Genomic DNA, 57390 nt, shown 5'->3' on the forward strand with positions numbered 1-57390 from the left:
TTAAACTATTTTTTTTTAATCTCATTTTTATTTTATTACTTTATTTCTCAAAGTGATTTCAATAAATAGTTAGTTATGAATACAAAAATGCACCTTAAACAATCTTTAATTTTTGGAATAATTGGTCTAATAATAACAATTCCACTAATTGCTATGCAATTTACAAATGAAGTCAACTGGAGTTTATTTGATTTTATTATTGCATTTATTTTACTTTCGGTTATTGGATTAACGATAAACTACATTCTACAACTGACTAACCGTTTACAAAATAAAATCTTTTTCTGCATAATGGTTTTACTCATTGGTTTATTAATATGGACTGAATTAGCTGTCGGAGTTTTCGGTAGTCCAATAGCAGGAAATTAGAATGATTTTTTTATTGAATACTTTTCCATTTATGTCAACCTAAAAAAGATCTGAAATACGTCTAAATTTTAAAATAGAATACTAAAAAGAATTTTATTGAAAATTGTCATAACTTTAATTCACAAAAACAGTTAATTATGAAAAGAAGTGAACACATTGTCGTTTTATCAAAGGATCATCATTTTGGATTGCTTTGTAGTTGGAAAATTGAACAAGGTTTCTTTAAAAATATTGCATTAGAACGAATTGCATCTTATGTTGAATATTTTTGGAACAATCATCTTTCTGAGCACTTTAAACATGAAGAAACGATTATTTTTCCCTATTCAAACGAAACATACAACCAACAAATTAAAACCGAACATCAAGAATTAAAGGTTTTAGCACAAAAGATTGCTCAACATCCAGAGAAATCAATAGTAGAAAAATTTGCTCATTTATTAAAAAATCATATTCGATTCGAGGAACGTGAATGGTTTCCTTACTTACAAGAAAATCTTGATGAAAGTGATTTGAAACAAATAGGTAAAAGATTAGAAAACTCGCACACAAAACCATTTGATAATTTTGAAGACGAATTTTGGAAATAATTAGAATTAATAAAACACCTTTTACTCTTTTATTGAAGAAATGATGTATATTTGTAGTGTAAAAGAATTGTAAATGTTATCAAAAACTTGTGAATACGCCGTTAGAGCAGTAATTTATATCGCACAGCAAACCAAAGACGGAAATCGAGTTGGAATAAAAGATGTAGCGAAAGGAATTGATTCTCCTGAATATTTTATTGCAAAAATTTTGCAAGAAATGGTTCGAAAAAATCTTTTACAGTCTACAAAAGGACCAAATGGTGGTTTTCATCTCGATGAAAAATATATGAAAAATTCGTTGGCTGTAATTGTTAGACATTTTGATGGAGATAAAATTTTTAGTGGTTGTGCACTTGGACTAAAACGATGTTCAGAAAAAAATCCTTGTCCTTTGCATCAGCAATTCAAAGAAATACGAAATACTTTAAAGCATTTATTAGAAACAACTACTATCAACCAATTGGTTGAGAAATTAGATTCGCAAGAAGTATTTCTAAAATTAAATTTAGAATAAAATTTACCTTAATAAAAGATAAAAAAGTCTTTTTTATTTCAATTGAAAATAAAAAACTTACTCAAATGAAAAATGATACAATTGATAAAATGTCTGGACATTGGCTCCTTGCTAAAATAGGAAAAAAAGTACTAAGACCTGGAGGAAAAAAGTTGACAAATGAAATGGTTGAATTGTTAGATATCAATACAAATGATGCGATTGTAGAATTTGCTCCTGGGCTTGGTTATACCACTTCTATTGTACTTGACAAACAGCCAACATCATACATTGGAATTGATTTAGACGAAAAAATTATCGAGAATTTAAATCAAAAATTTGATAATCAAAAAGCTGTTTTTCAATTAGGAAATGCTGCTGACACAAGACTTGATGACTGTTCTCAAACTAAAATTTTTGGAGAAGCTATGCTAACGATGCATGCCAATCATCGTAAAAGTGAAATCATAAAAGAAGCTCATCGTGTTCTAAAAAAAGATGGATACTATGCAATTCATGAATTAGCATTAAAACCGAATAATATTTCAGATGAAATCAAAAAGAACATTCAAAAAGAGCTTGCAATTACGATGAATGTTAATGCAAGACCATTAACAGTTGAAGAATGGAAAATTCTTGTAAAAGAAGAAGGTTTCGAAATTATTGAAATTAAAACAGCTGAAATGCGCCTGCTTGAACCTTCAAGATTAATTGATGATGAAGGATTTTCAGGGTTTTTAACTATCATAAAAAATATTGCAACTCAAACAGAAGTGAGAGAAAGAGTAATAAAAATGAAGAAAGTTTTCAAAAAATACGAAGAACATTTGTGTGCTTTTGTCATGATTGCAAAGAAAAAATAATAATGCTAAAAGGCTCAAAAAAAATTTAAATTAATAAAGGATATAAAAGTATTTTATTATGAACACTAGAACAGACTTAATAGGAGAAATGGTTGCAGAAGATTTTAGAACTGCTGCAGTTTTCAAAAAATATGGAATTGATTTTTGTTGCCGTGGAGGAAGAACAATCGAAGATGCGTGTAAAGACAAAACTGTCGATGCCGAAACGATTTACAACGAATTAGAAAATATTCCAAATCAATCGAATAATAACATCGATTTCAAATCTTGGCCATTGGATTTATTGGTAGAATATGTGGAAAAAACTCACCATGCTTATGTGGAAGAAAAAACTCCAATTCTATTAGCATTCTTAGACAAATTATGCAAAGTTCATGGTGAAAGACATCCAGTACTTTATGAAATAAACGCTTTATTTAATCAAACAGCTCAAGATTTGAGTGCTCATTTAAAAAAAGAAGAATTAATTCTTTTTCCATTTATCAAAAAAATGACTCATGCAAAGAAAAGAGGAATAGAATTAGAAGTTCCTCATTTTGGTACAGTTGAAAATCCAGTTCACATGATGGAACATGAACATACCGCAGAAGGTGATCGTTTTGCAAGGATTGCAGAACTTACCAATCATTACACTCCACCAGCAGATGCGTGTAACACTTATCGCGTGACCTATGCAATGTTAGAAGAATTCGAGAATGATTTGCATACTCATATTCACATCGAAAACAACATTCTATTTCCAAAATCTATTCAATTAGAAAAAGAACTTAATTAATCTCAATCAAATCCCAATAAAATTTTATTGGGATTTTCTTTCTTCATTATTTTAAGAATTATTTCACATTTAGGCATGTAACTTTTCAAACAGTCCTGCGTCTTATTTGTAAATAACCCTATAATATGAAAAAATACTTTCTTCCAATTATTTGTGTTGCAGCAATTCAGATCTATGCACAACAAGAAGTAAAAGGAATTATACAATATACCAATCAAACGCCTGTTGCTTTAGCAGATGTTGTGATTTTGCAAGGAGATAAAATTGTAGATGAAATCTCTACAGACGAAAATGGATATTTCTCAGTCGTTTTGGAAGAAGGTTCATATACGTTCAAGATAGAAGAAGCGGGTGTTACACTACATTCAGTTACGCTACAAGTTACAAAAAATGCTGATTTAGGTGTTATTTTAGTTCCAAAAACTGAAAATGTAACCTTAACGGAAGCCGTTGTAACAGGACAAAAAAAATTGGTTGAAAAGAAAGTAGATCGCTTAATTTTCAATGTCGATCAAGCAGAAGGTGCAAAAGGTGGAAATGCCTTAGATGCCTTGAAGCTTGCTCCTCGTATTAAGGTGGAAGAAGCGACTGATGTAATTTCGATTATTGGAAAAGGTTCGGTAAGTGTCATGATTAATGACCGATTAATGCAAATGAGCAGTGAACAATTGTCAAATTATCTAAAAACCATTCGAACAGAAGATATTGAAAAAATTGAAGTCATTACAAATCCTCCAGCCAAATACGATGCGACAGGAAACAGTGGAATCATCAATATTGTATTGAAAAATGCAAAACAAGAAAGTTTGAATGGTTCTATTTCGACTTCATACAACCAGCAAAAATACGGTGGATTCAATTTGAACGGGAATATCAATTACCGCAAAGGAAAATGGACATTAACCTCTAATATTTATAGTGGTAAAGGAAATTGGTATGTTAAAAGTAAAAACACAACTTTATATCCAGATCAAAAATGGACTTCGGACGGAATTAATAAAAATGAGAACAATTATTATGGTGGTCGAATTGGTATTGATTATCAAATCAATGACAACTTAATTACAGGTTTCAATTTAGATATTTCAGATGGTAAAGGAGAAAGTAAAGGAAATTCAGTCATTGATATTTTCGATTTAGTGAACAACAAAACAAATCGTTATATGACGACGAATTGGGATGGTGGAAAATGGAATTGGAATTATTTGGGATTAAATTACCATATCATCAAAAAATTCAAAACGGAAGGTAAAAAGTTAACATTCGATTTTGACTATTCGAATAACGGAAACGATAGCAATAACAAAAATATCAGTAACGAATTTGATCCTAATTGGGCAGAAATTCCAGGTAAATACGAAAATAATTACAGCTTAAATGACGGCTCTTCAAACCGATTCAATGCAAGTATCGATATGGAGCATCCTGTTAATTCGTGGAAAATGAATTATGGAACGCGTTTACGTTGGGCAACAGATGAAGCGGAAAATCAACGATTTTTAAAACTTAATCCGAATGATAATTTCCATGAAGATACCGATTTTGCAAGCAAATACAATTACAAAGAGAATGTCTACGCATTGTATTATTCGGTAGAAAAACAATTGAGTGAAAAGCTGACAGGAAAAGTTGGGTTACGCTATGAGCATGCACAAGTGAAAAGCATTATGGAAGATCCGAAAAATAATTACGAAAAAACTTATGACGGCTTATATCCTACCGCTTATTTGATGTATCAATCATCGGAAAATCATTCGTTTACATTAAACTATAGTCGTCGTGTAGATCGTCCATTTATTTGGTATTTAAATCCAAGAAGAACGAAACAAAATGAGTATAATTATTCAGAAGGAAATCCAAATTTGACGCCTTCTAATTCGAATAATTTCGAGTTAGAGCATGCGTATAAAGATTTATTGGTAACAAGTTTGTATTACCGCAATGCGAATGATCTTTTTGAACAAGTAAGCATCATGGATCCTGATACCAAGATTACACTTTCTAAGCCTTATAATATTGGAAAAACATATAGTATTGGTTTAAGTGAAAACATCAACGTAAAACCTTATAAATGGTGGAAAGTAAATGCTTCGGCAGATGTTTTCTATCGTAAAACAACCAGTAAAATTCCTGAAATGAATTATACATTAGACGGAATGAATGGGGAATTTAGAATTACAAATAATTTAGATTTAAATAAAAAGAAAACACTTTTTGCTAATTACACTTATTCATATTATACAAAAAGTACAGATGGATTAGACAAATTTGGAGATTTTATGCGTCATAACATTGGTATGAGAGCAATGGTATTTAAAAAGAAATTACAACTTTCGGCAAATATCTCTAACCTTTTCGAAAATAAAAATGGAACTTACACAAGTACGTCTAACAACGTAACAAATATGGGAGTTAATCAAGCTTTCAGAATGTATCGTATTGGAATTAGTTACAATTTCGGAAAACAATTTAATATAGAACGCTCAAAATCTAACCAAGAACAAAGCGGCGGAGGCGGTGGAGGAAATGGTTAAAATTTATTCCTGAATGAATAGAACCTGAACAAATCTGTTCAGGTTTTATTTTTTTATAATGATTATTGATCCAATTCTATCAATAGTTTTTTTAATTTGGATATACTTGTAATATATCTTGATATAAAGATATATTTAAAACCAATAAGAAAATTATTCAAACAGAAAATATACCAATTGCAAATGGACACTACTCACAATGTATAGAATAATGGAATTCTATTTCTGGTCAATTACCAATAGATTGCGAAACCAAAAAAATTCTGTTAACAATTTTAGAGCAAACTAACTTAGTTTTTAAAAATATCGAAACGATATTACATGAAGCTAATAGCGATAAAAACCATGTATTTCTGGTGGAAATGTCAATTTAAACACTTTACCTTTTTAGAAATTGTTGTATAAATAATAAACCCCTAAAACATAAATTTCAGGGGTTTTGTATTGCAATAATATTCTGTTAAATCGAATAATTACGATGTCCAAAGATCGAACTCCCAATGCGAACCATTGTACTGCCTTCTTCTATCGCGATTTGATAATCTCCTGACATTCCCATTGATAAAATAGAAATGTTTTGATAAATAGATTTCAATGAATCAAAGTTAGATTTTAAAGAACGGAATTCTTCATGAATCTGACTTTCATCTTCCGTAAACGTTGCCATTCCCATCAATCCAACTACGCGAACATTTGGTAAATGCTGAATTTCTTCTTGCATTATCTGTTGAATTTCTTCTTCATCCAAGCCAAATTTTGTTTCTTCATCTGCTATAAATTGTTGCAACAACACATCAATTACGCGATTATTTTTTTCGGCTTGTTTGTGAATTTCTTTCAACAATTTTAAACTATCAACACCATGTATCAAATGCACAAAAGGCGCCATATACTTCACTTTGTTGGTTTGCACATGACCAATCATATGCCAACGTATATCCTTTGGAAGAACTTCGTATTTATCGCACATTTCTTGAATCTTGTTTTCACCAAAATCTCGCATTCCAGCCGCATAAGCTTCTTGCAAATCCTCCACAGGTTTTGTCTTAGAAACCGCTACCAATATCACATGAGCAGGAATTGTAGCTTCGATTGTTTTTAAATTTTCTTGAATACTCATTTTTTATTCTTTCAAATCAAATACAGCAAAACCGCTTAATGGTTTTGGTTCGATATATGTACTTTTTGGTGGCATTTTAAGCCCTAAATCCGCAATCAATTGCAAATCCTTCACATCCACTGGATAAAAAGCAAAAGCTGCAATATAATCGTGATGATCAACTTTATTTTTAAGCGCTTCTACTCCTTCTCTATTGCGCGTACCACATTCGTAATGAATGCGTTTATCCTTTTTAGAATCTTGAATATTTAGAATTGGTTTCATCACATTTTCTTCGAAAATATAAGTATCCAATTCGCTTAAACCTTCTGTCATTAATACATTATTTTTGACATATAAACTATAATATTGACCATCTAAATACATCACAATATGATGTTTTTTGGTTGGCACAACTAATTCATCACCTTTCGGAATAATTTCAAAATCAGCTTCTAAAGCAGTTAAAAACACTTCTGGAGTTAAGCCGTTTAAATCTTTAATTAATCGATTATAATCATTGATAATCAAATCTTCATTCGAAACTAAAAGTGCTAACGTATAATTAAACGCTTCATCACCATAGACTTCATCTTTCGAATTTTCAATCGCAAATTTTGTGTATCGCTCCGAACTTTCCATACGATGATGTCCATCTGCAATATACAATTCGTCTAATTTTTCGATTGAATCTTTTAATTGTTTTAAATTTAAACGATTATCAACTCTCCACAACAAATGTTGCGTTCCGTTTTCTTCTTCTATTTTCAGAATCGGCTTGCGTTTCATTTCCGTATCAATCAACAAATCTACACGTTGAGCAGGTTTATAGGTCAACAAAACAGGTTCCGCATGGAAATGAGATTCTTTCAAATAATCAGCAAATAATTCCACACGACGCTCCAAAGTTTCTTCGTGCTTTTTTATTTTATTTTGACGATAATCATCAATATTCACCAAGCCTAAAAGTCCTTTTGTTTCGCGTCCATCAGGCTGTATGACTTGATAAATATAAAAAGACGACTTGTCTTGCGTTAATATTTTTTTCGAAATAAAATCCTCAAAATTCTCACGAACTTTTCTGAATTTCTCTTTCGGATCTTGAATCGTTTCGTCCCAAGTTGGCAAAATAATATGCAAAAAAGAGTTTTCTCTGTTATTGATATAATAATCCAATTCTTCTTTCGAATATTGATTAACGGCAAGCGTCACAAATTCTTGAGAAGTTTCTTCTGTAGGTCGAATTCCTTTGAATGGTTTAAATTGAGGCATTTTGAATAGTTTTAGATAGAATGAAACTCAAAATTATTTTCCGTAAATCTCAACGATTTGCGAAGCTAATTCAGTTCCAATTCTGTCCTGCGCTTCATTCGTAGAACCTGCAATATGAGGAGATAATGACAAAGATTCGTTCATCAACAAGCCCATTTCTGGTGTTGGCTCATTCTCAAAAACATCTAAGGCTGCTCCAGCAACTTTTCCGTCTTCAATTGCATCAACCAAAGCACGCTCGTCAACTACTCCACCACGAGCCGTATTAATTACAATCACGCCATCTTTCATTTTTGCAAATTCTTTTTCACCCAAAATATATCCATCTTGTGCTGGAACATGCAGCGAAATGAAATCTGCTTTTGTAATGACTTCATCAAAATCAACAGAAGTGATGGTAAACGTTAATTTTTGACCATCAAAAAATTCTAATTCAATGTCACGTGTTGCTGGGAATTTATCATACACTAAAATATTCATTCCTAAACCAATCGCTTCACGAATCACTTCTACACCGATACGGCCAAAACCGATTACACCCATTGTTTTTCCTCTCAATTCGATTGCTTTTGCGTAAGCTTTTTTCAATCCATTGAAGTTAGAATCTCCTTCTAAAGGCATATTACGATTGGCTTGGTGTAAATTACGAACGATAGAAAACAAATGCGCAATTACAAATTCTGCTACAGATTGAGAAGAAGATGCTGGCGTATTAATCACCTGAATTCCTTTTTCGCGTGCATAAGCAACATCGATATTGTCCATACCAACTCCTCCACGACCGATAATTTTAAGATTTGTCGCATCAATCAAAGGTTGACGAACTTTAGTCGCAGAACGCACTAAAAGTACTTCAACTCCATTTTCGTTGATATAATTTTCTAATTGTTCTTGTGCTACGTGAGCAGTTATTACTTCGAAACCTTTTGCTTCTAAAGCTTCTATTCCTGCCTTAGAAATTCCATCGTTTGCTAATATTTTCATGTTATTATTATAGAATTAAGATGTGAGATTTTAGATGTTAGATAATATATTTCTCAATACTAATATCTAGCATCTAATGTCTGCTGATTAACCAAATTTTTGTTCAAATTGTTTCATTACTTCTACCAAAACTTGAACAGATTCTAATGGTAAAGCATTGTACATAGACGCACGGTATCCACCAACATCACGGTGACCAGCCAAAGAAACAACTCCAGCTTCTTTTAACATTGCATCAAAATCAGCTTTGAAATCTTCGTTATTTAAGACAAAAGTGGCATTCATTTGAGAACGATCTTCTGTTGCAGCAGTTCCTGTAAATAATCCGTTACGATCAATTTCAGCATACATTGCATCTGCTTTTGCAGTATTAATTTTTGCAATCGCTTCTACTCCACCTTGCTCTTTTAACCATTGTAAATTTAACATGACACCGTAAATTGCAATTACTGGCCACGTATTAAACGATGATTCTTTTTTGATATGTGTTTCGTAGTTTAAATAATCGGGAATATTACGTCCCGTTTTACCTAATAAATCTTTTTGAACGATTGCAACAGCAGAACCTGCAGGTCCCATATTTTTTTGGGCTCCAGCATAGATTACACCAAATTTAGAAACATCAATTGTGCGAGATAAAATATCCGAAGACATATCACAAACTATTGGAACTGGAGAATTTGGAAACTCTTTCATTTGTGTTCCAAAAATGGTATTATTTGATGTGCAGTGGAAATAATCAACATCTGAAGGAACAGTATATCCTTTTGGAATATAACTATAATTTTGATCTTTTGAAGAAGCAATAACTTCGATTTCTCCGAAACGCTTCGCTTCTTTGATAGCATTTTCTGCCCATTTTCCTGTTTGTGTATAAGCTGCTTTTCCGCCTTCTTTCAATAAATTGTAAGCTACAGTAGGAAATTGCAATGAAGCTCCACCTTGCATAAAAACTACGTCATGTGTTTCTGGAACATTCATCAATTCTTTTACCAACGCTCTTGCTGTATCAATTACTTCTACCGCATCTTTGCGACGGTGAGAAATTTCTAAGATTGATGTTCCTGAATTGTTGAAATCTAAACAAGCTTGAGCCATTTTGTCGAAAACAACTTGTGGTAAAATGCATGGTCCTGCACTAAAATTGTGAATTTTCATAATTAAAATTGTTGTGTGTTTGTGTGTCTAATTTGTAAACAAATATAGTAAATCAAATATGGAAAAAAGTGAATAATTACTTTACTTTTGAACAGAATACAAACAAAAAACCCTAAACTAATTCAGTTTAGGGTTTTTCTATTATTTGATTGAATATTTATTTTAGTATTGAACAAAATCAACATTCAATTCTTCTGCTTTGCGTTTGTAATATCCGTCAGCTAATTTATCTTTAATCTCAGCAAATGAGTTTAACGTATATTCGATGTGTTCGTCTTCGTGAGCAGCAGTTGGAATAATACGGAAAATAATCATTCCTTTTGGAATAACTGGATAAACTACTACAGAAACGAAAATACCATATTCTTCGCGCATTTCTTTTGCCAATACAGTCGCTTCGATAGGAGAACCATTCAATACGATTGGCGTAACACATGTGTTAGAACCTCCAATATCAAACCCTCTTTCTTGTAAACCTTTCTGAATTTTTTCTACATTGTGCCATAACTTGTCTTTAAGCTCAGGTTGAGAACGTAATAATTCAAGACGTTTTAAACCTCCGATTACCATTGGCATTGTCAATGATTTTGCAAAGATTTGAGAACGTAAGTTATATTTTAAAATACGGATAATATCTTTATTTCCAGCGATAAAAGCTCCAAAACCAGCCATAGATTTTGCGAAAGTAGAGAAATAGATATCAATTGCATCTTGACAACCTTGCTCTTCTCCAGCTCCAGCTCCAGTTTTACCTAAAGTACCAAAACCATGTGCATCATCAACTAATAAACGGAATTTGTATTCGTCTTTGTAAGCAGCAATTTCTTTTAAAATACCTTGCTTACCTGTCATTCCGAAAACACCTTCTGTAATCACTAAAATTCCTCCTCCTTGTTTGTCGGCTAATTTACGTGCACGAATAATTGTTTTTTCGAAACTTTCGATGTTATTGTGTTGATAAATAAAACGTTTACCAAAGTGTAAACGAACACCATCCACGATACAAGCATGACATTCAGCATCATAAACGATTACATCATTTTTAGACACTAAAGCATCAATTGTAGATACCATTCCTTGGTATCCAAAATTCATTAAATAAGCAGACTCTTTTTGAACAAAATCAGCCAATTCTTGCTCTAATTGTGCGTGAAAATCTGTTTGTCCAGACATTGCGCGAGCTCCCATTGGATAAGCCATACCATATTCAGCTGCCGCATCAGCATCAGCTTTACGAACTTCTGGATGGTTAGCTAAACCTAAATAGTTATTGATTGACCAAGTAATTACTTTTTTACCTTGGAATTCCATTACGGGTCCAATTTCTCCTTTTAACTGTGGAAAAACATAATAACCTTCACCATAATCAGCGAATTGACCTAATGGTCCAGGGTTCTGTTTTAAACGTTCAAAAATGTCCATTTTATTATAGTTTAATTTTTTATTAATTGAAAAAAAGTAGAAAGTGAACGAACACTACCTACTTTAAATATTTAATTTTTACAAATATACGTATTATTTAATTCTTTCGACTGTTGCTCGAGCTTCTAAACCATTGAGTCTGCTATTTGTAAAGCCTTGCTCTGCCATCCAATCATCACTAAAAACTTTTGTCATATAGCGCGAACCATGGTCTGGATACAAAATTACAACTAAAGAATTTTCGTCAAATTCTCCAGCTTCAGCCAATTGTTTATATGCTTGTGTTGCAGCACCAGAAGTATATCCTGCCATAATTCCTTCTTTCAAAGCAATTTCTCTTGTACGATAAGCAGCTTCTTCGTCTGTCACTTTGATAAAAGAATCAACCATTTCAAAATCTAAAGCTCCAGGAACTAAATTTTTTCCCATTCCTTCGATTCTGTAAGGATAGATATCATTCTGATCAATTTTTCCAGTTTCGTGATAACCTTTCAATATTGATCCATAAGCATCAACTCCGATGATTTTCACATCTGGGTTTTGCTCTTTTATATAACGTGCACTACCTGTCAAAGTTCCTCCTGTACCTGTACAACCGATTAGGTGAGTAATTTTACCCTCTGTTTGATTCCAGATTTCAGGACCTGTTGTTAAATAGTGAGCTTCTGTATTCCCTTGATTAAAATATTGATTAATATAAAGAGAATTTGGCGTTTCCGCAGCAATACGTTTTGCTACTTCGTAATATGATCTTGGATCATCAGCAGGTACATTCGCAGGGCACAAAAATACTTTTGCTCCCATCGCTTTCAAGAATGAAATCTTTTCTGCCTTTGTTTTATCCGATACCGCTAAGATACATTTGTACCCTTTTACGATAGCCACCATAGCTACAGCAAATCCAGTGTTACCTGAAGTTGTTTCTACAATCGTAGCACCAGGTTTTAATAGACCATTTTTTTCAGCCTCTTCTATAATATGTAAAGCTATTCTGTCTTTTGTTGAATGTCCAGGATTGTAACATTCTAACTTTGCATAAACTTCGCCTGGAATGTCTTGGTTAATTCTGTTTAACTGAACTAATGGAGTATCTCCAATTAACTCTAAAACGTTTTTATATTTACCAGTCATTTCACAAATATTCTTTTCTAACAAAAAGCAAAATTAAGGATTTTTTAATTAATTGTTAAAAGATTAACACGTAAAATTAATCATATTACAATTTTAAACTTAAATTCTTATGATTTACTCGTTATTAAATTAGTTATTATTTAAATTAAAAATATGTTCTAAAATTCTTTTATCAGCAAGTGTAAAAGCAATTTTTCTTCTTTCCATCATTTTTTCTGCAGCTTCACAAGCTTTATCAAAATTAAAAACAGGAGCGTCTGATTGTCCACCCCAACTATAATGTTTAATCATATTTGGTGGAAAACCTGATTGAAAAACGTTCGCACAAACTCCAACAACTGTACCAGTATTAAATTGTGTATTGATTGCAGATTTAGCATAATCGCCCATTATTAAACCACAAAATTGCAAACCTGTTTTTACAAATCTTTTTTGGTTATAACTCCATAACTTTACTTCTGCATAATTATTTTTCAAGTTTGAGTTATTTGTATCCGCGCCTAAATTGCACCATTCTCCAATTACAGAATTCCCTAAAAACCCATCATGTCCTTTATTTGAATATGCTATTAGGATTGAATTATTTAATTCACCACCAACTTTACAAAAAGGACCAATCGTACAACCAGCATATATTTTTGCACCCATATTTATTTTTGCATGCTCGCATAAAGCTAATCCGCCACGAATCATAGAACCTTCCATAATTTCGGCATCTTTTCCAATATAAATTGGACCTTCTGATGCATTCAAAATAGAAAATTCAACTTTCGCACCTTCTTCAATAAATATTTTTTCAGGAGCTAAAACTTGGTTGGTTGTAGATATTGATTGAGAAGTTCTTCCTTTTGTCACCAAATCAAAATCAAATTCAATTGCCTGGAAATTGTAAGTAAACAGATCCCAAGAATGTTGTAGATGAATTACTTCATCTTCAAATTGAATAATATCTGATGTGATTTTTGGAGTTTCTTCAGTTGATTTAACTGCTACAAGTTGATTGTCAAAAATTAGGGTTTGGTTTGGTTTTAAATTCTTTATCGCTTCAATTAATTTTTCATTCGGAAAAAAAGTTGGGTTGATAAATGTATTTTCTGTTTGAAGTTTAGCAGGAAATTTTTCTTGCAAATAAGGTTTCGTTTGATAAGAAACCTCTGTATTTAGTATTTTTTCCCAACGTTCTGCAAAACTCAATATCCCCATTCTTAGGGCAGCTACAGGTCTTGTAAATGTTAGGGGCAAAAAATCTTCCCATTCTTCGCCATCAAAAAGAACTATGTTCATTGATCTATGAATTTGTGCAAATTTAAAAATAATTATTTTATAAGTCGATAATATCAATATAGATTCTATCGACAGCCCTCCTAAAATAAATCATTCAAAATATTTGGTTGATGTAAAAAGGTCGTCGTAATTTTAGGCACATTTTAAAAACATTTTTCATTTTGAAATCAGCTCCGATTCATTTTGGTTCAATCGCATATATATTAGACGATTACCTTGCAAATAACACTTTTTCTTCTATCTTCTTTTTGGTAGATGAGAACACTCATGTGCATTGTTTACCGCTATTATTAGCCGATTTGGACAATATTTCTGCTTACGAAATCCTTGAAATTGACTCTGGAGAAGAAAATAAAAACATCGATACTGTAACCAATCTTTGGTTAGCATTAAGCGAATTGGGTGCAGATCGTCATTCATTAGTTATCAATGTTGGTGGTGGAGTTTTAACGGATATGGGAGGTTTTATGGCCTCTACTTTCAAGCGTGGAATCAAATTTATTAACATTCCAACTACCTTATTATCGCAAGTTGATGCTTCTGCTGGTGGAAAAAATGGAATTGATTTAGAAGGAATGAAAAACATGATCGGGACATTTACACAGCCAGAAATGGTGTTAGTTGATCCTAAATTTTTGTTGACATTAGAACAACGTCAAGTAAAATCTGGTTTGGCAGAAATGTTGAAACATGGTTTAATCAAAAATCGTGATCATTGGGATAATTTGGTGCAATTACCTTCGCACGATGCTGAAGCTTTAGCGCCTTTTATCATGGATTCTATTCATATCAAAGAAAATGTGGTTGACAATGATCCGTATGAAAAAGGTGAACGCAAAATTTTAAATTTTGGTCATACAATTGGTCATGCCATCGAAAGTGAATCCTTAGAAACTGATTTTCCGCTTTTACATGGAGAAGCAATTGTAATCGGAATGATTATTGAGACATTCCTTAGTTATGATCAAGAATTAATTTCTAAAGCTGATGTGGAAGAGGTTTGCGAAAGTTTTTCGTCAATGTATGCATTAAATACAATTGATATGAAAATTTTTCCGAACTTAATGGAATGGATGAAACACGACAAAAAAAATCAAAACAATTCAATCAACTTTAGTTTGATCAACAAGATTGGAAATTGTCGTTATGATGTAGTTTGTACTGAAGAAGAAATCAGACAAGCTTTTGAAAAATATAATCAATGGATTGCCTAAAAAAATATACTTCTTTTTTTGTTGTTGGATTAATAATGAGCCTTATGGCTGCTTGTACATCTCAACACAAGAAAGAAGATGCTAAAGTAGAACAACCTTCAAACACTGTTACGATGAACGAAAAACCTCAATTCAATATCAATAAGTCAAACGAAGAATGGAAAAAAGAACTTTCTTCTGAAGAATATTATGTTTTAAGAGAAGCTGGAACAGAACGTCCTTTTACAGGAAAATTCAACATGCATTTCGAAAACGGAATTTATACATGTAATGCGTGTGGAGAAGAATTGTTTTCTTCTTCTTCTAAGTTTGATGGACATTGTGGTTGGCCAAGTTTTGACAAAGAAATAAAAGAAGGTAAAATTGTAGAACGCGTAGACACTTCGCACGGAATGAAGAGAACAGAAATTCTTTGCGGAAATTGTGGAAGCCATTTAGGACACGTTTTTGATGACGGACCTACAGAAACTGGTTTACGTTATTGTGTGAATTCGCTTTCGTTAGATTTCAAACCTGTAAAATAAAATCAAAAAGCTGTTTCGACAGCTTTTTTTAATGCAAAAATACTTTATGAAAATACTTCGTATAATTATCGTTCTTATCTTATTGTTATTAATTTATAACGGTGTTTACAATTACAATTTAATGGTGAATATAAGAACTACCGATCGTCCAATTAACCCATTGCGTTATATCTTTTTCGGCTTTTATTTCTTATTAATTCTGTTGAATTTGATTGAATATATTCGTGGAAAATTTACATACGGATCATTCAAAAAAGTAATTTATTATTTGATTTTCGCTGGATATTTAGCATGTATTTTCATGTTCAAATACAACGATTATCACATTCCTGGCTTACCACTTTTAGGTTATTTCACATTGGTCGGAACTACCTTATTTATGTTGAATCAAATCATCAAAAACAAACCGCCTTACAAACGCGTAAAAAAATAATTATTCGAAATGAGTTTGGTTTCGGATAAAATTACGTTCAAACAAATTAATCAATTAGCTATTCCTGCGATTTTTTCGGGAATTGCCGAATCTCTTATTACCTTAACCGATATTGCGATGGTGGGTAATGTAAAAGAATATTCGGTTGAAGCACTTGCTGCGACTGGTTTAGTTGGTTCTTTTCTTTCAGGAATTATCTGGATTGTTGCCCAAACCAAAACCTCTATTTCGTCTTTGGTTTCGCAAAGTTTTGGAGCAAATAAATTGGAAAGTCTCAAAACTTTAGTTCCGCAAGCGTTGTATTTCAATCTATTTTTGAGTTTACTCATCTTTATACCAACGTATTTTTTTGCACAAAATCTATTCGAATTGTACAATGCAAAAGATTTGGTTCTTCAATTTTCAGTAGATTATTACAAAATCAGAGCATTTGGTTTTCCATTAACACTTATTTCGCTCACTCTTTTTGGAGCATTTAGAGGAATGCAAAACACCGTTTGGGCAATGAAATGTAGTTTAGCAGCTGCATTTGTTCATGTCTTTTTAGACTATATTCTAATCTTTGGAGTAAATGGGATAATTCCTGCTTATCATATCAAAGGCGCTGCTTATGCAAGTTTGATTGCACAATTGATTATGGTAATTATGGCGTTTTACTACTATTTCACGAAAACTTCATTTGGATTAAATCCAGGAAAAAACATTCATCCACTTTTTAAGAAATATGTCAGTTTAAGTTTCAATTTTATTTTGCGAACAGCTTCGTTGAATGTTGCATTTTTTCTTGCCAATTCTTACGCTACCGATTATGGAAAAGATTATATCGCCGCGCAAAGTATTTTGATGAATATTTGGTTGTTCTTTTCATTTTTTATTGACGGATATGCAGGTGCAGGAAATGCGATGGCAGGTCGTTTACAAGGTGAACGAAATTATCCTAAACTTTGGATTTTAAGCAAAGATATTTCCAAATATTCAGTTTTAATTGCGTGTATTTTAATTGCGATTTGTTTCATTTTTTATAATCAAATTGGGCAAATTTTCAATCAAGATCCAAATGTTTTGATCATTTTCAATTCTGTATTTTGGATGGTTTTATTAATGCAACCAATCAACACATTGGCTTATATTTTTGATGGATTTTTCAAGGGAATGGGCGATGCAAAACTCTTGCGAAACAACTTAATTATCGCAACATTTCTTGGGTTTCTACCAACCATTTATCTTGCAGATTACTTTGGTTTAAATATTTATGGAATTTGGATTGCATTTGGAATTTGGATGTTTTTACGCAGTTTTCCATTGATGTATATTTTTAGAAAACGAGTTTTTGAATCAATAAAAAAAGTCGCACAAGAGCGACTTTTACAATTTATCTAAATTCTATTTTTCTTAAGGTGTAGAAATAGAAGCTTGTTGAATTTTTCCGTTGAAATAAATTTTAGAAAAACGAGTTCTATCAAGCTAAAATTATTTAATATTAAACTGTAAATCTCTCTCGATAGAGTTATTAAGTTTCTTTAATTCTTCTTTCTTTTTAAGATTTTTTTCTTGATCAATCTTTACATTTTCTCCTGTTTTTCCAGTGATAACTTCTGGATTTTCTTTATAATCTTTGATATATTTTACAAATTCAGATTTTTGCGAATTAATCTTATTAAAATCCTTATAAATCGGATATTCAACATCATCTTCGTTTTCTTTTATACTAATTGGTACATCAAGAAAGCTATCAACCAACTTCATCATTTACAAATAAAACAATACAATTAAGTAAACTTTCGGCTGGAGTTTACATCGTAAAAGTACAATCTGCCGATAAAGTTGAAACGAAAAAAATAGTTTTGAAATAAAGTTTTGAGTACTTTATTTGTCTCTTTGTGTGAGGACGTCTGGAAAGACGACCTTTTTTATTAGAGTTGGATGTATATAACTTCGTAGGCATTCTTCCAAAGTAAGTCTGTTTATCCTTACCCGAGTCCTCAGTTTATTACAAACATAGTTGTTTTACCTTACCCGAGTCCTCGGTTTATTACAAACAAGTCTGTTTTTAATTGTTTGTACATTGATAATTAAAATCAAGGTTTTTTGCAGCTAAAAACCGTAGCTATTAAAGCTATCATCGCGATTAAATATCTCATAAAATGTTAATTTATTACAAGATATAAAAAAAGTCGCACAAGAGCGACTTTTACAATTTATCTAAATTCTATTTTTCTTAAGGCGTAGAAATAGAAGCTTGTTGAATTTTTCCGTTAAAATATTTCCAACCATTCAATCCAAAATCAACCAAATATTCGGCCATTTCATCTGGTTGTAAAGGCGCAATATATCCCGGAAACGCTTCTTCTAACATTTCTGTTTGCACCGCTCCTAACGCCACTGCGTTTATTCTTGGACCAAGTTCATTTAATTCTTCTGCTAACAATTCAGTCAAATTAACCGTTGCAGATTTTGAAGACGAATAAACAGACAAACCAGGAAATTTCACCGAACCTTGTACAGCTCCCATTGTCGAAATATTAACTACATGAGAAGATGTATCAAATTTTGGCATCAAAACTTGTATCAATCGGTATGGTGCCATAAAATTAATTTGCCAAGAAGTTAACAAATCCTCTTGTTGCATTTCTATAAATGGTTTGTTGATACAAACTCCCGCATTATTGTACAAAACATCTACTTTATTCCAAGATTCCACTGCTTTCAAAACATCTGAAATCTCATCAAAATTAGCCAAATCAACACCGATAAACTGATATTGATTTTCTTTTGCAAAAGCTGTTAATTCCTTCAATTTATCTACATTTCGAGAGACTGTCAACACTCGATTTCCTAATTCCAAATGTTGTTTTGCCAATTCAAAACCAATTCCTCTACTCGCTCCCGTTACAATTATATTTTTCATAGTGTTGTACAAAATTTACAATTTCTTCTATCGTTTCAAACTTTATTCCTTCAAAGATGATGTTATTTTCTGTGATTTCAATATGATTTTCCGCATTATTTTCTACAGAAATTCCATTTCGAATTAAGGCATTTTTCACCCAAAAAGCTAATTCCGAATTTCCTTTTACACCAATCGTTTTAGAAAATGATTTTTGCGTTGAAAAGCGATTATTTTTTTCATCATACGTTAAATTTTGATTGGATAATTTTTGAATAATTTGATGCTCAAAAGCCATTTGTTCTGAAATATTTTCAAAAAGGTTTCCATTTTCAATCCACCAAATTTTATCCGCTTTTTCCAATGCAAAATCAACTTCGTGTGTGATCATCAAAAACGATTTATCTGTTTTCAATTTTAATTCATTCAACAAATTGAAAATACGATATTGATTCGCTAAATCTAAATTAGAAGTTGGCTCATCCAAAATAACCAATTTCGCATCTTGACACAACGCACGCGCAATCATCACCAATTGCAATTGACCTTCACTGATTTCATTCGCAAATTGATTTGCTAAATTTGTAATTCCAACCAATTCTAAAACCTCATCAATTAAGTTTTGTTCTTCGTTAGAAATCTTTTTCAAAACCTTGTGATAAGGCAAACGTCCCATGGCAACCAATTCCGAAACTTTGATTTTTGGAACAATCGACAAACGTGGTAAAACAACTGCTATTTGCTGTGCAATTTCTTGAGAAGATAATTTTTTGATTGGCTTATTTTCTAAATAAATTTCTCCATTCAATGTTTTCTGAAAACCTAAAATAGAATTAATCAATGTTGATTTTCCTGCTCCATTTTTTCCTAAAACAGCAACTAATTCATTCGAATTTATAGTCGCATTTATAGCCGAAACAATTTCTTTTGAACCATATCCAACTGAAACATTTTCTAATTTCAAAACGGTATTTTTCATCGCACTTCATTTTTATTATTCAACAAAATACTAATGACAATCGGCGCTCCAAATAATGCTGTAATAATATTAATTGGTAATGTTCCAAACGGAAAAACTTCTGTCAAAATCGAAAATAATAACATAAAAAATATTCCAGAAACAAAAATCCATCGGTACAAAATTTTCATATCACCTGTTCGTAATAATGTTCTACAAATATGTGGAACTGCCAATCCAATGAAGCTAATTGGTCCTGCAAAAGCCGTAGCAGATGCCGTTAATAAAGCTGTCGAAACTAAAATCGTGAAACGTAATTTTTTGATATTAATTCCTAATGATTGTGCATATTTTTCGCCCAATAATAAGGCTGTAATTCCACGTAAAGTAAATAATGAAACAATAATTCCGCTCAAAATAAATAAACCAAAAACGCCTAATTGTTCCCAAGACAATCCGCTTAATGAGCCAAATCCCCAAACTAAATACGTTTTTATTTTATCGGAAGGAGCAAAATATTGCATCATGCCAATTAATGCACCTGCTAAACCTGCAACCATAAATCCGATAATCACCAAAGATACAGATGATTTAACACGAAATGATAATGAAATAACCAAAAACAACGCGACAATTGCGCCTAAAAATGAAGCAATAATTGTAATCCAAGGATTGTTAAGAAATTCTTCTAAACCAATCATCGAAAAAAGAAAAATAACAATAGCAACGCCTAAACTTGCCATCGAAGTTATTCCCAAAACAGAAGGTTCTGCCAACGGATTTTTAAATAATTCTTGCATTAAAAAACCTGAAATTGGCAACGAAATACCAACCAATAAAGCAGTTAATGATTTTGGTAAACGAAAATTAAGGACAAGATTATGCAACATTTCGTCTGAATGACCAGAAAATACATTAAAAATTTCGGTGAAAGAAATCGAGACTTTTCCAACACTTAAACTCAAAACGAAAAGTAAAAGTGTTAGAATTATTAAAACAAAAAATAGTAGTTTTTCTTTCATCAAGACAAAGATAGAAATTCTAATAATTTCTTAAAGTTTAATTGTGAATTGGTTTTTATTGAAAATTAATGATTAGTTTCGTTTCATGAATTTTAGAAGTTTCATTTTAATTATCTCTTCGATTTTTGTGCTACTTACGCCATGTAGCATCAAAGCTTCTATTCATACGATTTTGGAAGTAGAAAATGTTCATCAAACAAAAACTTCTCAAGTCAAAATCAATCAAAATCATTCGAATTCATGTTCTGTTGTTAAGTTTGAAACTATTAAAAAATCAACAAAGAATCTTGATGTTCCGAATTTCGATTTACCAAATTCACCGATTCATTTCATTGGGTTAGCACGTTCTTCATTAATTGAAGAAGATATTGATTCGAATGAAATTCAATCACCAAAAATACCTTTTTATCTGTTGTATAAGCAATTGAAATATTCGTTGATATCTTAATTTTTCACAATTAATTTAGACAACAATATTCAATCACTTATATAAAAATTCATGCAAAATAAATCTGTTTTATCAATGGGTAATGCTGTATTGGCGTTACGTTTAGTCATTGGTTGGACGTACTTTTCTGCCTTTTGGAGGCGTTTAATTTTAGAAAATAAACTTGATCCAGAAGCTGCGGGTTATATTGGCGAAAAATTCAATCATTTTTTACCAAATGCCCTTTTCATCAAACCACTTATTCAATATTTAGTCGAAAATCCTGAAGCCTTACTTTGGAACATGTGGATTTTCACCATTGTAGAAGGCGTTGTAGGCTTACTCTTAATGCTTGGTTACAAAACACGAATCATGAGTATTGCCGTTTTCTTTTTGGCAATGGGAATTTTACTTGGTTCGGGCTGGATTGGTACAACTTGTCTGGATGAATGGCAAATTGGTGTTTTAGGATTAGCTGGAGGTTTTACGCTATTTCAGGCTGGTTCTGGAAAAATTTCGTTGGATTATTTCTTCAATAAAAACCAATTTATTCAACAAGAAAATAATTGGAATTCGATTTCATTCCAAAAATATAGACCTTATTTTATAGGTTTTAGTTTTTTTATTTTATTCGTTACTTTGTTTACAAATCAGGTTTTTCATGGTGGAGTTTACGGAACTTTGCACAATAAATCTGTCAAACCAAAAGTAGAAATCTCAAATTTAAAACAACATCAAAACAAGGTTTCATTTGATGTAATGCGAATAGAAGGCGCGGATGTTTATGGCTCTTTTTTGATTCAAATCGATTTTCATAATCATCAAAATGAAATAATTGAAAGTTTGGATATGAAAGAGTTATCAAATTTGGACAAACAACAAATTTCGAATTATTATGTAGCAAAAGTTACACCGCACAAACACAGTTTGGTGTTACCTTTGGGTGCGAAAGCAAATCTGAATTTTGATATTTCAGACAAAATTCACAAAGTAGTTTTAACCGATATAAGCGGATTACAATGGGAACAAACAATAACAAATTTATAGCAATGTTAAAAAGAAATTATTCAACAATTATCATAGGAGCGCTGGCTTTGGTCTTACTTTTTGTGCCAGAAGCAAAAGCAATGATGCAACAAGGTTTAATGAAATTAGGCTTATTTGAACCGAAATTAGAAAAAGTTGAACCAACAACTCAACCAAAATCTGAAGCGAATTATACATTCGAAATGGTGTATGCTGATGGAAAAGCAATCAACATGGAAGATTTGAAAGGTAAAGTTGTTTTCATGAATTTTTGGGCTACTTGGTGTCCTCCTTGTATTGCGGAAATGCCATCAATTCAAAAATTGTATGACAAAGTAAAAGATGACAAAGACATCGTTATTTTGACGGTTGAAGTGGAAGGAAAACGTGATAAAGTGGCAAAATTTATGGAACGTAAAAAATTATCGTTGCCTGTAGTTTACCCAAATTCATCTATTCCAACTGAGTTTTTTAACGGTTCTTTACCAACAACTGTTATTTTAGACAAGAAAGGAAATATTGCACATACAACAATGGGAATGGCGGATTATTCTGGACAGGATATCGTCGATTTTTTAAATGAGCTGAAAGCGATGAATTAATCATTCAAGAATTATAAAACATAAAAAAGCTTCAAGAAAATTCTCGAAGCTTTTTATGTTTTATACTATTTATATTTCTAATAAACTAACCTCAATCCTACACCGAATCCCATATCGCTATCGTAATGAGTTCTGATGTGCATATTTCTGTTCAAGATATAGCTCAACTCGCCCATATATTCTTTATCTGTATTCCACATAAAACCAGCGCGAACTCGTTTTGAAATTGGAATATCCTCTCTCATCAGTTGCAAACGAACTTTTCCTGTTTGATAAATTTCGGTCTGAAAATCAATTAACATTGGTAATTTATACACAAAACCAGCACTGAATAATCCTTTGTTTCTATCTGTTTTTTGACCAAAAATATTCTTTTCTACAATTCCGTGGTCTGTTAACATTTTGTGTTGATTCCAATCAAAACCTACAAAAACTTGAAACCATTGATTTCGATCAATAAAACGTCCCAAATGTGTTTCTACTTCATAACCGTGTTCTGGTTTGTAACCAATTCCCCACTCCGAAGTAAAAGCCCAACGTGCATCTTGCACCATCAACATACCATCTAAACCATTTGTAGCGAAATCATTTTCTACCATAACATGCTTCATATTACTTTCCATTTGCAACATTTTATAAGCATGTTTTTTATTTGGTAAATTAGGATTTTGATAATCTCCAACCTCAAAAACGCGATTCATTCCGCCCATCATGTGATACAAAATATGACAATGGAAAAACCAATCACCTTCTGTATTTGCCTCAAATTCGATGACATTTGTTTCCATCGGCATAATATCCAACACGTTTTTCAGCGGAGAATATTCACCATTTTTATTAATGACACGAAAATCGAAACCATGTAAATGCATTGGGTGACGCATCATCGAATTGTTATATAAGGTAATACGCAGAATCTCACCTTTTTTGACTGGAATTTTATCCGATTCCGAAAACACTTTGTTATCCATACTCCACACATAACGATTCATATTTCCTGTTAATTCGAAACGCATTTCTTTTATTGGAGCATCTTTCGGAAGTGTTGTGTTTTCAGGTGATTTTAGCATTCCGTAATTTAAAGTGGTAATGTTTGAGGATGTATTTCCGTGCGAAGAATGATCCATTTCAACCATTTCTGAATGATTTTCAACAGAATCTTTCTTTGATTTTTTGGATTTCTTTTTCGCTTCGCCAGAAATTTCAGGATACATCACGGTGTTCATGTCCATTTGCTGTAAGCTCATTTTCATTCCCATATCGTTCATTGTTCCGTTCATATTCATCATGTCGTTCATCATCTTCATTCCTTCAAAATACTTCAATTTTGGAAGTGGTTCCATCAATTGTTTCTTTCCATCACCAATGAACAACGAAGCCGAACCCGTTCTGTCTTCAGAAGTAGCCTGAAATTCATACGATAAACCACCTTCAGGAACTGTAACTACAACATCATAGGTTTCGGAAACGCCAATAATCAAACGATCAACTTCTAAAGGTTCTACGTCATTTCCATCATTTGCTACAACCGTAATTTTGCCACCTGCATAACGCAACCAAAAATAAGTGGATGCACCACCGTTCGAAATTCGTAAACGTACTTTATCACCAGCTTTGAATTGTTTCAGTTGACTTTCATTCTGCGCATTTATCAAGAATTTTTCGTAATAAACATCGCTTACATCCATTGCCAGCATACGTTTCCATTCGTTGGTAATTTTTGTTTTGAAATGACCTTCACGAATTGCTTCAGCATAACTTTGCGTAGAACCTTTTTTGATTCCCGCCCAATCGTTTGCATTGTGCAACATTCGTTGAATATTTTTTGGATTAAGATCTGTCCATTCGCTCAACATCACAGGAATTGTAGGTAAATCATCAATTCCTTTTCGGAACGTAGGATCATTTTCGCGTTTCTTCAAAATCATCGAACCGTACATCCCGATTTGTTCTTGATACCCCGAATGACTGTGGTACCAATGCGTTCCGTTCTGAATAATCGGAAATGAATACGTGTACGTTTCACCAGGTTTGATTCCCATCTGCGTCAACATCGGAACTCCATCTTCCTTATTCGGCAACCACACGCCGTGCCAATGCAACGAAGTATCTTCATTCAATTTATTATGTACTCGAATTACCGCTGTATCGCCTTCCGTAAACTCTAAAGTAGGCATCGGAATTTGACCATTTACTGAGATTGCTCTTTTCTCTTTTCCAGAAAAATTAACAATGGTATCACGTACATATAAATCGTATTCCACACGTTTTTGCGCATGCAAAGCAATCGCTGATGGAACAATAAATAAACAAAGTAATTTCCTCATGTGAATGATTATATTATAATTGACTAAACTTCTTATAATTCTCCTCGTTTTCGAAATAATCAACATTTCCTTGCTGATCTTTCAAAACGATATATGCATTCGCTTTATCAATTTCCTTTCCTGTAAAAGGATCCGTTGCTTTCCGTGCAGTTTCATCATTCGGAATACGTTCCACACACATATTACAACATCCATAATACGTTTTTCCATCATAAGGAACTTCGAACTGATCTTTGCCCATATACGCATTATTTACCATACAAACTTGTTTATTCGGAACCTTATCTCCAACATTGTAAGCCATTGTTTGCGAAGGTTGCATCATATCTGACATCTGTTCTTCGTGAGCAGTAACTGTTGGTTCTTCTTTTTTATTTTGACAAGATGTTAATACAAAAACACTTAATATTGAAACGCCTAAAACTATCTTTAAATTCTTCATTTTCATTCTATTTTTTAATTATTATTTCAATGTTTCAACTGTGCTTCCACATGTCAACATCATATTTCCGTAGAAAGGATTTTTAATAGCTGATTCTTTACTCAACCAATTCGAACCGCCGTCAAACATTGGACAATTTTGATAATAAACTGTGTAACCTAAATTTGCTTTTTGAGCTAATTTGTACATTGGTTGTGATAATTTTGCAAAAATTATGCGCTGTTTCTCAATATTTTTTTCTTGCGATAATAGTTTCGAAGTTGTTTCTAAATCATTCAAAACTTCCATCCAAACCATATGCGATTCATGTGAAAGTTTACCCATTTCTACAACAGAAATTGATTTAGTAAATGCAGTAATTTGTTTCGAGATTTCACTTTCATTTGTTTTTACAAAAGCATCTTTTAATGAAAAGTAAGCATCAAAAACGAGTGACAATTGATTTTGTTGTTGAGAACTTTCATTTGAAGTATGATTGGAATGATTCATTTCCTTATGGTTCATCGTCATTTTTTTATCACGAGAATATTGACAATCTTTCTCCAATTTCGCGTAAGCCTCATCTGGTGCCATATATTCTGCATTATCAAAACCCGCCAAAGCAACTTTCTTCAAAATTTCGTTCGAATTTGTTTTTGCTTTATTATATGTAATCAAAGCTATTTGAGTCGATGCATCAAAATCCACTTTAGAAATTCGAGGTTGATTACCAGCTTTTTCAATTAATTCTTTCGCATTTACACAATTTCCTTTTACTTGAAATTGTTTTGTCTCTTGATTTTTAAATTGTGCATTTGCTGTAAAAGCAAGAAAACTTCCGATAACTAAAAAACTATATTTTTTCATAATTTTTGATTTATATTTTATCAATTGCTCGACGCGTATGTTTGCTCAATTGTTTGAAAACAGAAGGTGTTAACCCTGTTACTTTTTTGAATTGTGCACTAAGATGTGCCACACTCGAATAATTCAATTGAAACGCAATTTCACTCAACGATAATTCGTCATAAATCATTAATTCTTTGACCTTTTCTATTTTTTGCTGAATAAAATATTTTTCAATAGTTTGTGCTTCCATTTCTGAAAATAGATTCGAAATATATTTGTAATCCAAATTAGTTTTCTCACTCAAATAATCAGATAAATTGACTTTAAGTTCGTTATTTTCCTGATGAACCAGCTGAATAATCAATGTTTTAATTTGTTCAATCAACTTGCTACGTTTATCATCAATCAACTCAAAACCAACCTCTTCCAATTCATTTCGAACCAATTCTAATTGATTAGAATTTATCGGATTTTTCAATTCAACTTCTCCCAATTCGATATGATTTGTTTCGATGTTATTCATCTTCAAAATTCGTCCAACCACTACTTTACAGCGATGACAAACCATATTTTTTATAAATAATTTACTTGTATTTTCCATAATATATTCTTCAAATTTGAGCGATTTATTTCACTTAAATTTACAAAATCTTATGTTACAAATTTCGTACAACTTCAGCTCAAAAGATTATACAATTTGCAAGATGATGTATATAATTTTCAGATTACTCATTTTTCATTAACCTATTCTTTATAAATGAATTACCAAAATCATCTGTTTTTTGAATATATTTGGTTAGAAAAATAATTTCTCAAAACAATAAATTCTATGACAAAAAAAGAACTAACTCCAATAGAACAAAATAACTGCATTCAGATTTTGAAAGAACGTTTTGAGAAAAATATGCATCGACATCAAGATTTAGATTGGCAAAAAATAGAAGAAAGTATCATTAATCAACCTGAAAAAAATTGGTCTTTACATCAAATGGAAATTACGGGAGGAGAACCTGATGTTATTTTTTATGATGATAAAACAGACGAGTATCATATTGTAGATTGTTCGGCAGAAAGTCCGAAAGAGCGTAGAAGTTTGGCGTATGATTACGAAGGACAGACGTCTCGCAAAGAACATCAACCAAAAAATAATGCGATAGATGTTGCAAAAAGCATGAAAATTGAATTATTGACCGAAGAAGAATATCGTTTCTTGCAAGCTGTAGAAATTGTCGATCAAAAAACCTCAAGTTGGTTAAAAACACCTGAAAAAATTAGAGAATTAGGCGGTGCTATATTTGGCGATTATCGTTACGGAACTGTTTTTATTTATCACAACGGCGCACAATCTTATTATGCAGCTCGTTGTTTTAGAGGAATTTTAAAAGTTTAAAAACTATGAAATTTGCATTTCCATTAATTGTTTTCCTTTGTGGTTCAATTCTATTTATTATTGGCATTTTGTGTAAAATCACACATTTTTACTTTATTATTTCTGCAAATTTGATGTTATTTTTAGCTTCCATTATTCAAATTACAGGAATCATATTATTTATTTTTAAATTAATTCTGACTCCTAAAAAGGATCATTTTTTGAATTTATAATTTCATTTTTATTTGCAATACATTTTGTAATTTTATCATCAAATTAAGACAGCTAAAATGCAAGGACCAATTGGTGTTTTTGATTCTGGTTATGGAGGTTTAACCGTTTTCAAGGAAATACAGAAAAAACTTCCGCAATACGATTATATCTATTTAGGTGATAATGCTCGTTGCCCTTATGGAATTCGCTCGTTTGAGACAGTTTATGAATACACCAAAGAATGCGTCTTTAAATTGTTTGATTTGGGATGTAACTTGGTTATACTTGCTTGCAATACAGCTTCTGCAAAAGCTTTACGAACAATTCAGCAAAATGATTTACCCGAAGGCAAAAGAGTTTTGGGTGTTATACGCCCAACAACAGAATCAATAAATGAATACACAAAAAATAATAAAGTTGGGGTTTTAGCAACACAAGGAACTGTTTTATCAGAATCTTATAAAATTGAAATTAATAAGTTTCATCCTAATATAAAAGTTTTCCAACATGCTTGTCCGCTTTGGGTTCCACTAGTTGAAAACAATGAAATTAACAGTAAAGCAGCTAATAATATCGTAGAAAAAGATATTGAACATTTATTTTCTTTATCTTCTGAAATTGATACTATTGTTTTAGCTTGCACTCACTATCCTTTATTATTACCCGTAATTAAAAATTACACTCCTAAAAACGTCACTATTCTATCTCAAGGAGAATTAGTTGCAAATAAATTAATAAAATATTTACAACATCATACTGAAGTTGAGACACAATGTTCTAAAAATGGTTCATTAACTTTTCATACAACTGATAATGCTAAAAATTTTGAAGAAAATGCCACTATATTTTACGGAAAACCTATTATAGCTTCTCATATAGATGTGTAATTTTAAAAAAATATAAATAAAAACCGAGCAAACTTGCTCGGTTTTTCTATTCAATTAAGAAACTAAGCTACAGTTTCTACATTCAAAATTTCATACTTTTTTGTTCCTTTTTCTGTTGGCCACTCTACTACATCACCTTTTTTGTATCCAATAGTTGCCAAACCTTCATCCATCAAAATAGAATGGCGATTTTTCTTAGGTTTAGCTTTTTCTGGACTTACAAAATTTAATTGATATTCTTCATTTGAAGTTAATTCTTTAATTGTAACTTTCTTTCCAACTGAAACAATATCTTCTGATAAATCTCGACGAAGAATTTGCTCTGCATGTCTCAATTCATTCGTTAAAATATCTTCTTGATCTTTTGTTACTCTTTTTCTTCTTAAATGATCTTTAATTAAATCATATAAACCTGTTGTTAAAATTATATTCGTTGTCATTATGATAAATTCTTCGTTAACTTTTCAATATTTTGGAGTAGATTTTTAAGATCCAAATATCAAATGACATGAAATTCTAAAACGCTACTATTTGATACAAATCTCTTTCCAGAAAATTGAAATAATTGATAATTAAATAAATCGAAGGTTCCCTGCTTTGGATCGTAACAGGGATTAGTTGATAAACTCTTTTGAGCTTCTTAAGAAAGTATCATCATGCAAATATGCCAACGACAAAGACAACCAAGATTGGTTGTTTCTTCTGTATATGTCGATATAATTAGTCATAATTTTCATGAAAATGATATAACAAAGCTACGATATCTTTCTCAATCTAAAAAATATAACCCTTTTAAGATTATTTTCCTAATATTATTTTAAAAGCAATTGAATTCAATTTCTGAGAAAAACTGATAATCTTCATTTTCTAATTAAATAAAAACTGTCTAATTTTATAAAAATTTTAAGGAATTGAAATCTTACCTTTTCATAATAACTGTCGTTTTAATAACTTGTAGACCATTGCTACCTGTTATTGACTATTTGGTAAATTATGATAAGATTTCTAAAGAATATTGTGTTAATATAGAGCGTCCAGAATTATTGTGTAATGGAGTTTGTTATCTGAAAGAACAAATTTCCAAGACTGTTAATGATGAACAAAATGATGATAATAAAATTCAAGTTTCTTTGCGTGCAATTGATTATTTTATTTATCAACCTACCTTCGAAATTAACACATCTACCTTTACAAAATCTATTGAAAAAATTTCGACTATCGAGTTAGCTTTCGAAACTCAATATCAATTAGATCAACAACTTCAGCCTCCTATTTGATAAATAATTCTTGTTTATCAAATTATTATCTCATTAACATTTAATCAAGTTGACATTTCATATAAGATTTGTCAAAAGTTTCAATTGTTTATTGATTGCATTGTTCGTGCTTTTAATTGGTTTTCGATCACTAATTCCTTTTACTGTATTCATTAGTACTCAGGAGAAGATTATTGACGAATATTGTATCAATAAAGAGCGACCAGAAATGCAATGCAATGGAAAATGTTATTTATCGAAGCAACTAAAAGAAACAGAACAACAATCTGATTCGGTTTTAGTAAAAAATATTCGATTTGCAGAAATCTATATACATTTCGAATGCTTAGCTATTCCATTTATTCAAGATTTTATTGTAAAAATAAAACATCGATTCTTTTGGCAATCATCCTATTCTATCGATTGGGTTTTTAAATATCTAAAACCTCCAATTGTTTAATTAATAGAACAAATATTCAGTATTGGAGAACAATTATTGTTTTCCAACAGCATTTTTATTCAAAAAAATTAAACAATTATTACAATGAAAACAATCAAATATTTTTTAAACTTATCATTTATCGCATTATTTACTTTATTTACTTCCTGCAACAACGATGATGATTTCTCTGAAATTAAATCAACTGAAACAGGTAAAATTCAATTAAAGTTTGAAAATGGATTTGATAATTTGGGAGGAATTGTTCTAGATCAAACAACACAAACCTCATCAAACGGACAAAAACATAAATTAACAACATTAAAATATATCATTTCTAACATCACATTAATTGACGAAAAAGGAAATGAATTTGATTATCATAAAAACGATCCAGACAAAGGCGCTTTTGTTATTAATCAAGATTCTGCAATAGCTAATGTCGTTTATTTAAATTTGGATAATATTCCTCAAAATAAATATACAAAAGTACGTTTTGGACTTGGTGTATCTCAGAAAGCTTATTTATTAGGCCAGACTGGACAAGCTACTTTTTGGGAAAAAGCAAAGAAAAATGGAATGACTTGGTCTTGGGCTGCTGGTTATGTTTTCTTTAAAATAGAAGGTTTTTATGGGAAAACTACTACTGACACTTTCTTCTTAACTCATACTGGAAATATGGGAGATATTAACAAAAATAATGTTCAAGATTTATATCGGGAAGTAACATTAGATTTACCTACATCTGCACGGGTAACTTCTAAGATTAAGCCATCTATTCATATTATGGCAAATTTGAACACTTATTTAAGTGGTGATCATAAATTGATATTAGATGAGTCGAACAATAACATTATGGGATCTTCCAACTTTGCACAATTGGTAACAGAAAATATACAAAATATGTTTCGAGTTGATCATGTACATAACGACGAAAAAAATCAATAAAGTTTATAGCGGTGTTTTATAAACACCGCATAATTCTACAAACAATGAATAAAATAATAACAATCATTTTCAGTTTATTCATCTTGTTAAGTTGTAACGATGATGATATTGATTATGGACAGATCATTGATGAACCTTATCAATTAGAAATTCCTTCTTATTTTCCTAAAATAACATTTGATACAGATAAATATCCGTTAACTAAAAATGGAGTTGAGTTAGGAAAAAAACTATTTTATGAAGGTCGATTATCTAGAAATAATACTATTTCATGTGCTTTTTGCCATATTCAAGAAAATGCCTTTACTCACCACGGACATCCTGTTAGTCATGGAATTGATGATCGATTAGGAATTCGAAATGCTCCTCCTATTCAAAATTTAGCTTTTCTAAATCGATTTATGTGGGATGGTGTTATTCACGATTTAGCTCAACAACCAATCTCTCCAATTACAGCTGAAGAAGAAATGGATACAACTTTTCCCGAAATCATTAAGAAATTATCATCAGATTCTTCTTATCGAAAAATGTTTAAAAATGCTTTCGGAGATGATAAAATCGATGCAAATCGTATTCTCAGCGCATTAGGACAGTTTATGGCTTCAGTTGTATCAAAAGATTCTAAATATGATCAATATTTAAGGAAAGAGGCGGATTTAAACGAAACCGAAAAAAAAGGTTTACAACTTTTTCAACAGAAATGTTCAAGTTGTCATAAAGGAACACTTTTTACAGATGAGTCTTTTCGAAATACAGGAATGTATTATAATAAACAATACAAAGATGGAGGTTTATATCGTGTCACATTAGATTCGACTGATTTTATGAAGTTTAGAGTTCCAAGTTTAAGAAATATTGAAATGACCAAACCTTATATGCACGATGGACGATTCTATAGTTTAGAAGCTGTTTTGAATTTTTATTCAGAAGGTGTACAAAATGATAAAAATTTGGATTCTCAACTCAAACAAAATAATCGAATTGGAATTCCTATGACAGAAGAAGAAAAAAAGGCAATTATCTCTTTTCTAAATACATTAACTGATTACTCATTTATTAATAACCCTGCTTATGCAGAATTTTAAATCTATCCAAATGAAATTATTTATCAATTTATTTTTTGTTATATTATTTACTCCCATTTTATTATTTGCTCATACAGATAATGATTCTATTGTAATCTCTCATTTATATGATTTAGAATTAGATTGTGATGCTTGCGGTTGTTCTGCAACTTCAACCTCAAATGGAATTGAAAATCTTATAAATTCAAATTTCGTTGGGATTCGTTATCTACATCAATCTTATAAAACTAAAGAAGATGCTTTTTCTAATAAAAGAACACAAAAGCAACTGTTCAATACCATTCAATTATGGGCAAGAATTCCAATAAATAATAGAATTGACATCAATGCTAGTATTCCTTACCATTTTCATAATAAAGAAGGTAAAAACTCTTCTTCTATTTCTGGTATTGGAGATTTAAATATGATGGGAATAGTTAAAGTTATTAAATCAAATACAAATTCTAACGAGCTAAAACATGGATTAAGTGCTGCAATAGGTTTAAAAATTCCAATCGCAAAATTTAATCAAGCAAATGCTGAAACAACCAATCCAAGTTTTCAATTAGGTACAGGAAGTTGGGATACTCAGTTTGCAATAAATTACCAATTAGCTTATAAGAATTCGACTTTACAATTAGTAACAGACTACAACTTGAAAGGAGAGAATAAGAAGAAATACAAATTTGGAGATCAATGGAATCAATTAATTCAATTACAACATCTTTTCATTAACAATGAATTAAAATTACTTGGAAAAGTCGGTTTTCAAAACGAATTTTATTATAAAAATGAACAATTTGGGGAGACGATTCCAAAATCTAAGGGAAAAGCTCAATTTGCGAAATTAGGATTAGAAGCAGCTGCTCGAAAATTTAATTTTGGTATAGAATATTTTCAACCTATACTTTCTGATTTAAATTCAGGAGAAATCGAAGTAAAAAACAGAATAGGTTTCTTTTTTAATTACAATTTATTTCAATCTAAAAATCAATAACAATGAAAAAAATAGTAACATTAACATTCTTCATCATCTCTTTTTCAATTTTTGCTCAACAAAAACTAAAAGTAAAAGTTGTAAACGAGAAAGATCCTATTTGTGGAATGAATACCGCACAATTCTTAACAGATACTGCAATTTATCAAAAGAAAATTTATGGTTTTTGTAGTAAAAGCTGTAAAGTTGAATTCAAAAAAAATCCAAAAAAATACGTAAAGAAAAAGTAATAGTAAGAAAATAATTTGACAGTAGTTGTACTTGATTCTAAGAAGAATTATTAAGCAACTACTGTCATTTTTATTTAAAATTATTACTGCTTGAGTAGTACGAGCTCTACTTCTACATTCGAATTTGATGTCAACATTTTTAAAATCTTTTTGAAAAACATATTATTTCACTAATGGTTTTTGATTCAATTTCCAATCAGCAATTCCTCCACTATAGTTTTCAACTTCAAAACCTTTCGATTCCAAAAAACTTTGTGCAATCGTTGCTCGATCTCCAGCTTGACAATGCAAGACAATTTTTTTAGTTGGATCTAATTCATTGTATCTTTTTGGTAAATAACCGACAAAAATATGCTTCGCTCCTTCGATATGACCTTCTTTAAATTCTGTTTCCCCTCTAACATCTAAAATCTGAACCTCATCATTTCCAATGTAATTTTCCATTGTATCTGCGTCGATAAAAATAGAAGATTCTAAAGAACTAAAATTACTCAACATATCTGTTGAAGTAATATAACCATAAACATTATCCAAACCAATTCGCATCAATTTTCGTGTCATTTCTTCTACTTCATCCTCTTCTACAATCAACACAATTGGTTCTTGATAATTTACCATCCAACCCATCCATGTATTGAATGTTTTATTGTTTTGAATATTTAATGTTCCTGGTAAATGGATTTGAGAAAAATCTGTTTTGATACGCGCATCAATCACTTTCATTCCAAAATCTTTCGCTTTTTCAAATTCGATGTATGTTAATTTAGCCCATTTCGGAACTTCGATCAACAAAGGACGTTTTGTTTTATTCAGCTTTTTCATCATTGCAAAATAAGCTGGTGCTTCGGGTTGATCTGCCAATAAATAATCAACAAATCCTTTTTCATTCGAATCAAATTGCAACGCCCAATTTCTGATTTTCTCATAACCAACCGTCGTACTTGCTACAGCACCCAAAGCTTTTCCGCAAGCAGAACCTGCTCCATGTGCTGGCCAAACTTGTAGATAATCTGGCAATGCTTGAAATTTTTTCAACGATTCAAACATCTGCTTCGCTCCTACTTCTTTAGTACCAATTAATCCAGCAGCTTCTTCTAATAAATCTGGACGACCAATATCTCCTACAAAAACAAAATCTCCAGTAAAAATCATAACCGGTTCTTTCGTCGCAGGCGTATCTGTTAATAAGAAACTAATACTTTCTGGCGTGTGACCTGGTGTATGCATCACCTCAAAAATTAGATTTCCAACTTCTATTTTATCGCCATTTTTTAATCCGATATGTTCAAAATCGTATTGCCAATCTTCACCTCCTTCATCAGACAAATACATCTTTGCTCCTGTTACATAAGCTAACTCTTGGCTACCAGAAAGATAATCAGCATGAATATGTGTTTCTGCAATATGCGTAATTTTCAGCTTATTTTCTTCTGCTATTTTTAAGTATATATCAATATCTCTTTTTGGATCGATTACAATTGCTTCTCCTTTTGCTTGACAACCTACAAGGTAACTTGAATGTGCCAATGACTTTTCAAAAATGTGTTGAAAAAACATATGATAATATTTTTATGGTTTAACCTTTTCTAATTTGTTAAGCAAAGTTAAGTTGCTAAAAAACAATCGACAGTAACCAATGTTACAGACTTAAAATAGAAAGAATAAAGATTTTAAAAATAATTTAAAACCAAAACCAAAGATAAAATGGAGATAAAAATCCAAAGTAAAATTCCGTATGATAAGGTTTTAAAACCTGCTTGTTTGATGGATTGTATGTTAATCAACGAGCCAATCATAAATAAAGCAACAACCATTTATTGTTTCGAAATTCCTTGTAAAATGTGATAAACTTTTTCGCCTTGAGGAAAATTAGTAGCGATAAGCATTGTTGCAATAAAACCAATAATAAAATAAGGAAATTTGTAAGAAGAGTTCTCTTTTTTGTTGAAATAACCAATTAATAAAGCCAACGGAAAAATCCATAATGTTCGGCTCAATTTCACAGTAGTTGCAACTTCTAAAGCTTGTTCACCGTATTGTTTGGCTGCACCGACAACAGAACTTGTATCGTGAATTGCAATTGCCGACCACAAACCAAATTGATATTGCGATAACTGAAAATAATGTCCAATAAACGGAAAAATCATTAATGCAATCGCATTCAACACAAACACAACTGCCATAGCAATGGTAATTTGATTCGCTTTTAGTTGTAAAACCGAAGAAATTGTGGCAATGGCACTTCCTCCACAAATAGCAGTTCCTGAAGTAATCAGCAGCGATGTATTCTTATTGATTTTTAATAATCGGTAGAATACAAATCCTAATGTAAAAACACTTAACACAGAAATAAAAGTGAGAAAAAATCCATCTTTACTTACCGAAACTGCCTCGTGAAGATTCAAACCTAACCCTAAACCAATGATTGCAATATTCAATAATTTCTTTGAATATCGTTTTGAGAATTCCCAAATTCATTCTGAAAAATTAAACCATAACCAATCCCTAAAAGTAACGCCACAGACGACTCTACAAAAGGAAAAAAAGTAAATAGCAACAATCCAAAATAAACTATACGGGCAATCATTTGTTTTATGAAATACAAAAACAAAAGTAATTGACCGTATCAAAATAGATTGTAACATTTGTTACAAATAAGATTATTTTTAGAAAATTTTTCTAAATACAAAAGATATGTATTTAAAATTATCTATTCAATTTGTTTAAAAAACTGGATTTTTAGTACATTGAGAATTCCAGATTTGTTCTCGGTATTCTTTTGGTGTAATACCTGCGACTTTTTTGAACAATTGTGTGAAATGCGAAGCGGTCTGAAAATTAAGCTCAAATGCAATTTCAGAAATTCTTTTACTTGAATGCAATAATGCTTTGCTGTAATTAATATCCGTTTCGTTAATCCATTGTTTCGGCTTCTTTTGCGTAATATCTTTCACACATTTGTTGAGATAATTTTCTGTTACAAATAATTTATCTGCATAAAAAGTTACTTTCTTTTCTTCGATATGATGTTTAAAAAGCAAATCTTTAAACTGCAGCGAAAGCTCCATTGGACGTGTGGTTGTACTCGGAATTTCCTTGTAATCTATGTTGAGCAATTTTAATAAAACAACGTGTAACATTACTACAATTATTTCATTAATCTCAAGGCTATTCAAGAAAATTTCTTGTTCCATTAAAACCAATAATTGATGAACGGTTTGAAAAGTAACTGCATCGAGTGATAAGTAAGGCGACATCAAGAAAATACTCGATTTATATTTTGGTAATTCTAATTCAGATAAAATATGATTTTCATACGCCAAAAAGAAACCTTCTATATCATCAGACATTTCTACTGTTGCCGTAATTGTTCCTTGTTTTATAAAAATTATTTCATTTTCGTTTACTTCATATTCTTTATTTTCTAAATATTGTTTCATGCTTCCTTTGGTTACAAACATGATAAAATTGAATGTTGTTCGATATGGAATTACGGGCATTAAAATATCTTTTAGATAATACTCTAATCGATATAATTGTATATCCTCATTATTTCCTAAAACTTGGTTACTTAGATGGGCTAGAAATAGTTCTTTGTATTGTGAGTTTGATATCATTTCCATGGCAATGCTTTTTAAAATGAAACTGTTATTATTCTTCGAATTTTATGCCAAATTACATTATACTCCAAAAAATCGATCAGTATATTTTTTTATAAATAATGTGCACCAAGTTCCTACAACAAAAGGAAATGTAAGAACTCCTCCAAATGATGCGAAAATATTGGTTTTAACAAATAGAACATCTATCAAAACGGTGATAAAAACACCTAATAAAACCCAAAAACCATCTATTCGTTTAGTTCCAGCAAATACAATTGCTGTTAAAACAGCATTAAAACCAAATAATCCCATATGAATTTGCTCTACTGGTTCTCCAAATAAATTTGAAATTTCTGCACTAAAAATAGAAGCTGCCAAACCGTACAAAGCTGCTGCGGGCGAACCTATAAAAACGGCAATAAAAAAGATGATACCAGACATTGGACCACCTTGAAAGATTACTTCTCCGAAACCATTTGTTGATGTAAACAAATCGTTTGTTTCTAATAAAGTTATAGTATTTCCTGCAGTTGCAGGTCCTATTGTTGTAAAATGGTGAATTCCGAAGATTAAACACCATGTTAATAGAATAAATGGTAAAGTAAAAACTGGAATATTTCTTTTGATAAAAAAATGTTGAATAATCGCTGCTAAAGCAGAAGCAACCACCAACAAAATCCAGATAAGAAAAGTAGAGTCGAACATAATTGTTAATGCCACACCAACTAAAGCAGCACTAAATCCATATAAACCTGCGTTGATTTCTTCTTTGTTATATTTTAGTAAGATTGCTGTAATTGTCCCAACTGCTGTCGAAACAATTGCGCCAATTCCTCCTTCTATACTTCCTAAGAAAATACCAATCAAAAACAATAAACCTGTACTACTGTTTTCTTGCAACATGATTTGTCCTAAACCTTTTAGAACTTGATCTATAAATGGAACTTTCGTTAAAATTTTGTCCATGATTTTTTATTTGTTTCTATAATTCCCAAAGTAAATCTTGGGCAACCAAGAAATAATTATACATTGCTTCTCCTCCTTGACTTAGAGCTCTTATGACGAAACCATTTCCGTCCAAAACAGAAATCCCAATTTCTACATTCGTATGTTTTTTTGCAATTTCTAATAATGTTTCTACCAACGCAACTTTATCCGTTTCTGATTTTGTACTAAAGAAAATAAAACTTCCTTGATGTGTATAATTCTCTAAAATACCAATACTACTAATCGGAATTAAATCGGGTTGAATTAAGACATTATCTTTGACTACTAATTTGTTTTGATGATAGATTTCAGTCAAATTCTGAAAACGTTTTAACTTAAAAACTTCTCCCGAATGTTTACGTCCACAGGTAATAATCTCACTAATAATAATTTGACTATTCTCTCCAATTGTAATAGCAGCGCTACTTTTGAAATTAGAGTTTTCATGCGGAACAACTGGATGTGGCACATAGGCAAACGACGCATTGTTGTGGATATTAATCGTTAACTTTTGCGTTGCATCATCATCCATGTTAAACAATCGTTGGTATGATTGCGATTGTAACTGTAACGCAGCATTATCTTCTACATCAATATTCAGAATATATTCGTCGCCATTCAAAATTCCAGGCGAAGAAGTCATCGTCATTTGATATAATTTATTATCTAATTTTCGTTGCCCAACAGATACAACACGGAAAGGTTTACCGACGTATAAATTTTTGACGAACGATTTACCTTCCTTGTACCCTGCAACAATATCTAATCTACATTCCATCTTATCTCAAAAGATTTGGTTCTTCGATTTCTTCTAAAAGTGCATATTTTTTAATCCAACCAATCACGCTGTCCAAACCTTCTTCTGTTTTTAGATTTGTGAAAACGAAAGGTGCTCCATTTCTCATGCGTTTTGTATCGCTTTCCATCACTTCTAAACTTGCTCCTACGTGTGGCGCTAAATCTATTTTGTTGATGATTAATAAATCTGAACGTTGGATACCAGGTCCACCTTTTCTTGGAATTTTTTCACCTTCGGCTACATCTATAATAAAAATCGTCACATCAGCCAAATCTGGGCTATATGTTGCAGCTAAATTATCTCCTCCACTTTCAATTAAAATCAATTCAATATCAGGAAAACGATCTGCTAATTCATCAACTGCTTCCAAATTCATACTTGCATCTTCACGAATCGCTGTATGAGGGCAACCTCCAGTCTCTACACCAATAATTCTATCTTCTGGTAAAAGGCTATTTTTTGCCATAAATTTTGCATCTTCTGAACAAAAAATATCGTTTGTGATCACTCCTAAATTATAATCACTAAACATTTTTCGACTTAATTTTTCTAATAAAGCTGTTTTTCCAGAACCTACAGGTCCACAAACTCCAACTTTGATATATTTTCTATTTTCCATTTTGAATATTGTTTATAAAATTTATGACATGTATAAGCGAGAATATAAGCGTTCGTGTTGCATACATCTGATATCAAACGATGTGTTGCATAAGCCTACATATTCTCTATCTAATTCTATTGTTTCTTTGGCTGTTTGAGAAATTGTTTCGTACAAATCGAACATTAAATCTTGCCCATCCAATTGTCCCAAAGGCACTAATTTCACTGCGTTTGTTACAATTCCAGAAGCCGAAGTGTAGTAAAAAGCAAACAATGCTTCGTAAAGTGGAATTTGCAATAAACTGGTATAAATTCCGAAAACAATCGCGTAATTAGAATAAGCGATGTTTTGTTTGATGTTGCGCTCGTATTCCTCAACAAATTCTGATTCTACGCGACGCTTGAAAATTTTGATTAAACGCAAACCTAATTTCTGACTTGCTTGTCTGATTTCTTTTGGCGCTTTTAGAGCAGAACATTCTTCATCTAATTTCAAAATTTCTTTCAAATCTGAATGTTGAGTTGCTTCGTACGCTAATTTTACAAAAGCACCATCATTATATTTCAGATTATATTTCATCATATTTTCTACAAACTCTTGCGCCGTTTGTTTGTTATTGACGATTCCATTCTGAATATAAGTTTCTAATCCATTCGAATGCGTATAAGCACCAATCGGTAAAGTAGGATCAGAAATATGTAATAAACTTGCTAAAAATTCTTGTTTCATTCTTTATCTTTTTACGATAATTTTATTTTCAGATTTTTTGTAGACATTGAACCTCCTACTTTGGTTTCGCGATGATGATCTACATTGGCATTCAATAGATGTAGGAGTTTTAAATCTTGAACTTTTGGATTGTAGCCAGATGATTCTAACCAGCGAAAAATGGTCAATTCGAAAGGCATAAGCAACAAATCATTTTCATTGTAAAGTGGTAAATGTTTGTTTCCTATTTCGTGGCAAAGTGCGCTCATTTCGAGAATAGATTGAGGAGAAAGTACAATCGTTTTGGTTTCTAAAACATTCACAACAATTGCCGTTTCGTCATCCATAAAAAGAATATCACCATCGTGCAAACGTTGTTTATCTTTCAAAAATTTGATCGCGACATCTTTTCCACCTCTTGTTCTTTTGCGTTGAATTCTTTTGGTTGTTTCGTACCAATCTAAATCCAAATAATCAATTGATTGTAAAATTGATTGTTCTGCAACAGTTCCTATTCTCTCATTAATAATCATCTTGCTTAATTTTTTCTTCTAAAATCGATATTTTTAGATACGCCCATTCCAAATGCAGAGCCATTAACTCCAGCAACAGATGTTTTTGTCCAACCTTCTTTTGATTTTGTTTCTAACAGCGAAAAATCTGCAAATCTAAATTTCAGTCCCCAGCCGCCGCCTAAAACAATCCCAATCATAGGATAACCTCTCAATCGAAAACCATTAAAATTTTCCATAGATGCTGTTGTTTCAGACAATTGTTGTCCCCAAACATAATGCACATCAAAATGCGCAATTAGCGTAAAATATTTTCCAAGCGCCAAGGACGGACTATACCAAATCCCTGTTTCATTTTGTTTGCTTACAACTTGATGATTGATATTATCTTCTGTATATGCGTAGTTAACCCCAATCGCATCATTATTATTAAAGAAATATCCTATACCAATCGGAGCACTTGAGACGTTACTACTACGACCAGATGGCGACGTAACTTTAGAATAATCCAATGAACCATATAGTGAAAATTGTCCTTTTGGACCTTCATCATTGTCTTTCAATCTCATTCCTCCTAAGATTTGCCCGTTCATTTTCCCTGAAATCAATGACATTCCAATTACTGCAATTGAAAAAACTATTTGATTAAAATTTATCATTTATACTTAAAAACCTGATTTTTTTATTTCATTAAAAAATTTGAAAAGGCTCAGCACGTTGTCTGAGCCTATTTTTAATAATTAGAATAAATAATACAATTGAGCTAAAGGAACTACTTCCGATGGTTCGCATGTAATATATTCTCCGTCAACATATACTTTATAATTTTCTGCATTCACTTCGATATTTGGTGTTTTATCGTTGTGAATCAAATCTTTTTTACCAATATTTCTACAGTTTTTAACAGGTAAGAAAACTCTGTTCAAATTATAGCTGTCAATTGTTCCGTTATCGATAGAAGCCTGAGAAACAAATGTGATATTCGTTTTCTGAACTGCTTTACCGAAAGAACCAAACATATTTCTGTAAATAACTGGTTGTGGAGTTGGAATAGATCCATTTGGATCTCCCATTTTACTACCTGCGATAAATCCTCCTTTCAAGATCATTTCTGGTTTAACACCAAACATAGCTGGTTTCCAGATGACTAAATCGGCAATTTTACCAACCTCAACAGATCCAATATAATCTGAGATTCCGTGTGCAATTGCAGGATTGATTGTATATTTTGCGATGTAACGTTTTGCACGGAAGTTATCATTGTCATGACCTTTATCTTCTGCAATTTCTCCACGTTGATCTTTCATTTTACTTGCCGTTTGCCAAGTTCTTGAAATTACCTCACCTGGACGTCCCATTGCTTGAGAATCTGAACTCATGATACTGAAAACACCCATATCATGTAAAATATCTTCGGCAGCAATTGTTTCTGGACGAATACGAGAATCAGCGAATGCTACATCTTCAGGGATATTTTTACTCAAATGGTGACAAACCATTAACATATCCAAGTGCTCATCAATTGTGTTAACTGAATAAGGACGAGTTGGATTTGTAGACGCTGGTAATACATTTGGATACATCGCAGATTTGATGATATCTGGCGCGTGGCCTCCACCAGCTCCTTCTGTATGGAATGTATGAATAACACGACCATTGATCGCTTCCATTGTATCTTCTAAAAAACCTCCTTCGTTTAACGTATCGGTGTGGATCGCAACTTGTACATCATATTTATCTGCAACTTTCAATGCTGCATCAATTGTAGATGGTGTTGCACCCCAGTCTTCGTGAATTTTTACTCCTAAAGCTCCAGCTTCTATTTGCTCTTCGATTGGCTCAACAGTTGCACAGTTTCCTTTTCCGAAGAATCCAAAGTTCATTGGAAAAGACTCAGTCGCTTCCATCATTTTTTGAATATTGAATTTTCCTGGCGTAACCGTTGTTGCATTAGAACCATCATTAGGTCCTGTACCTCCACCAATCATTGTTGTAATACCACTGAATAAAGAAGTATTAATTTGTTGTGGAGAAATGTAATGAATGTGTGTATCGATACCACCAGCTGTCACAATCATTCCAGCTCCATTGTGTACTTCAGTCGAAGCTCCGATAATCATTCCTTCGGTAATTCCGTCCATTGTATCTGGGTTACCAGCTTTACCAATACCAACGATTTTACCATCTTTGATACCGATATCTGCTTTTACAATTCCCCAGTGATCAATAATAATTGCACGAGTAATACAAAGGTCTAAAACACCTTCTGCACGCAATTTTGTAGAGTTTTGTCCCATACCATCACGTACAGTTTTTCCTCCTCCAAAAATTGATTCATCACCATAATGTCCAAAATCTTTTTCAATTTCGATAATAAGATTTGTATCTCCTAAACGTACTTTATCTCCCGTTGTAGGGCCTAAAATATTGGCGTATTGTTTTCTGTCTACTTCTAAACTCATTTTAAAGACTTTTAAAATTGTGAGATTTCATATTCTCTAATGCTTGTTGTTTTTGCTCGTCTGATTCTATAGAACCTTGAACCAAATTGCTGAATCCGTACATTTTTTTGTCACCAGCGATTTCTACTAATTCAACTTCTTTTTCTTCTCCTGGCTCAAAACGAATAGCTGTACTTGAAATAATGTTTAATCGTTTTCCGAAAGCAGCTTCACGATCAAAAAGCATCGCTTTATTTACTTCGAAAAAGTGGAAATGAGAACCAACTTGTATTGGTCGATCTCCTGTATTAATCACATTAATTTTTACCGTATCTCTACCTTCGTTACAAACAATTGTTCCTTCTTTTACAAAAATTTCTCCTGGTATCATTTTCTTTTATTTTTTAGAATTAACGAATAGGATTATGAACCGTTACCAACTTTGTTCCGTCAGGAAAAGTCGCCTCCACTTGTACATCGTGTATCATTTCTGCAACTCCTGGCATTACATCGTCAGTTGTTAAGATGTTTGCACCTTCTTGCATCAATTCTGCAACTCGTTTCCCATCTCTTGCACCTTCCAAAATAAAGTGGCTGATAAGCGCAATAGATTCTGGATAATTTAATTTTACGCCTCTTGCTTTACGTTTCAACGCAAGCTCTCCAGCAGTATGTAACATTAGCTTTTCTAATTCGCGTGGTGTTAAATGCATTTTTTTATTTTTTAAAAAATTAGATATTTATTCTACACATTGATGTAAACAATTTGTGTATGAATATGTTGAATTTTGACAATAAGAATCCTTCATTGCTTTGTTAAAAACAATGAAATCTATTGTAGATTAATAAAAATTAATTATTTGTAATCGATTTGTAGCGAATGAAATAAGATGTATTTCGGTAATTTTTTTAAAGTCTTAACTTCAACTGTTTCCGATATTTTTTGATAAAAGGTTTGATGAAAATAAATAGCCAAAAAGCGAACAAACAAATCACAATCGAATGTAAAAATTTCTGATTCTGATTTATTTTCATCAACTGATAATAGATTGAAATTATTAAATTGAGTAGATAATTTTGTTCCACAATCTATTTGTTCTGTGTGTTCTCTATGCGACTCGACAAGACTTCTCGTTTGAGAAAACTTCGAGATACTTATTACAAACGTAATAAATAACATTAAAAATACTATAGAGAAAACCTTTTTCATTAATGATGTAAAATTAGACGTTTTACTTTGTTCGTTTCTTATTTAAAAAATCAGATAAATATTCAAAAACGTGACAATTTTATTCTTTTTGACTATTCTAAAACCTTTGATGAATAAAATTTAATCTTACTTTAAAATGATTAATGTATTTAATTTCAATATTTTAATTATTTATTAAAATAAATCATTACCACCCGAAATCACTTATTTAATTTCTACGGAAGCTTCCAAACCAAATCAACTGCAACATAATGCACACCCGATTTAGCTTCTGAATAATTCCTAATCAAGTTGTTAACATAACCAATATCCATCGTCAACGGAGAATTCGGAATTTGGAACATATAATAAAGTCCCAAACGCGTTTCTTTGTACGCATATTTTGTCCAATGTTTTTCCACATCGTTCATATAACTCGTCGCAAACAAACCTTCGGCACTAAGCGCTAAAGATTGCTTATTCTTATCAGAAATTGGATACGTTAATTGCGATTTTACACGTGTTCTTAACTGAAAATTTTCGTCAACTTCATTAAAATCAGCATCAAAAAACTTTCTGAATTCTTGTCTAATTGTATTCTTCCATTTCAACTTTCCTAAATTCGCAGTATACGCATAACGCCCATAAACTCTAAACTCCTGCTCTATTCCTTCTTTGTGAAAAGGTGCTTCGGAATCAAATTCATTTTGACGACGATAGCTTATCGCATAACTATATTGTTGATTAGACTTGTATTTATTGTAAATCTCATAATTCAAGACTAAAATTGCAGGTTTATCAACTGGATTATAATTATCTGGCGAACTTTTTCGTCCCATTCCAACATATGCAACCGCATATTTATTTCCTGTAGAATCTAACTTATGTTGCACGCCAAAAGCAGCCCAAGAAGCGGTTTTAGCTTTCCCTAAACCTGGAGGACTTAGTTGTCCAAAACTATTACTAATCGTGAATAAAAAGGCAGCAACAATGCTTATTTTGCGTGTAATTGAAATCATTTTTATGTTTTGTTTGTTTTATTTTTATTAGAATGAATAGCTTAACGTAGCCATCATATTACTTGGAGATCCAGGGAAAACGCGCGTGTAATCAATTCCTCCTTGGAAATAATATTTGTCGAAAATATTGTTGAACTGTACTGAAATTTTTAATGGGTTCAAATCATAATAAATTGCAGCATTTACCACTGTGTAATCTGGCAAAAATCCCCACTCAGCATTACCTTGTGCATTTTTCCCAACAGAATTTTCCATACGTCGATCACTTACATAAGAAGCGCCAAGACCAAATCCTAAACCTTTGAACGTATCATGTAAAACCGAATATTTCAGCCATACATTCGCCATATTTTTCGGTGCATTTGGCAAAGGCATTCCAACTTCCGAAGCAACAGAAGAAGCTTTAACCTTTGTGTCTGTGTACGTATAATTGAAACTCATTTGTAAATTACGATGCAATTGTCCACGTAAATCAAGCTCCAAACCTTTCGAAGAAACTTTCCCCGATTGACGATAAACAGGAAAACCAGCATCGCTCAATTGTCCTGTTGGCATCATCATATCATTGCGTTGAATTTGATAAAGCGCTAAATCTATTTGCAATTTCTTCTTGAAAAATTCTGTTTTCAATCCTGTTTCTACTTGGAAACTTCTCTCTGATTTGAATGGTTTATCAGCACCATAATTTTTGTAATTTGCTACATAATCAGCAGCAATTGGCACATAACCTTGCGAATAATTAGCGAAATAATTTATTGTTGGCGTTACTTTATATGTCAATCCCACACGAGGTAACCATGTATCTTGAGTTGCTGAATAAGGCGTTTTTGGATCTGCACTTTCTGATGTATAATGCTCGTAACGCAAACCAAATAACATTTCTAATCGATTAAACTTTACCTGATCTTGTACATAAACGCCTGTTGTTTTGTAAGAACTCAAAAATGGAAAAGACGCTTGTTTTAACCATTTGTAGGAAGATAAATCTTTCGATTCGTAAATTGGATGATTCAAATCAAATGTCAACGGAACAATTTCTCCATTCACCTCTTTGCTTCTCGCTTCTTTCTGCTGATTGTCCGCATCTGGCTTATATTGCGCATAATCAACACCAAAAATTATATTTTGTTTTACTTGTCCTTTTTGCAATTTATAATTCAAAAAAGCAACGGCATTATCTGTATAATCAGTCGCTTCACGAGACAAGAAACGCATGTTTACAATTGTGTTATATGGTGCATCTGCAAAACTATTCAACGTTCTGTGTTCGTTTAATTTTTCTTTATAAATTGATTTCGAATAATTAAGCGTTAATGATAAATTGTCTAGAATCTTTTGTGTCAATTTTGTACGAAATGAAAATGTTTCTGTTTTGAAAAAATCTGATGGTTGAGACAATGTAAAAGAACGATTGATTGCATATAGATCTGTTTGTTTCACACCCATTCCACGATCCAAATAACCATCAAAATTGTCGTACGTCAAATCCACATCGATTTGTGTTCCTTTTCTTGGTTTGAACGTAAAAGATGGCGCTACTGAAACTATTTTTTGATTGTTATTTTTTCTGAATGTTTTACTTGTTTGGTAACCTGCATTCAATCTATAAAATAAATTATTACTCAATGGTCCACCAATATCCAAGGTTGTACGCAAAGTTTCAAAACTTCCTGATGAAAAACTGACAGCACCTTTGAAATCTTCCAATGGTTTTTTACTCACTAAATTAATTGTTCCACCTGGCGCAATATCACCAAATAACGTTCCTCCCGAACCTTTCAAAACCTCGATTCTTTCCAAATTAATCGTCAAAGGCGAATTGAAATAACTTGTTCCATAACCAAAACCAGAGCGCAAACCATTCACCAAACGCAAACTATTTCCGTATCCGCTGCTAAAACCTCTCAATGTATAATCGTCATAAGATGAAGCTTGATTAACACCCGATAAATCATGCACCATATCCGAAACTTTAAACGCTTGTTTATCGTCCATCAATTGGCGATTCGCAATACTAATTGTCTGTGGTAAATCTTTCAGATTTCCATTCAATTTTCCATCAAAAGTGATCGTATGTTGATAATATGAATTCTTTTTATCCGAACTAATTAAAACTTCTCCTAATTGTGTCGATTCCTTTGATAAATAGATTTTAAGACCTGTTTGCTCGTTCCAATTTTGTTTTGTAATCACAAAATTTGTTGAATTCAAACCATCAGCCATAATCGAAATTGTCAACGGAAGTTGAACTTCTTTTTCGAATTTAAACTCTCCATTTTCAGCAGTTTCTACGTTGTACGTGTCATTTTCAATCGAAATAATTGCATTCGAAATTGGTTGGTCTTCTTGATTTAGAATTTTACCAAAAATCATTTTTGCTTCTTGTGCAGTAGCTGTTATTCCAAGAAAAATGAAAAAACTGAACGTGATAATTTTATACATGAAAGATGTTTTCATTTTGAGAAATATTATTTTTTAAATCAATTGTACCAATCTCTTTTTGCATGTGATAAGTCGGAAAATTTGATTCTTCGCAAAACATCATCAAATCAAAACCTTGTTTCAACCAAAACTCATACGCTCCTGGTAAACTTGGATGCGTGTGCAAATACAAACGATGAATATTTTTTTGATGCGCTTGTTTTTCCAATTCCTGAAACAATTGCGTTCCCAAACCAAATCGACGATAAGCTGGTTCGACAAACAAACGAGCAACCTCAACCGTTTTTTCTTTACCAACAGAAAGATGAGGAAAACGATAATCGAAAGGCATCATACCGATAACGCCAATAATTTTATTGTTTTCATCACGCGCCTGAAGAAAAATTCCTGTTTGGCTTTCGATGTAATTTGATATAAAATTCAACAAGTCTTTTGGAACAATTGTCGGATCTAATGTTGGAAATAAATCGCGTCTAAACTCGATCACATAAGGCAATATTTCTTCGACCTGATGAGTTTCAACAGGTGTAATTTTTATATTTTTCATTCAATTTTTATTTTAATTGTGGCACAAACAATTGTTTTCCTTGATGAGTTAAATTCAATAAAGGCAATTGATACGTTTCTTGCAGAATATTTTTAATTTCTTCTTGATTATAATTTTCTAAATCAACCAATTGATGATTTTTCATCATATAAAATTGATCACCATACATAAATGCCAAATTAGGATCATGCATCACACAAAGCACTGTTTTTCCTTGCTTGACAAGTTCTTGTAAGGTTTCTAAAACCAAAACTTGGTAATGTAAATCCAAGTGATTCGTTGGTTCGTCTAACATCAAAACATCTGGATTTTGAACCAAAACACGACACAACAACACCAATTGTCTTTCTCCACCAGAAAGCGAAGTATAAGCTTTGTCTTTTAAATGCCATAAATTAAACTTCGTCAACATTTCTTCAACAATTTGATAATCTTCATTTTTAGGAGAAAATCTCGAAAAAGAAGCGCGACCAGTCATCACTACATCAAAAACTTTGAACGGAAAAGTAGTTTGATGAAACTGCGTCATAAAACCTAAACGAAGCGAAGATGATCCAATTTTTATCTTTCTACGTTCTTCATTTCCAATGAAAACATTTCCGTCGTATTTCTTCTCCAAACCTGCAATGATGTTAAACAAAGTTGATTTTCCACTTCCGTTTTTTCCCATCACAACAGATAATTTTGCTTCAGAAAAATTGACATTTACATCATTCAGAATTTTATCTTTTCCGTACGTAAACGATAAATTTTGTATGTTAACTATTGCTTTCATTAGTTCCAATTTGCTGCGTTTTTTCTCATCAGATAAATAAAAATTGGTGCACCAATCAACATTGTAAAAACACCAACCGGAATCTCAAAAGGCATTACCGTTCTCGAAAAATCATCGATTACTAAAAGAAGAGTTCCGCCAATACTAATATTTGCCCAAACCGTTTTTTCGTTATTTGGTCCAAAAAACATTCGACTAATATGTGGAACAATTAATCCAAATAAACTTATCACACCAACTGCAGCAACACAAGCGGCTGTAATTAAAGTTGCAACACCTATCAAAACAACCTTCAAAAGTCCTGGTTTTACGCCAACTGCAAGCGCTTCTTCATCGCCCAAAGACAATAAATTGAGTTTCCAACGGAATAAAATAATAATGGTTAAACCAATTAAAATCGGATAAAAAGCAATTTCTACTTTTTCCCAAGAAGCTGTATGTAAATTTCCCATCGTCCATTGCACAATCATTTGCAATTTGTATGGATCGCTGATGTATTGTAAAAGTGTCAAAACAGCTGTAAAAACTCCAGAAATTATCATTCCTGATAAAACCATATTGATTAACGAACTTTTGACGTTTGTTTTAGAAATTAAATACGTTAATAAAACAGCGCAAATTCCAAATACAAATGCTGAAATATTGATAGATAATACAGGAACAACCATTGCTAAAGCTGCGCCAACAGCAGAACCAGATGATATACCTAATGTAAATGGATCTACAATTGGGTTTCTGAAAATTGCCTGTAAAACATTTCCAGAAGATGCCAAAGCTGCACCAACAATAAACGTTAATACAATACGAGGTAAACGAACTTGCCACAAAATAGTTTCTATACTTGATTGAGGTAAATTAGTTGTTCCCGAAATTAACTTGCTCATTGCAGATGAACTGTAACGAATCAACTCCGAAATACCTACAAAATTCGTTGCGCCCATTGTCATAGAAAGAATGACAACCGTAAGTGGTAAAATCAAAAGTAGACCGTAAGATTTCAATTTAGATTGCATTTTTCTTGTATAAATCTGGTTTTTGGTACAATTGCATGATATCATTTTGTACCTCTTTATCTAATTGTTCCGTCGAATAAGCCGAAGGATAACACCAATTGCGAAGTTGTTTGGCAAATAATAAAAACTTAACTGTATGCGGATCGTAATAAAACGCAGGATTCATAGCGAAAACTTGTTTTGATTTTACCGCTGGCAAAGCATCCAATTCTTTTAGTTGATACACCTCATCAAGGCTCGAATTCCAAAGAACAATCAAATCTGGATTCCATTTATAGATCGATTCTGCACCAACATTTGGCGATTCCATTTCTAATGGACAAGCATTTTCTGCACCCGATAATTTGATCGCTAAATCTAATAAAGTTCCTTTTCCAGATGTCGAAAAAATACGTCCTTTAGACCACGCATAATAGACTTTTTTAGGTTTTTCATTTACAGAAGCTTTCAACTTTTTAGCCTCTGCTTTTACATAAGAAACCACTTCTTCTGCACGCTGTTTTTTTCCTAATAAAGTTCCCATTCCAAGCAATTCTTTGTAAATCTTATCTTGACTTAAACTTGAAACGGTAAAAACTGGAATATTTAATTCTTCTAATTGCTGAATTGTTTCGATATTTTGTTCATAAACAATCGCTAAATCAGGTTGCAAACCAACAATTGTTTCGATATTACTTGATCCACCTCCAAAAGTTGGCGTCGCAATTGTTTTATTTTTAATTCGCTCATCTAATTTTGCATAGAACTCAAATTTATCTTCATTCTGAAAAACTTGTTGCGGAATTCCAACCACTTTATCTTCGGCGTGCAACATGTAAATTTCGTCCAAAGAAGGTTCAAAAAGTACAATCACTCGTTTTGCTTCTTGTGGTAACAAAACCATTTTTCCACGACTATCTTCCGCTTTTATTTCACCTTGTCGTTCGCTCTTTTTTGAAGAAGAAGAATGACAACTTTGAAAGAAAATAAAGAATGATAAAATAAGGGTTATACGATGAAATATTTTACAATTCATGGTTTAATTTTTTACCAAATTTTTTAATAAAAATTCACTGATTAATTGTGCTTCGACAAGTTGTATTTTATCTTGATAACGAGTCAAAAGTTGCTCGTACATACGACCATCATAAGGAAGCAAAAGTTGATTATCGTCGTCGTTTTTCCAATAAATAGGAAGGTGACGATTGCCAACGAAGTAACAAAAATCAGCGGCATCGGACTTCGACTTTGCAGAAAACTGAATACACAAACAAGGTTTTATGTAAACTAAAGCTATTAATTTGTTTTCATGAAATAATCGATCGCCGTTCTGCCACTCATTTTTAGTTTGTAATCGAAGTTCTAATGTTAAACCAGCAGTTGTTTTTCTCGTAATTTTTTGTTTTCGAATCTCAAACCATTCAATCGTTAATTGATCCAAAATATTTTCCACTTCTTCAGTTTTTGACTGAATTTCATCTATAATTACCAACTGATTTTCCATTGTTTCGATCTATTATTTTTGTTGTGCAGCTTCTTTTTTCAACTGAACTTTCTCTTTCAACCATTGACACCATTCGTCAATTCCTTCTCCATTCAACGTACTGATTGTTTGCACTTCTAAGTTTGGATTAACCTCTCTTGCATCCTTTGTAACCGCCTCGATAGAAAAAGGAACATATGGTAATAAATCTGATTTAGAAACCAACATCAATTCACTTGTTAAGAACATACGTGGATATTTCTTTGGTTTGTCATCACCTTCAGTTGTAGCGATAAGTGTAACACGATAATCTTCACCTAAATCAAAAGCAGATGGACAAAGAAGATTTCCTACATTTTCGATAAATAATAAATCTGTTCCATCCAAATTAATATGATCCAAAGCTTGTAAAATCATTTGCGCTTCGATATGACACATTCCGCCTGTTACAATTTGTAAAGCATTGATTCCTACTTCGCGCATACGAACTGCATCACGCTCCGTTTCTGGATCACCAACTAAAACAGAAATATTCAATTCTTTACTCAAACGTTTTCCAATTTCTTGTAACAACGTTGTTTTTCCTGATCCTGGAGACGAACAAACATTGATGATACAAACATCTTTCAGACGTTCGCGAATTGCATTTGCAACATAATCGTTGGCTTTTAATAAATGTAAAGTTGTGTTGTCGCATTGAACAGATCCTACTCTATTCCCAAGACTTTTTGGATTTTGTGTATTTGTTGACATAATTGAAATATGTTTAATGATTATTTATTTTTAAAGATGACTTGCGAGATAAAAAGCTCATTTCCTTTGACAATTGTGCTGGATGGTGTTGAACAATCTTCGCAAACAAATTTGTGATAGTTGACTTTGAAATTTTTGTGACATTTTTCGCAATACGCTACAATTTCATTGACCAAAACCTCTAGCTCGATTTCATTATAATTTTGGTTATCAGCTATAAATGCATCAAATGCATTTTGAATTAAAACAGGTTGAACATTTGATAAAAGTCCAGCTGTAATTTGAACTTTTTCTATATCTTCTATCTTCGAATCATAGTGCTCGTTCAACGTATCAAATATGTCTTTGACAATACTTAATTCGTGCATAATTTTTAATTTTTGTGAATAGATTACCTCTTTCTAAACAAAATGAATGCTTAGAAAATAGTTATATATAAGGAAACTTCGTGTTTATCAGATAAATGGTAAACCGTAGATATAATGCCTCAAAAGGCAAATTTTATTAGTTGAAGTAGAAAATAAATCAGAAAAAACACGAACACAAATCTGCTGATTAAAATTAAATTTAACATCTGCGTTGATAAATTCATCAAAAGAAAAATCATTCGTTTTAGACTCTTCTATCATTGTGTTGAATATCACTTTCTCTGAATCGTGAAATTTTGAAGTTAGATTTTCGACATTTTTAGGTGCATGATTTTGATTTGTTTTGTTGACATTAACTAACAGAACAAATAAAAGAAGTACAGCTGCTATGTAACTAATCGCTTTCATTTCGAGTGTAAAGGTACTACAACATTCTACCCAAAGGATTATTCAAAATAGAGGATAAATGTTCAAAAACGTTACAAATCAATAAAAATTATTTCGTTTACAAAAACGAATTTAAAATTGTTTATCGATACATTTTTATTGTTTTACAATAAATTTATTTTGTAATTCAAAATATTTATATTCAATTTGAAAAATAAATAATTACTAAATATGGAAACTAAATTTTATTTAAAAATATTCAAATGAAACAAGAAAACGATTTAACGATATAAATTATGGCGATTATTATCAATTTAGATGTCATGATGGCAAAACGAAAAATGTCGCTAAATGAATTGAGTGAAAAAGTTGGTATTACGTTATCCAACTTATCTATCCTAAAAAATGGAAAAGCTAAAGCAATTCGTTTCGAAACTTTGAATGCAATTTGCAAAGCTTTAGATTGCAAACCAGGTGATATTATTGACTATATGGAAGATTAAAACAAAAAAAGGAACTCAATATTGAGATTCCTTTTTATATTTTTTTAAATAATTTCTTACTTAATCGTGATTTCGTTTCGGTTTAATTGAAGAAAACCTTCCTTTTCTAAAGCTTTTAATAAACGAGAAATAACAACACGAGAAGTATTGAGCTCATAAGCAATTTCTTGATGTGTTTTTACCACAACTTTACCTTTGTTGATACTTGCGACATCCAACAGATATTTCTTCAAACGTTCGTTCATATCATTAAAAGCTAAATTGTCAATCGCTACCAACATTTCCTCCATTCTATTATTGTAACTATCAAAAATAAAACGTCTCCACGATGGGTATTTTGCCAACCATTCGTCCATTTTTACAATCGGAATCATCACCAGTTCTCCATCAGTTTCGGCTACAGCACGTATTTTACTTTGTTTATCACCCAAACAACACGCCATCGTCATAGCACATGTATCACCTTTTTCGAGAAAATACAACAACAGTTCTCCTTCATCAAAATCTTCGCGCATAATCTTGATTGCACCACTCAAAAGAATTGGCATTCCTTTGATAAATTGGTTCAAATCTATCATCACATCATTCACTTTAAATTCTATCAAAGATCCTAATTCATCGATTTCATTCAATAATTCTTCTTCAAATTGATATGGATAAGTTGTTTCTATTTTCTCTTTTATCATGTTTAATGTGGGATTTTGTTTCTAATTTTTCCGTAAAGAAAGGTACCGATTAATGCACCTAAAATTGTAATTAAAATTGGATAAACTCCCGCGCCTAATAACACAAATATTGGTCCAGGACAAGCGCCAACTAAAGCCCAACCTAATCCGAAGAAAATTCCTCCGATCAAATAACGAGCAATTGATTTCGTTTTGGGTTGAATCACAATTTTTTCACCATCGATATCTTTTACTTCTTTCTTTTTCATCCATTGTATTCCAATCAAACCTGCAACCAAAGCCGAACCAATAAATCCGTACATGTGGAAAGATTGAAAATTGAACATTTCGAAAATGCGAAACCAAGAGGCCGTTTCTGCCTTGTACATGGTTACACCAAAGATAACACCTAATATGATATAAACTAAACTTCTCATGAGATTAAAAAATTAAAGGAAACAAAACGTGAACCATCAAAAGTCCACCGATAAAAAAGCCGATAACAGCGATTAATGAAGGTAACTGCAAATCACTTAAACCCGAAATCGCATGCCCAGATGTACAGCCTCCTGCGTAGCGCGTTCCAAAACCAATTAATAATCCACCAACAAATAATAAAGCAATATTTTTAACAGACATCGTTTCAAAAATTTCGGTTGGAGAATATGCTTTTCCTGCACTTTCGAATCCCATTGCATTCAATTTTGTAATTGTAGCTTCTGAAATTTCAGGTATTTGATTATCTGATAAAAAATGTACCGAAACAAAACCTCCTATTACTGAGCCAACTAAGAATAATAAATTCCATTTTTGAGCTTTCCAATCAAACGAGAAAAAATCACATGATTTTCCTCCTCCCAAAGCTGAACAAATCGTTCTGAAATTTGATGAAAATCCAAAACTTTTTCCGAAATAAATCAATAAAAGCATTACAATTGCGATTATTGGTCCGCCAATATACCATGGCCAAGGTTGTAAGATAAATTCCATTTTGTATTTTTTCTAAAACGTGTACAAAGTTGGTAAATCAAAATTAAAATGAAAGTTACAAATGTTACAGTTTACTTAAGATATATTATTTCAAAATCAATCCAAGAATTTTATACATTTGATCATTAATGAAAAAAATCAATAAACGAAAAGTTTTAAAACGAATGCTTTACTTCCTATTAAGTTTGATTGTAATTCTTGTAATTGCAACTTTCGCGGTTCTACAAATGAATACTTTTGGTGCTGATGCAACTGGAAAACGATTGGAACGAATAAAACAATCGAAGTTGTATAAAAATGGACAATTTCAAAATATTCATCACACGCCTGCATTTGCTGAAAGTTTTGATACCAAAAAAGTGATGTGGGACTTTTTCTTTGGTGCGAAAAATCCAAAACTTAATCCTAAAGATTCTATTCCGCATATTCAAACAGATATTAAAGCGATCAATAAAAACGAAAATGTGTTTATTTGGTTGGGACATTCGTCTTATTATTTTCAATTGAATGGTGTTAATTTCCTAATCGATCCTGTTTTTAGTGATTACGGTTCGCCTTTACCAATTTTCAATAAAGCATTTAAAGGAGCAAATACGTATCACGCAAAAGATTTCCCAAAGATTGATTATTTGGTTATTTCACACGATCATTACGATCACTTGGATTATGAAACAGTGAAAGAATTACGTCCAAAAGTGGAGAAAGTGATTCTTCCGCTTGGAGTTGGCGCACATTTCGAGAAGTGGAATTATCTACCAGAACAATTAATCGAAGAAGAATGGAACACAAGCGTTTTATTAAAAAATGACTTAAAAATTACTTTTACACCAGCTCGTCATTTTTCTGGTAGAAAATTTAAACGAAATACAACACTTTGGACTTCTTATGTATTGGAAACACCTACGCAAAAAATATTTTTAGGTGGTGACAGCGGTTATGATACGCATTTCAGAGAAATTGGAGAAAAATATGGTCCGTTTGATTTTGCAATTCTCGAAAATGGTCAATATAATGATGCGTGGAAATATATTCATGCTTTACCAACAGATTTGCCTGTAATTATCAACGATTTGAAAACAAAACATATTATTCCTGTACATGCTGCAAAATTTGCTTTGGCAAAACATGCTTGGGACGAACCTTTGGAAAAAATTATAGAGAATGGTAAGCAAAATAAGCTCGATATTTTGACGCCTATGATTGGTGAACCACTAAATTTGAACGATTCTGTCTTCAACTTCAAAGAATGGTGGAGGGATTAAAACATTTATTCCCGAATAATATTCGAAATATTTTTTAAATCTTTAAACAATATTCGAAATTATTGATTTATAATAAGTTTATTCTGAATTATCTTCAGAAAACCATTTGTATTCCGTAATTTTGGCAACTGAAATTTAACTTTAAACAAAAAAATAAACAAAATGGAACTGAATAGAGAACGTCTATTGGAATTGGTGCAAAAATATGGTGCGCCCTTGTATGTATATGATGCGAACAAAATTAGATCGCAATATGAAAAGATGACAAATGCATTTTCTACAGTCAAACGTTTAAAGT

Annotated in this window: 67 protein-coding genes (1 of these 67 only partly in view); 26 read left to right on the forward strand and 41 right to left on the reverse strand. The window is 31.8% G+C overall.

The features are described 5' to 3' along the window. The first annotated feature begins 75 nt into the window (after positions 1 to 75). From N5E64_RS04075 to N5E64_RS15775, 7 genes are all read left to right on the forward strand, one after another. A complete protein-coding gene (locus N5E64_RS04075) occupies positions 76 to 369 on the forward strand; it encodes a hypothetical protein (RefSeq protein ID WP_280035876.1) in 294 nt (97 codons plus the stop codon). 137 nt (positions 370 to 506) lie between these two features. After that, positions 507 to 959, forward strand: coding sequence for a hemerythrin domain-containing protein (locus tag N5E64_RS04080; protein ID WP_038337008.1), 453 nt, complete (start codon positions 507 to 509; stop codon positions 957 to 959). A 73-nt stretch (positions 960 to 1032) separates the two neighbouring features. Then, positions 1033 to 1473 (forward strand): Rrf2 family transcriptional regulator, encoded by a 441-nt coding sequence (locus tag N5E64_RS04085; RefSeq protein WP_038337007.1) that lies wholly within the window; start codon positions 1033 to 1035, stop codon positions 1471 to 1473. A gap of 65 nt (positions 1474 to 1538) precedes the next feature. After that, a complete protein-coding gene (locus N5E64_RS04090) occupies positions 1539 to 2315 on the forward strand; it encodes a class I SAM-dependent methyltransferase (RefSeq protein WP_038337006.1) in 777 nt (258 codons plus the stop codon). Between the two features lie 58 nt (positions 2316 to 2373). Next, positions 2374 to 3090 (forward strand): iron-sulfur cluster repair di-iron protein, encoded by a 717-nt coding sequence (ric, locus tag N5E64_RS04095; RefSeq protein WP_280035879.1) that lies wholly within the window; start codon positions 2374 to 2376, stop codon positions 3088 to 3090. Positions 3091 to 3215: 125 nt separating this feature from the next. After that, positions 3216 to 5624: a TonB-dependent receptor domain-containing protein gene (locus N5E64_RS04100; protein WP_280035880.1), complete on the forward strand. Its 2409-nt coding sequence runs from the start codon at positions 3216 to 3218 to the stop codon at positions 5622 to 5624. Positions 5625 to 5845: 221 nt separating this feature from the next. Beyond that, entirely contained in the window at positions 5846 to 5998 is a 153-nt protein-coding gene (locus tag N5E64_RS15775; protein WP_125350124.1) for a RidA family protein, read from the forward strand. An 86-nt stretch (positions 5999 to 6084) separates the two neighbouring features. Here the strand turns inward: N5E64_RS15775 and N5E64_RS04105 are convergent, their stop codons facing one another. The 7 genes from N5E64_RS04105 to N5E64_RS04135 all read right to left on the reverse strand — a co-directional run bounded on the left by N5E64_RS04105 (position 6085) and on the right by N5E64_RS04135 (position 13974). Next, entirely contained in the window at positions 6085 to 6744 is a 660-nt protein-coding gene (locus N5E64_RS04105; protein ID WP_280035881.1) for a YggS family pyridoxal phosphate-dependent enzyme, read from the reverse strand. Positions 6745 to 6747: 3 nt separating this feature from the next. Further along, positions 6748 to 7995, reverse strand: a complete 1248-nt coding sequence (locus N5E64_RS04110; protein WP_114999388.1) for a DUF1015 domain-containing protein — start codon at positions 7993 to 7995, stop codon at positions 6748 to 6750. Positions 7996 to 8028: 33 nt separating this feature from the next. Then, entirely contained in the window at positions 8029 to 8979 is a 951-nt protein-coding gene (locus N5E64_RS04115; protein ID WP_114999386.1) for a D-2-hydroxyacid dehydrogenase, read from the reverse strand. 87 nt (positions 8980 to 9066) lie between these two features. After that, positions 9067 to 10137, reverse strand: coding sequence for a 3-phosphoserine/phosphohydroxythreonine transaminase (gene serC, locus N5E64_RS04120; RefSeq protein ID WP_038337000.1), 1071 nt, complete (start codon positions 10135 to 10137; stop codon positions 9067 to 9069). Positions 10138 to 10299: 162 nt separating this feature from the next. Then, positions 10300 to 11559, reverse strand: a complete 1260-nt coding sequence (locus N5E64_RS04125; RefSeq protein WP_038336999.1) for an aminotransferase class I/II-fold pyridoxal phosphate-dependent enzyme — start codon at positions 11557 to 11559, stop codon at positions 10300 to 10302. A 93-nt stretch (positions 11560 to 11652) separates the two neighbouring features. Beyond that, on the reverse strand, positions 11653 to 12690 hold the full coding sequence (locus N5E64_RS04130) for a PLP-dependent cysteine synthase family protein (protein WP_038336998.1): 1038 nt from the start codon (positions 12688 to 12690) through the stop codon (positions 11653 to 11655). Between the two features lie 129 nt (positions 12691 to 12819). Continuing rightward, the gene (locus N5E64_RS04135) at positions 12820 to 13974 is read right to left on the reverse strand and encodes a GlmU family protein (protein WP_038336997.1); all 1155 of its coding nucleotides are present in this window, start codon (positions 13972 to 13974) and stop codon (positions 12820 to 12822) included. 161 nt (positions 13975 to 14135) lie between these two features. Between N5E64_RS04135 and aroB the strand changes: the two genes are divergently transcribed. The 4 genes from aroB to N5E64_RS04155 are packed head-to-tail and all read left to right on the forward strand — an operon-like array spanning position 14136 to position 17525. Continuing rightward, positions 14136 to 15188, forward strand: coding sequence for a 3-dehydroquinate synthase (aroB, locus tag N5E64_RS04140; protein WP_084106957.1), 1053 nt, complete (start codon positions 14136 to 14138; stop codon positions 15186 to 15188). Next, a complete protein-coding gene (gene msrB, locus N5E64_RS04145) occupies positions 15176 to 15712 on the forward strand; it encodes a peptide-methionine (R)-S-oxide reductase MsrB (protein WP_125350119.1) in 537 nt (178 codons plus the stop codon). The genes aroB and msrB overlap by 13 nt, the downstream gene beginning before the upstream one ends. A 46-nt stretch (positions 15713 to 15758) precedes the next feature. Next, positions 15759 to 16145, forward strand: a complete 387-nt coding sequence (locus tag N5E64_RS04150) for a hypothetical protein (protein ID WP_125350120.1) — start codon at positions 15759 to 15761, stop codon at positions 16143 to 16145. Between the two features lie 9 nt (positions 16146 to 16154). Then, on the forward strand, positions 16155 to 17525 hold the full coding sequence (locus tag N5E64_RS04155; RefSeq protein ID WP_280035888.1) for an MATE family efflux transporter: 1371 nt from the start codon (positions 16155 to 16157) through the stop codon (positions 17523 to 17525). A 90-nt stretch (positions 17526 to 17615) separates the two neighbouring features. On the opposite strand, the gene N5E64_RS04160 is transcribed toward N5E64_RS04155, so the two are convergent. Beyond that, the gene (locus N5E64_RS04160) at positions 17616 to 17894 is read right to left on the reverse strand and encodes a hypothetical protein (RefSeq protein WP_280035967.1); all 279 of its coding nucleotides are present in this window, start codon (positions 17892 to 17894) and stop codon (positions 17616 to 17618) included. Here N5E64_RS04160 and N5E64_RS04165 point away from each other — a divergent pair. Beyond that, the gene (locus N5E64_RS04165) at positions 17858 to 17998 is read left to right on the forward strand and encodes a T9SS type A sorting domain-containing protein (RefSeq protein ID WP_280035889.1); all 141 of its coding nucleotides are present in this window, start codon (positions 17858 to 17860) and stop codon (positions 17996 to 17998) included. The genes N5E64_RS04160 and N5E64_RS04165 overlap by 37 nt on opposite strands. A 365-nt stretch (positions 17999 to 18363) precedes the next feature. On the opposite strand, the gene N5E64_RS04170 is transcribed toward N5E64_RS04165, so the two are convergent. Genes N5E64_RS04170 through N5E64_RS04180 form a run of 3 tightly spaced genes read right to left on the reverse strand, consistent with a single transcriptional unit; the run spans position 18364 to position 21012 of the window. Then, positions 18364 to 19053 (reverse strand): SDR family oxidoreductase, encoded by a 690-nt coding sequence (locus N5E64_RS04170; protein WP_114999363.1) that lies wholly within the window; start codon positions 19051 to 19053, stop codon positions 18364 to 18366. Next, positions 19022 to 20011, reverse strand: coding sequence for an ABC transporter ATP-binding protein (locus N5E64_RS04175; RefSeq protein ID WP_280035892.1), 990 nt, complete (start codon positions 20009 to 20011; stop codon positions 19022 to 19024). The genes N5E64_RS04170 and N5E64_RS04175 overlap by 32 nt, the downstream gene beginning before the upstream one ends. Then, positions 20008 to 21012 carry an iron ABC transporter permease gene (locus N5E64_RS04180; RefSeq protein ID WP_280035895.1) on the reverse strand — a complete coding sequence of 335 codons (1005 nt, stop codon included), beginning with the start codon at positions 21010 to 21012 and terminating at the stop codon, positions 20008 to 20010. The genes N5E64_RS04175 and N5E64_RS04180 overlap by 4 nt, the downstream gene beginning before the upstream one ends. Before the next feature lie 85 nt (positions 21013 to 21097). Between N5E64_RS04180 and N5E64_RS04185 the strand changes: the two genes are divergently transcribed. Genes N5E64_RS04185 through N5E64_RS04195 form a run of 3 tightly spaced genes read left to right on the forward strand, consistent with a single transcriptional unit; the run spans position 21098 to position 23067 of the window. Further along, on the forward strand, positions 21098 to 21460 hold the full coding sequence (locus N5E64_RS04185) for a hypothetical protein (protein ID WP_125350607.1): 363 nt from the start codon (positions 21098 to 21100) through the stop codon (positions 21458 to 21460). Positions 21461 to 21511: 51 nt separating this feature from the next. Next, positions 21512 to 22486, forward strand: a complete 975-nt coding sequence (locus tag N5E64_RS04190) for a TQO small subunit DoxD (protein WP_244958022.1) — start codon at positions 21512 to 21514, stop codon at positions 22484 to 22486. A gap of 2 nt (positions 22487 to 22488) precedes the next feature. Beyond that, a complete protein-coding gene (locus tag N5E64_RS04195) occupies positions 22489 to 23067 on the forward strand; it encodes a TlpA disulfide reductase family protein (protein ID WP_280035899.1) in 579 nt (192 codons plus the stop codon). Between the two features lie 77 nt (positions 23068 to 23144). Here the strand turns inward: N5E64_RS04195 and N5E64_RS04200 are convergent, their stop codons facing one another. Genes N5E64_RS04200 through N5E64_RS04215 form a run of 4 tightly spaced genes read right to left on the reverse strand, consistent with a single transcriptional unit; the run spans position 23145 to position 27265 of the window. Further along, positions 23145 to 25394 carry a multicopper oxidase domain-containing protein gene (locus N5E64_RS04200; protein WP_280035901.1) on the reverse strand — a complete coding sequence of 750 codons (2250 nt, stop codon included), beginning with the start codon at positions 25392 to 25394 and terminating at the stop codon, positions 23145 to 23147. A 13-nt stretch (positions 25395 to 25407) separates the two neighbouring features. Then, positions 25408 to 25836 (reverse strand): hypothetical protein, encoded by a 429-nt coding sequence (locus N5E64_RS04205; RefSeq protein WP_407933288.1) that lies wholly within the window; start codon positions 25834 to 25836, stop codon positions 25408 to 25410. Between the two features lie 21 nt (positions 25837 to 25857). Next, positions 25858 to 26682, reverse strand: a complete 825-nt coding sequence (locus N5E64_RS04210) for a DUF3347 domain-containing protein (RefSeq protein ID WP_280035904.1) — start codon at positions 26680 to 26682, stop codon at positions 25858 to 25860. Positions 26683 to 26692: 10 nt separating this feature from the next. Beyond that, the gene (locus N5E64_RS04215) at positions 26693 to 27265 is read right to left on the reverse strand and encodes an AraC family transcriptional regulator (RefSeq protein WP_280035905.1); all 573 of its coding nucleotides are present in this window, start codon (positions 27263 to 27265) and stop codon (positions 26693 to 26695) included. A gap of 228 nt (positions 27266 to 27493) precedes the next feature. On the opposite strand from N5E64_RS04215, the gene N5E64_RS04220 reads away from it, so the two are divergent. Then, a complete protein-coding gene (locus tag N5E64_RS04220) occupies positions 27494 to 28054 on the forward strand; it encodes a DUF4256 domain-containing protein (protein ID WP_280035906.1) in 561 nt (186 codons plus the stop codon). Positions 28055 to 28323: 269 nt separating this feature from the next. Further along, positions 28324 to 29133, forward strand: a complete 810-nt coding sequence (gene murI, locus N5E64_RS04225) for a glutamate racemase (protein ID WP_280035908.1) — start codon at positions 28324 to 28326, stop codon at positions 29131 to 29133. A gap of 62 nt (positions 29134 to 29195) precedes the next feature. On the opposite strand, the gene N5E64_RS04230 is transcribed toward murI, so the two are convergent. Next, positions 29196 to 29573: a GreA/GreB family elongation factor gene (locus tag N5E64_RS04230; RefSeq protein WP_135836096.1), complete on the reverse strand. Its 378-nt coding sequence runs from the start codon at positions 29571 to 29573 to the stop codon at positions 29196 to 29198. 522 nt (positions 29574 to 30095) lie between these two features. Here N5E64_RS04230 and N5E64_RS04235 point away from each other — a divergent pair. The 6 genes from N5E64_RS04235 to N5E64_RS04260 all read left to right on the forward strand — a co-directional run bounded on the left by N5E64_RS04235 (position 30096) and on the right by N5E64_RS04260 (position 34067). Further along, positions 30096 to 30410, forward strand: a complete 315-nt coding sequence (locus N5E64_RS04235; protein ID WP_114999329.1) for a hypothetical protein — start codon at positions 30096 to 30098, stop codon at positions 30408 to 30410. A 208-nt stretch (positions 30411 to 30618) separates the two neighbouring features. After that, positions 30619 to 30849 carry a hypothetical protein gene (locus N5E64_RS04240; protein WP_125350616.1) on the forward strand — a complete coding sequence of 77 codons (231 nt, stop codon included), beginning with the start codon at positions 30619 to 30621 and terminating at the stop codon, positions 30847 to 30849. An 84-nt stretch (positions 30850 to 30933) separates the two neighbouring features. Next, positions 30934 to 31776, forward strand: coding sequence for an MbnP family protein (locus N5E64_RS04245; RefSeq protein WP_280035910.1), 843 nt, complete (start codon positions 30934 to 30936; stop codon positions 31774 to 31776). A 44-nt stretch (positions 31777 to 31820) separates the two neighbouring features. Beyond that, positions 31821 to 32861, forward strand: a complete 1041-nt coding sequence (locus N5E64_RS04250; RefSeq protein WP_280035911.1) for a cytochrome-c peroxidase — start codon at positions 31821 to 31823, stop codon at positions 32859 to 32861. A 10-nt stretch (positions 32862 to 32871) separates the two neighbouring features. Next, complete coding sequence (locus tag N5E64_RS04255) at positions 32872 to 33837, forward strand: hypothetical protein (RefSeq protein WP_280035912.1); 966 nt, start codon at positions 32872 to 32874, stop codon at positions 33835 to 33837. A 2-nt stretch (positions 33838 to 33839) separates the two neighbouring features. After that, positions 33840 to 34067: a YHS domain-containing protein gene (locus tag N5E64_RS04260; protein ID WP_280035914.1), complete on the forward strand. Its 228-nt coding sequence runs from the start codon at positions 33840 to 33842 to the stop codon at positions 34065 to 34067. 162 nt (positions 34068 to 34229) lie between these two features. Here N5E64_RS04260 and N5E64_RS04265 read toward each other — a convergent pair whose 3' ends face one another. The 22 genes from N5E64_RS04265 to N5E64_RS04370 form a co-directional block, all read right to left on the reverse strand. After that, positions 34230 to 35624, reverse strand: coding sequence for a rhodanese-like domain-containing protein (locus tag N5E64_RS04265; RefSeq protein WP_114999318.1), 1395 nt, complete (start codon positions 35622 to 35624; stop codon positions 34230 to 34232). Positions 35625 to 35881: 257 nt separating this feature from the next. Beyond that, positions 35882 to 36541 carry a YeiH family protein gene (locus N5E64_RS04270; protein ID WP_371875734.1) on the reverse strand — a complete coding sequence of 220 codons (660 nt, stop codon included), beginning with the start codon at positions 36539 to 36541 and terminating at the stop codon, positions 35882 to 35884. A 249-nt stretch (positions 36542 to 36790) separates the two neighbouring features. After that, a complete protein-coding gene (locus tag N5E64_RS04275) occupies positions 36791 to 37690 on the reverse strand; it encodes an AraC family transcriptional regulator (protein ID WP_280035917.1) in 900 nt (299 codons plus the stop codon). A 57-nt stretch (positions 37691 to 37747) separates the two neighbouring features. Next, positions 37748 to 38635 carry an urea transporter gene (locus tag N5E64_RS04280; protein WP_280035918.1) on the reverse strand — a complete coding sequence of 296 codons (888 nt, stop codon included), beginning with the start codon at positions 38633 to 38635 and terminating at the stop codon, positions 37748 to 37750. A gap of 16 nt (positions 38636 to 38651) precedes the next feature. Next, complete coding sequence (locus N5E64_RS04285) at positions 38652 to 39434, reverse strand: urease accessory protein UreD (RefSeq protein WP_280035919.1); 783 nt, start codon at positions 39432 to 39434, stop codon at positions 38652 to 38654. A 1-nt stretch (position 39435) separates the two neighbouring features. Continuing rightward, a complete protein-coding gene (gene ureG, locus N5E64_RS04290) occupies positions 39436 to 40074 on the reverse strand; it encodes an urease accessory protein UreG (protein WP_038336646.1) in 639 nt (212 codons plus the stop codon). A gap of 21 nt (positions 40075 to 40095) precedes the next feature. Continuing rightward, complete coding sequence (locus tag N5E64_RS04295; protein WP_115000043.1) at positions 40096 to 40785, reverse strand: urease accessory protein UreF; 690 nt, start codon at positions 40783 to 40785, stop codon at positions 40096 to 40098. Positions 40786 to 40796: 11 nt separating this feature from the next. Next, on the reverse strand, positions 40797 to 41297 hold the full coding sequence (locus tag N5E64_RS04300; protein WP_115000041.1) for an urease accessory protein UreE: 501 nt from the start codon (positions 41295 to 41297) through the stop codon (positions 40797 to 40799). A 5-nt stretch (positions 41298 to 41302) separates the two neighbouring features. Further along, entirely contained in the window at positions 41303 to 41935 is a 633-nt protein-coding gene (locus N5E64_RS04305; protein WP_038336650.1) for a hypothetical protein, read from the reverse strand. 81 nt (positions 41936 to 42016) lie between these two features. After that, positions 42017 to 43738, reverse strand: a complete 1722-nt coding sequence (gene ureC, locus N5E64_RS04310; RefSeq protein ID WP_180906406.1) for an urease subunit alpha — start codon at positions 43736 to 43738, stop codon at positions 42017 to 42019. Between the two features lies 1 nt (position 43739). Further along, the gene (gene ureB / locus N5E64_RS04315) at positions 43740 to 44108 is read right to left on the reverse strand and encodes an urease subunit beta (protein ID WP_038336652.1); all 369 of its coding nucleotides are present in this window, start codon (positions 44106 to 44108) and stop codon (positions 43740 to 43742) included. 19 nt (positions 44109 to 44127) lie between these two features. Beyond that, positions 44128 to 44430 carry an urease subunit gamma gene (gene ureA / locus N5E64_RS04320; protein ID WP_038336653.1) on the reverse strand — a complete coding sequence of 101 codons (303 nt, stop codon included), beginning with the start codon at positions 44428 to 44430 and terminating at the stop codon, positions 44128 to 44130. Between the two features lie 712 nt (positions 44431 to 45142). Continuing rightward, positions 45143 to 45925, reverse strand: a complete 783-nt coding sequence (locus N5E64_RS04325) for a DUF2490 domain-containing protein (protein ID WP_280035925.1) — start codon at positions 45923 to 45925, stop codon at positions 45143 to 45145. A gap of 27 nt (positions 45926 to 45952) precedes the next feature. Further along, positions 45953 to 48382: a TonB-dependent receptor gene (locus tag N5E64_RS04330; protein ID WP_280035926.1), complete on the reverse strand. Its 2430-nt coding sequence runs from the start codon at positions 48380 to 48382 to the stop codon at positions 45953 to 45955. Continuing rightward, complete coding sequence (locus N5E64_RS04335; RefSeq protein ID WP_280035927.1) at positions 48360 to 48914, reverse strand: GNAT family N-acetyltransferase; 555 nt, start codon at positions 48912 to 48914, stop codon at positions 48360 to 48362. Before N5E64_RS04335 ends, N5E64_RS04330 begins: the two co-directional genes overlap by 23 nt. A 7-nt stretch (positions 48915 to 48921) precedes the next feature. Next, complete coding sequence (locus N5E64_RS04340) at positions 48922 to 49689, reverse strand: ABC transporter ATP-binding protein (protein ID WP_038336657.1); 768 nt, start codon at positions 49687 to 49689, stop codon at positions 48922 to 48924. After that, a complete protein-coding gene (locus N5E64_RS04345; RefSeq protein WP_280035930.1) occupies positions 49689 to 50702 on the reverse strand; it encodes an iron ABC transporter permease in 1014 nt (337 codons plus the stop codon). Before N5E64_RS04345 ends, N5E64_RS04340 begins: the two co-directional genes overlap by 1 nt. Beyond that, positions 50692 to 51717, reverse strand: a complete 1026-nt coding sequence (locus tag N5E64_RS04350; RefSeq protein WP_115000027.1) for an ABC transporter substrate-binding protein — start codon at positions 51715 to 51717, stop codon at positions 50692 to 50694. Before N5E64_RS04350 ends, N5E64_RS04345 begins: the two co-directional genes overlap by 11 nt. Before the next feature lie 3 nt (positions 51718 to 51720). After that, positions 51721 to 52185: an urease accessory protein UreE gene (locus N5E64_RS04355; RefSeq protein ID WP_115000026.1), complete on the reverse strand. Its 465-nt coding sequence runs from the start codon at positions 52183 to 52185 to the stop codon at positions 51721 to 51723. 12 nt (positions 52186 to 52197) lie between these two features. Next, positions 52198 to 52917, reverse strand: a complete 720-nt coding sequence (gene hypB / locus N5E64_RS04360) for a hydrogenase nickel incorporation protein HypB (RefSeq protein WP_280035932.1) — start codon at positions 52915 to 52917, stop codon at positions 52198 to 52200. 20 nt (positions 52918 to 52937) lie between these two features. Beyond that, positions 52938 to 53285, reverse strand: a complete 348-nt coding sequence (locus N5E64_RS04365) for a hydrogenase maturation nickel metallochaperone HypA (protein ID WP_280035935.1) — start codon at positions 53283 to 53285, stop codon at positions 52938 to 52940. An 87-nt stretch (positions 53286 to 53372) separates the two neighbouring features. Beyond that, entirely contained in the window at positions 53373 to 53693 is a 321-nt protein-coding gene (locus N5E64_RS04370) for a hypothetical protein (protein WP_280035938.1), read from the reverse strand. A gap of 275 nt (positions 53694 to 53968) precedes the next feature. Between N5E64_RS04370 and N5E64_RS04375 the strand changes: the two genes are divergently transcribed. Further along, positions 53969 to 54175 carry a helix-turn-helix transcriptional regulator gene (locus tag N5E64_RS04375; protein WP_280035940.1) on the forward strand — a complete coding sequence of 69 codons (207 nt, stop codon included), beginning with the start codon at positions 53969 to 53971 and terminating at the stop codon, positions 54173 to 54175. A gap of 56 nt (positions 54176 to 54231) precedes the next feature. Here N5E64_RS04375 and N5E64_RS04380 read toward each other — a convergent pair whose 3' ends face one another. The 3 genes from N5E64_RS04380 to N5E64_RS04390 are packed head-to-tail and all read right to left on the reverse strand — an operon-like array spanning position 54232 to position 55830. Next, the gene (locus N5E64_RS04380; protein WP_280035941.1) at positions 54232 to 54861 is read right to left on the reverse strand and encodes a Crp/Fnr family transcriptional regulator; all 630 of its coding nucleotides are present in this window, start codon (positions 54859 to 54861) and stop codon (positions 54232 to 54234) included. Between the two features lie 2 nt (positions 54862 to 54863). Beyond that, a complete protein-coding gene (locus N5E64_RS04385) occupies positions 54864 to 55277 on the reverse strand; it encodes a YeeE/YedE family protein (RefSeq protein ID WP_221856328.1) in 414 nt (137 codons plus the stop codon). A 4-nt stretch (positions 55278 to 55281) separates the two neighbouring features. Then, complete coding sequence (locus N5E64_RS04390; protein WP_280035945.1) at positions 55282 to 55830, reverse strand: YeeE/YedE family protein; 549 nt, start codon at positions 55828 to 55830, stop codon at positions 55282 to 55284. Between the two features lie 128 nt (positions 55831 to 55958). On the opposite strand from N5E64_RS04390, the gene N5E64_RS04395 reads away from it, so the two are divergent. Next, complete coding sequence (locus N5E64_RS04395; RefSeq protein WP_280035947.1) at positions 55959 to 57092, forward strand: MBL fold metallo-hydrolase; 1134 nt, start codon at positions 55959 to 55961, stop codon at positions 57090 to 57092. Positions 57093 to 57254: 162 nt separating this feature from the next. Then, positions 57255 to 57390: the start of a diaminopimelate decarboxylase gene (lysA, locus tag N5E64_RS04400; protein ID WP_125350173.1), read on the forward strand. The gene runs 1076 nt beyond the window's last position; the window shows 136 of its 1212 coding nt (coding positions 1–136); its start codon is at positions 57255 to 57257; the stop codon falls past the right edge of the window.

Origin of the sequence: Empedobacter sp. GD03739, from assembly GCF_029843245.1 — a bacterium.
GTDB classification, from domain to species: Bacteria; Bacteroidota; Bacteroidia; order Flavobacteriales; family Weeksellaceae; genus Empedobacter; species Empedobacter falsenii_B.

Excerpts from the sequence above, each read along its gene's own strand:
- N5E64_RS04370 (WP_280035938.1), bottom strand. The coding sequence starts at position 53,693 with ATGAAAGCGATTAGTTACATAGCAGCTGTACTTCTTTTATTTGTTCTG.
- N5E64_RS04135 (WP_038336997.1), bottom strand. The coding sequence starts at position 13,974 with ATGAACATAGTTCTTTTTGATGGCGAAGAATGGGAAGATTTTTTGCCC.
- N5E64_RS04340 (WP_038336657.1), bottom strand. The coding sequence starts at position 49,689 with ATGAAAGCAATAGTTAACATACAAAATTTATCGTTTACGTACGGAAAA.
- N5E64_RS04080 (WP_038337008.1), top strand. The coding sequence starts at position 507 with ATGAAAAGAAGTGAACACATTGTCGTTTTATCAAAGGATCATCATTTT.
- N5E64_RS04345 (WP_280035930.1), bottom strand. The coding sequence starts at position 50,702 with ATGCAATCTAAATTGAAATCTTACGGTCTACTTTTGATTTTACCACTT.
- N5E64_RS04260 (WP_280035914.1), top strand. The coding sequence starts at position 33,840 with ATGAAAAAAATAGTAACATTAACATTCTTCATCATCTCTTTTTCAATT.
- N5E64_RS04380 (WP_280035941.1), bottom strand. The coding sequence starts at position 54,861 with ATGATAAAAGAGAAAATAGAAACAACTTATCCATATCAATTTGAAGAA.
- N5E64_RS04255 (WP_280035912.1), top strand. The coding sequence starts at position 32,872 with ATGAAATTATTTATCAATTTATTTTTTGTTATATTATTTACTCCCATT.
- N5E64_RS04350 (WP_115000027.1), bottom strand. The coding sequence starts at position 51,717 with ATGAATTGTAAAATATTTCATCGTATAACCCTTATTTTATCATTCTTT.
- ureG (WP_038336646.1), bottom strand. The coding sequence starts at position 40,074 with ATGGAAAATAGAAAATATATCAAAGTTGGAGTTTGTGGACCTGTAGGT.
- N5E64_RS04295 (WP_115000043.1), bottom strand. The coding sequence starts at position 40,785 with ATGAAACAAGAATTTTTAGCAAGTTTATTACATATTTCTGATCCTACT.
- N5E64_RS04155 (WP_280035888.1), top strand. The coding sequence starts at position 16,155 with ATGAGTTTGGTTTCGGATAAAATTACGTTCAAACAAATTAATCAATTA.
- N5E64_RS04175 (WP_280035892.1), bottom strand. The coding sequence starts at position 20,011 with ATGAAAAATACCGTTTTGAAATTAGAAAATGTTTCAGTTGGATATGGT.
- ureA (WP_038336653.1), bottom strand. The coding sequence starts at position 44,430 with ATGCATTTAACACCACGCGAATTAGAAAAGCTAATGTTACATACTGCT.
- msrB (WP_125350119.1), top strand. The coding sequence starts at position 15,176 with ATGGATTGCCTAAAAAAATATACTTCTTTTTTTGTTGTTGGATTAATA.
- N5E64_RS04110 (WP_114999388.1), bottom strand. The coding sequence starts at position 7,995 with ATGCCTCAATTTAAACCATTCAAAGGAATTCGACCTACAGAAGAAACT.
- N5E64_RS04190 (WP_244958022.1), top strand. The coding sequence starts at position 21,512 with ATGCAAAATAAATCTGTTTTATCAATGGGTAATGCTGTATTGGCGTTA.
- murI (WP_280035908.1), top strand. The coding sequence starts at position 28,324 with ATGCAAGGACCAATTGGTGTTTTTGATTCTGGTTATGGAGGTTTAACC.
- N5E64_RS04245 (WP_280035910.1), top strand. The coding sequence starts at position 30,934 with ATGAAAACAATCAAATATTTTTTAAACTTATCATTTATCGCATTATTT.
- N5E64_RS04090 (WP_038337006.1), top strand. The coding sequence starts at position 1,539 with ATGAAAAATGATACAATTGATAAAATGTCTGGACATTGGCTCCTTGCT.
- N5E64_RS04160 (WP_280035967.1), bottom strand. The coding sequence starts at position 17,894 with ATGATGAAGTTGGTTGATAGCTTTCTTGATGTACCAATTAGTATAAAA.
- N5E64_RS04215 (WP_280035905.1), bottom strand. The coding sequence starts at position 27,265 with ATGGAAAATACAAGTAAATTATTTATAAAAAATATGGTTTGTCATCGC.
- N5E64_RS04220 (WP_280035906.1), top strand. The coding sequence starts at position 27,494 with ATGACAAAAAAAGAACTAACTCCAATAGAACAAAATAACTGCATTCAG.
- N5E64_RS04375 (WP_280035940.1), top strand. The coding sequence starts at position 53,969 with ATGGCGATTATTATCAATTTAGATGTCATGATGGCAAAACGAAAAATG.
- N5E64_RS04390 (WP_280035945.1), bottom strand. The coding sequence starts at position 55,830 with ATGGAATTTATCTTACAACCTTGGCCATGGTATATTGGCGGACCAATA.
- N5E64_RS04250 (WP_280035911.1), top strand. The coding sequence starts at position 31,821 with ATGAATAAAATAATAACAATCATTTTCAGTTTATTCATCTTGTTAAGT.
- N5E64_RS04240 (WP_125350616.1), top strand. The coding sequence starts at position 30,619 with ATGCAATGCAATGGAAAATGTTATTTATCGAAGCAACTAAAAGAAACA.
- hypB (WP_280035932.1), bottom strand. The coding sequence starts at position 52,917 with ATGTCAACAAATACACAAAATCCAAAAAGTCTTGGGAATAGAGTAGGA.
- ric (WP_280035879.1), top strand. The coding sequence starts at position 2,374 with ATGAACACTAGAACAGACTTAATAGGAGAAATGGTTGCAGAAGATTTT.
- N5E64_RS04285 (WP_280035919.1), bottom strand. The coding sequence starts at position 39,434 with ATGGAATGTAGATTAGATATTGTTGCAGGGTACAAGGAAGGTAAATCG.
- N5E64_RS04170 (WP_114999363.1), bottom strand. The coding sequence starts at position 19,053 with ATGAAAAATATAATTGTAACGGGAGCGAGTAGAGGAATTGGTTTTGAA.
- N5E64_RS04305 (WP_038336650.1), bottom strand. The coding sequence starts at position 41,935 with ATGATAAATTTTAATCAAATAGTTTTTTCAATTGCAGTAATTGGAATG.
- N5E64_RS04330 (WP_280035926.1), bottom strand. The coding sequence starts at position 48,382 with ATGAAAACATCTTTCATGTATAAAATTATCACGTTCAGTTTTTTCATT.
- N5E64_RS04195 (WP_280035899.1), top strand. The coding sequence starts at position 22,489 with ATGTTAAAAAGAAATTATTCAACAATTATCATAGGAGCGCTGGCTTTG.
- N5E64_RS04385 (WP_221856328.1), bottom strand. The coding sequence starts at position 55,277 with ATGAGAAGTTTAGTTTATATCATATTAGGTGTTATCTTTGGTGTAACC.
- N5E64_RS04130 (WP_038336998.1), bottom strand. The coding sequence starts at position 12,690 with ATGACTGGTAAATATAAAAACGTTTTAGAGTTAATTGGAGATACTCCA.
- N5E64_RS04205 (WP_407933288.1), bottom strand. The coding sequence starts at position 25,836 with ATGAAGAATTTAAAGATAGTTTTAGGCGTTTCAATATTAAGTGTTTTT.
- N5E64_RS04230 (WP_135836096.1), bottom strand. The coding sequence starts at position 29,573 with ATGACAACGAATATAATTTTAACAACAGGTTTATATGATTTAATTAAA.
- N5E64_RS04300 (WP_115000041.1), bottom strand. The coding sequence starts at position 41,297 with ATGATTATTAATGAGAGAATAGGAACTGTTGCAGAACAATCAATTTTA.
- N5E64_RS04100 (WP_280035880.1), top strand. The coding sequence starts at position 3,216 with ATGAAAAAATACTTTCTTCCAATTATTTGTGTTGCAGCAATTCAGATC.
- N5E64_RS04150 (WP_125350120.1), top strand. The coding sequence starts at position 15,759 with ATGAAAATACTTCGTATAATTATCGTTCTTATCTTATTGTTATTAATT.
- serC (WP_038337000.1), bottom strand. The coding sequence starts at position 10,137 with ATGAAAATTCACAATTTTAGTGCAGGACCATGCATTTTACCACAAGTT.
- N5E64_RS04355 (WP_115000026.1), bottom strand. The coding sequence starts at position 52,185 with ATGGAAAATCAGTTGGTAATTATAGATGAAATTCAGTCAAAAACTGAA.
- N5E64_RS04200 (WP_280035901.1), bottom strand. The coding sequence starts at position 25,394 with ATGAGGAAATTACTTTGTTTATTTATTGTTCCATCAGCGATTGCTTTG.
- N5E64_RS04395 (WP_280035947.1), top strand. The coding sequence starts at position 55,959 with ATGAAAAAAATCAATAAACGAAAAGTTTTAAAACGAATGCTTTACTTC.
- N5E64_RS04265 (WP_114999318.1), bottom strand. The coding sequence starts at position 35,624 with ATGTTTTTTCAACACATTTTTGAAAAGTCATTGGCACATTCAAGTTAC.
- ureB (WP_038336652.1), bottom strand. The coding sequence starts at position 44,108 with ATGATACCAGGAGAAATTTTTGTAAAAGAAGGAACAATTGTTTGTAAC.
- N5E64_RS04075 (WP_280035876.1), top strand. The coding sequence starts at position 76 with ATGAATACAAAAATGCACCTTAAACAATCTTTAATTTTTGGAATAATT.
- N5E64_RS04085 (WP_038337007.1), top strand. The coding sequence starts at position 1,033 with ATGTTATCAAAAACTTGTGAATACGCCGTTAGAGCAGTAATTTATATC.
- N5E64_RS04105 (WP_280035881.1), bottom strand. The coding sequence starts at position 6,744 with ATGAGTATTCAAGAAAATTTAAAAACAATCGAAGCTACAATTCCTGCT.
- N5E64_RS04325 (WP_280035925.1), bottom strand. The coding sequence starts at position 45,925 with ATGATTTCAATTACACGCAAAATAAGCATTGTTGCTGCCTTTTTATTC.
- N5E64_RS04280 (WP_280035918.1), bottom strand. The coding sequence starts at position 38,635 with ATGGACAAAATTTTAACGAAAGTTCCATTTATAGATCAAGTTCTAAAA.
- N5E64_RS04335 (WP_280035927.1), bottom strand. The coding sequence starts at position 48,914 with ATGAAAAATATAAAAATTACACCTGTTGAAACTCATCAGGTCGAAGAA.
- N5E64_RS04365 (WP_280035935.1), bottom strand. The coding sequence starts at position 53,285 with ATGCACGAATTAAGTATTGTCAAAGACATATTTGATACGTTGAACGAG.
- ureC (WP_180906406.1), bottom strand. The coding sequence starts at position 43,738 with ATGAGTTTAGAAGTAGACAGAAAACAATACGCCAATATTTTAGGCCCT.
- N5E64_RS04210 (WP_280035904.1), bottom strand. The coding sequence starts at position 26,682 with ATGAAAAAATATAGTTTTTTAGTTATCGGAAGTTTTCTTGCTTTTACA.
- N5E64_RS04185 (WP_125350607.1), top strand. The coding sequence starts at position 21,098 with ATGAATTTTAGAAGTTTCATTTTAATTATCTCTTCGATTTTTGTGCTA.
- N5E64_RS04115 (WP_114999386.1), bottom strand. The coding sequence starts at position 8,979 with ATGAAAATATTAGCAAACGATGGAATTTCTAAGGCAGGAATAGAAGCT.
- N5E64_RS04180 (WP_280035895.1), bottom strand. The coding sequence starts at position 21,012 with ATGAAAGAAAAACTACTATTTTTTGTTTTAATAATTCTAACACTTTTA.
- N5E64_RS04275 (WP_280035917.1), bottom strand. The coding sequence starts at position 37,690 with ATGGAAATGATATCAAACTCACAATACAAAGAACTATTTCTAGCCCAT.
- N5E64_RS04125 (WP_038336999.1), bottom strand. The coding sequence starts at position 11,559 with ATGGACATTTTTGAACGTTTAAAACAGAACCCTGGACCATTAGGTCAA.